A 57,671-nucleotide genomic window follows, 5' to 3' on the forward strand; every position below is an offset into this window, starting at 1 on the left:
GGTTAAACGAGCAGCTTCAGGTCGCGCAATTGCAGGATGACCGCTCTTAGTTCCACCAGGACCGCCTGGATCTAATCAGCCCCCTTTTCATGCCAAAAAAAGCCGTGCTGAATAAAATGCAGTGACTGTTCGATAATATAATCGCGCTGCATGATAAAAGTATGGGAAAACGGTACGACGAGAAAATCCTGCATCCCTTCAACCCGGCACCGCTCTACGGATACCTTGCCGTCGTTAGCCCCGGAAATCAGCCGGGATAAAAAGGGATTGACGGGTTTATCGCCGGCGATGACGCCGACCGGAAAATGAACCGAGCCCAGGCTATTCGGCAGGCTGTCCGCTTTCGTGCCCAATTGCAGTCCGGCCGGCCCGCCGAAGTATTTAAACAGCTTCCAGGCACCCAGTTTGTCGACGATTTCGCTCCCTTGATTGGGCGGCGCAAGCATCACCGCTCTGCCCAGTTTATCGATCCGCTGACGCGACAGATAGTAGCGTAGCAGAATACCGCCTAAAGAATGAGTGAAGAAATGAATTCGATTGATCGGGAGCGGTTCGCATTTCCGTACGCCTTCCTCGATATAATCCAGAGCCAGTCTCTCGATGCCGTAATGCCGCGAAGGATAATCGATCGTTATAATCTGATAACCGTATTCGGAAAATAGCCTGCCGGCATTTTTCATGCTGCGCCCGGTTCTGGCCAAGCCGTGCAACAAAATGATGGCTTCCGAATTCTGTTCAATTCTGGCTAATTTCGCTTTTATATTTTCCATAAACTCAAAAATAACCAATAACAGAGCTTATTAGCTCGATTTTATCCGATTTGACCGGCTGCGTTCCAGTTGCTGGGACGGTATTTTTGACTCCCGGGGATTCCTGTGCCTCTCCTTCCGCTCTGCCGGAAACAAAAAAGGCAGCTATAAGCCGCCTTTTTTATCCGGACACAATCTCGACCTGAAAAATTACAATTTTTCCTTGATTCGAGCAGCCTTACCGGTCAGATCACGCAAATAATACAACTTGGCTCTGCGAACGTCGCCACGGCGTTTGACTTGAATTTCGCTGATCAACGGACTGTGTGTTTGAAAAACACGCTCAACGCCGGTTCCGTGCGAAATTTTTCTTACGGTGAATGCCGAGTTCAATCCGCGATTGCGTTTTGCAATAACAATCCCTTCAAAAGCCTGGATTCTTTCCCTATCGCCTTCTTTAACTTTAACTTGAACCACTACGGTATCGCCCGGATTGAATTCCGGCACCTGTTTCAGTTGTTCTTTTTCCAATGCATCAATTATATTGCTCATTACCACACCCTAATTAACTTCAATTTTAAATTCGTTCAGCAGAGTTTCCTGCTCCATGCTTAATTTTTTCTTGGCCAGCAAATCCGGACGCCTCTGCCAGGTTCTGCCGAGTGCCTGTTTGGCCCGCCAGCGCTCGATCTCGCCATGATTGCCGCTCAGCAGAACCGCCGGCACGGCAAGCCCCGACAGGCATTCGGGCCTTGTATAATGCGGGCAATCCAACAAGCCGCCGGCATGGGAATCCTGCCGGGCGGATTCTTCATCGCCGAGCACTCCGGGCAATAAACGGGTTATCGCATCGATAACGATCAAGGCGGCCAGTTCGCCGCCGCTGATGACGTAATCTCCGATCGACCATTCATCATCGCAGTCCAGCTCGACAAAGCGCTCGTCAATGCCTTCGTAGCGCCCTGCAATCAGAATCAATTGCCCTTCGCCGCAGGTTTCAGCCAATAAATCCTGAGTAATCGGCCGGCCTTGAGGACTTAAGTAAATGACTTTCGCCGAACCCGGCCCGGCCTGTTTCGCACACATCACCGCCTCGTGGAGTGGCTGATATTTCATCACCATGCCCGGGCCGCCTCCGTAAGGCCGGTCATCGACCGTCCGGTGCCTGTCGTGCGTATAGTCTCTGGGATTCCAGACCGACAGACTGACGATCTCTCGCTCGATCGCTCTGCCGGTCACGCCGAAACTAGCGGCCGACATGATCATTTCCGGAAAAATGGTGACGACGTCAAACCGCATCGGTACAGTTAAAACTCCGGATCCCAATCCACCTTGATGACCCCGGCATCGAGGCTGACGTGAAGTATTGTCTGTCCCTGTAAAAAAGGTATGGCGCGCTCCCGTTCGCCTTTGACAATCAAAACATCGTTCGCGCCGGTTTCCAGCAGACTGTCCACGAATCCCAAACGGACACCTTCGGCCGTTTCAACCGCCATTCCGATCAGATCGGACCAGTAATATTCCCCCTCTTCCACGGCGGACAACTGAGATTTCAGGATATGAACATCCGAGCCGATCAGACTCTCCGCCTGACTCCTATCGGTGACCTCTTCAAGCCGTGCGACTACCGTTTTGCCGTGCAGCTTGCCGTCGGCTACTTGGTAAGTTCGAACTTCTTCTCCCTTCTTTATTAAGGTCCAAGGAGAATAATTAAAAATATTCTCCTTCGGATCGGTATAGGAATAAACCTTAACCCAACCTTTGACCCCTAAAACGCCGGAAATCCTGCCGACGACGATGGTTTTGTTTCGGCTTTCGGTCAAATCGGTTTAGGCAGCCGCCTTCAATGCGTCTTTAATTAATTTTGCCACGCGGTCGGAAGGCTGTGCGCCGTTGGCGGTCCAGTAGCTGACGCGCTCGTTGTCCAGACGCAGCCTTTCTTCCTTGCCCCGCGCCAACGGGTTGAAAAAACCGACACGTTCAATATAGCGGCCGTCGCGGCTGTTTCTGCTGTCCGTCACAATAACATGGTAAAAAGGACGATTTTTTGCGCCGCTTCTGGCAAGACGAATAGTTACCATCTAATTTCCTCGAAAACATTAATTCAAAATTTAATCCGCCTATTTTACGCGATTTTTGCAATAAGTGAAGTACTAATTGATATTGATGCCGAGATTTCCGGCTGCGTCACGAGAGGAGCGACACAGCCGGGTCTTGGTTATCTCCGGAAAGCCCTCACGTTATTCTTGATGCCGCGCATCATATTGGCCATGTTGCCGGTTTTGAATTTTTTCATCATTTTCTGCATCATCAGAAATTGCTTCAAGAGTCGATTGACGTCGTGCAACTCCTGCCCGCAGCCGGCGGCAATGCGTTTTTTCCTGTTGCCCTTGATCAAATCGGGAAAACGTCTTTCCTGCATCGTCATCGAATTGATCACGGCAATCTGACGCGCCAGCATTTTGTCGTTGATCTGGTTCTTCATTTCGGTGGGAACGGCATGAATGCCGGGCAATTTGTCGAGCAAGGTATTGACGCCGCCCATATTCTGCATTTGCAGCAATTGTTCGCGAAAATCTTCCAGATCGAAACTTTTGCCTTTCTGGATCTTGCGAGCCAGTTTTTCGGCCTTTTCCTTGTCGACTTTTTGCTCGATCTCTTCGATCAGGCTTAACATGTCCCCCATGCCGAGGATACGGGAAGCGAGGCGATCCGGATAAAAAGGCTCCAGCGCGCTGGTTTTTTCACCGACGCCGATGAACTTGATGGGTTTGCCGGTAATGTGGCGGATCGATAACGCCGCCCCGCCGCGGGCATCGCCGTCGGCCTTGGTCAGAATGACCCCGGTTAACGGCAATGCGTCGTTGAATGCCTTGGCCGTGACCGCCGCATCCTGACCGGTCATGCTGTCGACCACGAACAGCGTCTCGATCGGCTGGATCGCGGCATGCAGTTCCTTGATTTCACCCATCATTTCGTCGTCGATATGCAGACGTCCCGCGGTATCGATAATAACGACGTCCAGGAATTTTTTCCGGGCGGCTTCGATGGCGCTATTGGCGATGTCGACCGGCTTTTGGGAAATATCGCTGGGGAAAAATTCCAGATCCAGTTCACCCGCCAGCATCTCCAGTTGCTTGATCGCGGCCGGACGATAGACGTCCGCGCTGACCACGCCGACTTTTTTCTTTTGATTTTCCTTGAGCCATCGGCCGAGCTTGGCCACCGTCGTGGTTTTTCCGGCGCCCTGAAGCCCCGCCATCAAAATGATCGCCGGCGGGTTCATCCTCAAATTGAGGCCTTCGTTGGCCTCGCCCATCACCTTGATCAACTCGGCCTGAACCAGCTTGATCAGCGATTGCCCCGGCGTCAGACTGGACTGTACTTCCTGGCCCAGTGCCCCTGCTTTGACCCGATCGATAAAATCGGTAACGACAGGCAAGGCCACGTCGGCTTCCAGCAAGGCGACGCGCACTTCGCGCAGGGTTTCCTTAATGTTGTCTTCAGTCAGGCGCCCCTGCCCTTTAATTTTTTTAAGCGTATTACTTAATCGGTCGGTTAAATTATCAAACATAGCTATGACTTTATTGGATCCAAGAAAATTTGCCCGCGAAAAGGCTTAGACCGGCCTGGCAACAGATTCTCCGACGTATGTCACCGTCAATAAAAAACAGGCGCCGCAACAGGACTTTTCAAATCGGATATACTACCATATCCTGGAAGGCCTTTGCACTGGGCGTCCTATCGAACCATGTTTTCGCAAGCTTTAATCCTTGCTTGGTATGGTTATTGACGACTTGAATGCAAAGCCTTGAAGACATCCTTAGCCTGTATAGCCGACCACCAATCCGATGAATGCCACCGCTTTCGCCCTAGTTGCCATCAGCGCCTACCTCGGCAGCGCCCTGCTGATTACCCGACAGATTTATCTGAATTCGAATGAGAAAAAGCCGGCTCCGCTAGTGCTCGCCTGGATCGCGCTGGCAGCTCATATATTCTATGGCGCCCTGATTTTCCGCAATAACAACGGTTTGAGTTTCAGCTTTTTTACCATGGCTTCGCTGGTGGCCATGATTGTCGTGCTGTTGCTGTTAATTGCCACTTTCAACAAGCCGGTGGAAAAACTCGGAATTGTTCTGTTTCCGATTGCCGCCCTGATGCTCGGCCTGGAACTCGGCCTCTCCGAAACGCCGCATCCTCTACAGACTTATAATTGGCAGATGGGGACTCATATTCTGACCTCCATTATCGCTTTCAGCCTGTTGAATATTGCCGCGCTACAGGCTTTGCTGCTTGCTTTTCAGGACCAGCAGCTCAAAAGCCATCCGCCCAAGCGCTACATTCTTTCCCTGCCGCCCTTGCAGACCATGGAATCCCTGCTGTTTCAAATGCTGGGGGCCGGCGTATTTTTTCTGACCATTTCCCTATTGAGCGGCTTTCTGTTTATTGAAGATTTATTCGCTCAGCATTTGGTTCACAAAACCGTATTATCGATCCTGGCCTGGGTCATCTTCTCCGGTTTGCTGCTGGGCAGGGCGCGCTTCGGCTGGCGCGGACGGACGGCGATCAAATGGACGCTGTTAGGCTTTGTTTCGCTGCTTTTGGCTTATTTCGGCAGCAAACTGGTGCTGGAAATCATTTTGCACCGGTCCTAGATACAGAGCCAGAGAGGCTCTCGTTTTCCGGAATGGGCGCCTCTTGCAAGCCAGACGGCGTTTCCGATTTCTCGGGACGCAAACTTGAAAACCCCGGCGCAATTTTCCTGAGCCGGGGCGAAAAGAGTACAGTTTCCCCAACCTTATAATTTTTTGGCCAGGTCTTTCAAATAAGCTATGAAATCGTCCTTGAGTTCCTTGTGCAGCAATCCGTGCTCGACCGTAGCGATCAGGAAGCCGAGCTTGGATCCGCAATCGTAACGGTTGCCTTCAAACTCATAGGCGAGGACCTGTTCGTCCGCCATCAGGGCGGCAATGGCATCGGTCAACTGAATTTCGCCGCCTGCCCCTTTGGCGGTGTATTTGATTTTATTGAAAATGGCCGGCGTCAGAATATACCGGCCGACCACCGCCAAATTGGAAGGCGCCACGGCAGGCTTGGGTTTTTCCACGATCAGCTCGATCGGACTGGCCCTGCCGTTGCTTTCGCCCACTTTCACGATGCCGTAGCTGCCGGTTTCGAAAGGATCCACCCTTTCCACGCCGAGGATGGAACACTGGTGTTGCTGATACAGCTCGACCATCTGGGTCATGCAGCCGCAATCGGCATTTTCTATCAAATCGTCGGGCAGGATGACTGCAAAAGGTTCGTCGCCGATTACCGGACTGGCGCAATTGACCGCGTGACCCAACCCCAAAGCTTCGGCCTGGCGAATGAAAATACAAGACACATGGGGCGGAACGATGCTTCTTAACAAGTCCAGCGTATCGTGCTTGTTTCTTGCTTCCAGTTCCTTTTCCAATTCATAAGCTTTGTCGAAGTGATCCATGATGACGTTTTTGGTGCGTCCGGTAATGAAAATCATGGTATCGATGCCGGCGGCGACCGCTTCTTCGACGGCGTATTGCATCAACGGTTTATCGACGATGGGCAGCATCTCTTTGGGAGTGGCCTTGGTGGCCGGTAAAAAACGAGTGCCCAAACCGGCTACGGGAAAGACTGCTTTGGTAATTTTTTTGCTCATTTATTTATCTGTTTCCTGTTTTTAAACTGAATCTTACATTATTAATTGAATTTTTCTTTTAAAATTGCCGAAAAAGACCCGCGTAAAAAACGCCAATTCATTCGAAAATAACCGGAATTCGGTTATTTTCGGCCATAGGGGTCGTTAAAACGGACGATATCGTCTTCTCCGAGATAGCTTCCCGACTGCACCTCGATCATTTCCAGCGGAATCACTCCCGGATTTTCAAGGCAGTGCATCACTCCTAACGGTATATAAATCGATTCATTCTCGGTCAACAAGATTTTTTCATCTGCTTTCGTCACCAAAGCGGTACCCTTGACGATAATCCAGTGCTCCGCACGATGATGATGTTTCTGCAGCGAGAGTTTGGCGCCGGGTTTGACCACGATTCGCTTGGTTTGATGGCGGTCGCCGTTATCGACGGAATAATAGTGCCCCCAGGGGCGATAGGCCTTGCGATGGTATTCGGCTTCGCATCGCCGCTGCTCTTTCAGCCTAGCAACGACGGCTTTGACTTCCTGCACCTTATCCTTGGACGCCACCATGACGGCATCGGCGGTTTCCACGATCACCAAGTCGGCCACGCCGATCGCGGCGACCAGCTTGTTCTCGGCATGGATAAAGGAATTTTCCGTATCGACCGTCAGTACGTCGCCATGGATCGCATTGCCGAAGGAATCCTTATCGATCACGTCCCATAAGGCCGACCAGGAACCGACGTCGTTCCAGCCGGCATCCAGAGGAATCATTACGGCTTTGTCGGTTTTCTCCATCACCGCATAGTCGATCGAATCGGATGGGCATCGGCTGAAAACTTCCTTGTCAATGCGGACAAAATCCAGATCCGTCGTCGCGGTGGCAATCGCCTGCCGGCAGATCGACAACATGTCCGGATTGAACTTGTCCAGTTCCTTCAGAAAATTGCCCGCGGTAAAGGCAAACATGCCGCTGTTCCACAAGTAATTCCCGCTCTCGAAGTAATTTTCGGCAGTCTTAAAATCGGGTTTCTCGACAAAGGCCGCGACATGAAAAGCCCGGCTCTGAAAAGCATCGCCGCGTTTGATGTAGCCGTAGCCGGTTTCGGGATGAGTCGGAACGATGCCGAAAGTGACCAGATGGCCCTGCCCGGCTAAAACGGCGGCTTGGGCAATGGCCTGATGGAACGCTTTGATGTCGGTCAAGACATGATCCGCCGGCAATACGAGCAAAACTTCGTCCTCGGATGGCGCGGACAACGCGGCCATGGCGACGGCGGGCGCGGTATTCCTGCCGAAGGGTTCCAGAATGATTGCGGACGGTTTTATGCCGATCTCCCAAAGCTGCTCGGCCAGCATGAACCGGTGATCTTCATTGCAGACGGCAATCGGAAGTTTTAATCCTTCGATGCTGTTTAACCGGAGCACCGTCTCCTGCAGCATGGTCCGGTCCGAAACCAAAGCCAGAAACTGCTTCGGATACTGTCCTCGGGACAAGGGCCATAGCCGGGTGCCGGAGCCGCCCGACAAGATAACCGGAATCATAGTTAGTTTTCTCCTTGATTTAATAACTCAATCTCTGAAACTCGACGGCAACAAGAGTCCAGGGTTCGGCAATGGGCCGGATCGGGCTTAATTTTATCGTTATCGCCGGAACAGTAAAAGATAAACCTCTTTGCCTGCCGATTCTTTGGGGCGTATGGCCTGAAAACGGACTCCGGCGCAACTGTTTACCTTCATTTTTCGTTTCCTTTATCGTTCGAGGCGATGAGAATTATCATAGCAGCAACTGAGCTTTTTTGGAGATGTCCTTTGTAAGTTCTTTATTTTCCAAGATTATGAACAGTCGATCCGCATCGGTTTCTAACCCGGGATTGCCTCTACCGGCACCATGGCAGGTTAGACCAGACGGATTCCGTTGTCGTCGATCAATATCCGTTTGCTTTTGTACAGCGCTCCGATGGCTTGTTTGTAGACTTTCTTACTCACTCCGAAAGCTTCGTGAATGGCCTCGGGCGGGCTCTTGTCCGATAACGGCAATACGCCGTGATGCGCTTTCAGTTCGGCAAGAATCCGGTCCGTCAACGATTCGACTTTGCCGTATCCCGGCTGATGAAGAGTGAGGTCGATTTTCTTGTCGTCCCGGATCTGTTTTATGTAGCCCTCCATTTTTTGCCCTTTTTTAACCGCCCGAAACAGCTCGTTGTGATACAGCATGCCCCAATGGGTATGGTTGATGACGGCCTTGTAACCGAGATCGGTTTTATCGGCGATGATCAGGGAGACTTTCTGGCCGGCTTTGAAACCGTCCGCTTCTTCTTTAACGCAGTTGTCCAGTTTGGCGGTAGCAGCAATCCGGTTTTTATCGTCAAGAAATATCCTGACCAGATACGACTGGCCGGCTTTCATTTCATACGGCTGCTCGCCGAAAGGAACCAGCAAATCTTTCGGCAACCCCCAGTCCAGAAATGCGCCGTAATAATTGACCGAAATCACTTTCAGCCAAGCGATCTCGCCGACCTGAGCCTTCGGCATTTGAGTGGTAGCGGCCAAATGCCCTTCGGCATCGACATAGACGAACACCTCCAGAGCATCGCCCGGGCGGCAGGCGGCAGGGAGCTTTTTATCGGCCAAAAGCACTCTGGCCGATCGTCCGTCCCCCAGATAGACCTGGGAGCCCAACTGCTTGACCACTTTTAATGTATTGACTTTACCAATTTGTATCATACGGAAAATGCCTTTTGCCAAAAGAAACCGGAATCAGCAGGTAATGACAAAGCGCACCGCATCCAGCCTGAGCTCCGCCGCCTGAATGTTGTCGTGCGCCAGCACGGTCATGTCTTTCAGATGCTCGATCTCCTCGGTTCTAATCGTCGGATTCACTTTCTTGAGCCGAACCAGCCGTTTGATTTCGGCACTGAGCGAGGCCAGCATGCTGCCGGTAGCCTCTTCAATCAAGTTCTGCATCTCGTCTTTGGCTCTTTTCTCGGCCGTGGCCAGCATGTGCGCGATGAGGTTCCTCTGGTGATTGATGAAAGTCACGATTTTGCCCTTGTCGAAAGCAATGCCTGCCTCGATCAGGCTGACATGATCCACGGCATCGCTCAGATCCTTGTTGTTTTGATCGATCAAGACGCGTAGCGGCGTAGGCGGCAAAAAACGGCCGATTTGCAAACCGTCGGGTGCACTGCATTCGACGACAAACAGGCATTCCAGTAAAAATTGCCCGGCTTTCAGACTCTCCTGTCGGACGACGCTGACCGCGGCATTGCCGGTTTCGCTGGAAAGCACCAGATCCATCGACGAGACGACCATCGGATGCTCCCAGGTCAGAAACTGGAAATCCTCGCGCGCCAATGCGCAATTCCGGTTCATCGTAACGGTCAGGCCATCTTCCGAAAGACCGGGAAAATGAGAAATGCGCAAATGATCCCCGGGCCGGACGATGTGACAGTCCGGAGAATGATATTCGGTATCGACGCCGTAACACTCGAACACATCCTCCATGTAAGGCCAGAGCACGCCTTCGTTTTCGTAATCCTTCAACCGGCGGATCAGCTCGTCGGCCTGTTCCTTACGGCACGAATTCAATTCGAGCAATTGATCACGGCCATTGTGCAGATGAGCATCAATTTCCGCGTTCAAAGCATGGGTTTTGGCAATGAAGGCATCGATTGCGCTCCCGTCGTTCCTCGCCAGAATCGATTCCAGCTCGGCGCCCAAAACATCGGCCACTGGCTGCGCGGCCGAACTGTTGCTGCGAAACGCGTTCAAGCCTTCATCGTACCAGCGGAACAGCAATTCGTGCGGCGTACCGGCCAGATAAGGCACGTGAATCTGGATCACGTGTTTTTGTCCGATACGGTCCAGGCGGCCGATCCGCTGCTGGAGCAAATCGGGATTGGTCGGCAAATCCCAAAGAATGAGATGGTGAACGAATTGAAAGTTCCGGCCTTCGCTGCCGATTTCGGAACAGATCAACAGGCGCGCGGCGCTCTCCTGATCGGCAAAATAAGCGGCGGCCCGGTCGCGTTCGATGATGGTCATGCCTTCGTGAAACAAGGCCGAGGCAATGCCGACGCGATTTTTCAGCAAAAATTCCAGTTCGATGGCCGTTTGCGCCTCTTTACAGATCAACAGGGCTTTCTGTCCGGACAATCGCCGAACTTGTTGCACCAGCCAGGCATAGCGCGGATCCTGTTGCAAATCGCCCGAGCTGTTTTCGTCCGTCAACGCATAGCCGTACCGCTCCCGTTCCGGGAAGCCTCGCACGGTATGCCTTGAATTTCTGAACAAAATACGGCCGGTGCCGTGATAATCCAGCAGGACGTGGATCAGTTGATCGCGCGCCTGACGCAATTTTATCGGTTCGTTCAGGTTTTCGAGGAGCGCATCGACGCTGTCGTCTTTCAGCATCGCCGACAGCAGGGAAACGGCTTCGTCATCCAGCGGCTCATCGGTCAGCAACACTCGAGCGGCTTCGGCAACCGGCTCGAACTGCCGTTCTTCTTCCAGAAAATCGGCAAAACTGTAGAAACGGTCGGGATCCAGCAACCTCAAGCGCGCGAAATGGCCGGCCTTGCCCAATTGTTCCGGAGTCGCCGTCAGCAGGATCAAACCTTGCGACAATTGGCCGAGTTGCTCTATGAACAGATATTCGGGGCTGGGCTTTTCTTCGCTCCATTCCAGATGGTGCGCCTCATCGACGATTACCAGATCCCAGCCGGCCTCCAGAGCCTGCCTCTGCCGTTGCGGGTAGCGGCTGAAAAAAGTCTGGCTGCACAGTACCAGTTGTTCCGTGGCAAAAGGATTTTCGGAAGGCCCGGAGGCGGCCCCGGCTTCATCGGAGAACTCATCTTCGACCGCATTGCCCAGACACCGCTCTTCGTCAATGATGCTGAAACGCAGATTAAAGCGTCTGAGCATTTCCACCAGCCATTGATGCAGCAGGGTTTCCGGAACGATGATCAGCGCCCTCCGGGTCAGTCCGTTGATCAGCCGATGGTGCAGGATCAAGCCGGCTTCGATGGTTTTCCCGAGACCGACCTCGTCGGCCAGCATGATTCTGGGCGCATAGCGGTTGGCCGATTCATGGGCAATATAAATCTGGTGCGGAATCAGGCTGGTGCGCCCGCCCAAGAGCCCTTTCACCGGAGACAACTGATGCTGACGAAGCCTCCGCCATGTTTCATAGCGCAAGGAAAACCATGAACTGGGGTCGAATTGACCGGTAAACAATCGATCCTGCGGCTTGTTGAACTGAATGTGATGATTCAGTTCCATTTCTTCGAGACGCACTTCCAGCCCCGATGCATCCCTGCCTAGGTAAGTAATCAGGCCGTGTTGCTCGATCAATCGGGAAACGGTTATTTTATCACCGTCCACCGACTCGATCCTGTCCCCTACCGAGAACTTGACGCGCGTTAACGGCGAGTTATCCCGTGCATAAACCCGCTTCTGGTCGCTTGCCAGAAACAGCACGGTCACGCGGTTGTTTTTCACTTCCAGAATGAGTCCCAAACCCAGCTCGGATTCGGTATTGCTGATCCACCGTTGTCCCGGAATAAAATTTTCCATTATTTTTTAGACACACCCGTCAAAAATTAAAACGGTCCTTATTATAGGCGCTTCGGAAAAAATCCACCGCTTAAATAATGCCTATAATTTGGCAGTAGGCGGTCGGCCTCAGGCAGTCCGGACGATGGCGCAAATAACGCGGCGATATACCCTGGCATGTCTACCCAAAATGCCTGCTCCATGAGCTTCGTTCGAATAACCCGTTATTTTTGCATCGATTCCATTAAGCCCCGGTTCAGTTGCAAAAACCTATCATTCTTCCAATCCGATTCATTCAATACAACCAACAAGGACTTTTATGAAAAAAATGCTGTTCGTTATTCATTTGATCGCGGTGATGCTGCTGTATTCTTCCGTCCTCGAGGCTTCGGGAGGCCACGGCAAAAAACATCACAAGCATCACCATAAACATCACCATTATCATCCGGAAGAAATCGGATATTATCCGCCGCCACCTCAGCCGCAGCCTCAGTACCAGGGACAGGTTGACCGCAAATCGACCACAGGCCTCGCCGGGGGCGTTGTCGGCAGCGTCATCGGCTATGAAGTCGGCAACGGACATCCTTTGGCAACCGGAATCGGCGCGGCGGCCGGTTCTTACCTCGGGAACGAAATAGCGGGCCGCAAATAACCTGACCGCGTCTTATCCGGGCGGAAGACTGCTGCATTGCCATGACGGCTGAAATGAGCCGGCCGCCTTCGTGAAAAAATCGTCTCGATACGCCCGGTTTTTTCCGTTAAGCGGCCATTCAGTTTGGCTGGCTAGAATAATGGTAAAACGTCCAACAGGATGTGAGACATTATCAGGTTCTTATTCGATCGAGCGGCAAGCTTCCGCCCCGTTTCAAACGCTTGCAATGATGATGGAAGCCGGTTTATACAAGTCGCGGCGGACCCGTCCGTTTGAGTTAAATGATTTCGGCATAAATAAAAAGACTTAAGGGAGATATTCCAATGAAAAAGCTGTTTTACTTGATACCGGTTACCCTGGTTGCCACCTTTTCGGCGTCCGTATCCCATGCGCACGGTTGGGAACACCACCATCATCACGGTCATGGTCATCATCACCATCATTTCATTCCGAGACCTCATATCGATTATTACCCGGCTCCGATAGTCCATTATTATCCGGCTCCACCCGTGGCCTATGTCCCGGTGCCGCCGCCTCCGCCCGTCACCTATTATGCTCCGGCTCCGGTTAATCCGGGTTATGATCAACGCTCGCCCCAAGGACTGGCCGGCGGTGTTCTGGGCAGCGTTTTCGGCTATGAACTGGGCAGGGGCGATCCGATCGCCACGGGTCTGGGAGCGGCTGCGGGTTCTTATCTGGGCAACGGAATCGGCCGAGGCTATTAAATCGTCCTGGACCACTTTTTCTTCTCCCGCCTGTCATCGGGGTAGACGTGACAGGCGCGGCCTCGCTTTAACGGCCCGTTTACCTATTCAGAATCTCCACGGCCGGCCGGGCCGTGCGACCTGTTCCGTTTCTTTCGTTTTGAGCCGCTCCCGGGTTCCGGCTCAAAACGAAACCTTTCGATCTTGCCTGCGGTTTTCTTTCTCCTTCCGAAGAACCCTCCGGGCTATTGGGTTAGAATAAAGATCCGGGGCTGTAATCGTTTCTTCCGGGTTTTGACGTTGCCGCCATCATTGAATAATTCGAACGCATCCTCTATTATTTTCATCGAAATTCGTTTGAAGGGATCGAATTCAAACAAAAAACCGATTCTCGCATTCGTCCATCGCTGCCGTGCCGGCGGAGCACCCGATCCGGGGCCGCTCAACAGCGTATCACGAAGATCGATGGATGGTCATGATGCCGCCTTTCCGAAACCTTCGGCCCCTTGCGTAATAGCGGAATCTTAGCGGCATTCGCCGGATGCAACCCACCCCAAGATAACTTCCCGAAAAACTTAGATTTATTGAAATCCAACAGGTAATGACAGCTATGAATTCAAATGACTCTCTCGACCGCCGGTATGCCATCGTGCTGGCCGGTGGCATGGGCACGCGTTTAAGAAACGTCGTCGCGGACGTTCCCAAGCCGATGGCTGCCATTCAATCGACGCCCTTCCTGGTCTACGTTTTGCGTTATCTGATGAAGCAGGGAATCAGCGACGTCGTTTTATCCGTAGGTTATAAGCATGAAGTCATCATGGCGTATTTCGGAGACCGCTTTGAAAACCTGCGGATTCACTATTGCATCGAGAATGAACCTTTAGGCACGGGAGGCGGCATTCGTAAAGCTTTGAGCCAGGTCGAAGCCGACCATGCCTTCGTATTGAACGGAGATACCCTGGCTTTTCTCGATTACCGGCTCATGCATCGGTCCCACAGGCAGGCCGGCACCCGGTTGAGCATGGCGTTAAAGCGGGTCGACGACATATCACGCTACGGCGAAGTCGTCATGACGGACCACAAGATAGCGGGGTTTCGCGAGAAGGAACACTCGGGTCCGGGCCTGATCAATGTCGGCGTCTATCTGATCGACACGGGTCTATTCGATGACTTCGACCTCCCGCGAGTTTTTTCGTTTGAAAATGACTTTCTGAAGTCCAATCTGGTCTCCCTTACTCCGGAGGCGTTCATCACCGAAGGCTACTTTATCGACATCGGCGTCCCGGAGGATTATTTCCGGGCCCAGACGGAGCTTGCCGAGCAATTGAACGCCTGATTTCGTTCTTACGATTTCTTGCTGAAAATTTCCCGTCCGTGCTCCGAGCGCGGCGGCGATTGCCCGGAACCCGGCCATCACTTTTACAACATTGCCATTTTAATTTTTTCAATATGACAGCCACTCAGTATGTTTTGATGGACCGGGACGGCGTGATCAATCACGACTCGGACGACTACATAAAATCGCCCGAAGAATGGCAGCCCATCGAAGGCAGCCTGGAAGCCATCGCCCTGCTCAACCGGTTCAACTATAAAATTGTCGTGATTACCAATCAGGCGAGCCTGGCCCGGGGCCTGTTCGATAAAAATACGCTGGAAAAAATCCATCAGAAAATGCACTTGATGGCGGCGGAGAAAGGCGGCAAAATCGAAGCCGTCTATTATTGCCCTCATGCGCCGGAAAACCATTGCGATTGCCGCAAACCCAAGCCGGGTTTGCTGCGCTCCTTCGCTGCCGACAACCAGGTCGAACTGAAGGACCTGTATTTTATCGGCGACTCGCTGCGCGACATTCAGGCTGCGCAAGCCGCCGGCGCCAATCCGATACTGGTCAAGACCGGCAACGGCAAAAAGACTCTGAACGAAAATCCGGACCTTCGCGTGCCGGTTTTCGAGAATCTCTATGAGGCGGCAAAATACATCACTTCGCAGCCGTAGCCGGCGGCCGATTCCGAACGGTTTTTATCTTCGGCCTGTCGCCTGTCGGAAAAACGAGGAACGAGCGCCCGGCACAAGAAGACCGCTATCCTTAATAACTGATACGGATACCGAATTCGGCGCTGCGCCCGGGCTCCGGCGCAAAACTGCGAAGATACGAAGTCGAATTACGAATGTTTTCATCGAGCAGATTTTTACCTTTGGCAAACAGCAGAACATCCGCATCCTGAAACCCTGCGATTCGATATTGCGCGTTCAAATCCAGCAACATATAGCCGCGAGTGGACGACTCGTTATCGCCGGGATGGGTCTGGGCCTCGGCCCGAGTCAGGCGAATCTGCGACGAAAATTCCTCCCGGTCGAAGCTGAGCTGAAAGCCGTAGCGCAACGGAGGCATCCTGGGCACGTCTCCGTCGCTGTCGAACGAGCCTCGGGTATAATCGCCGAACAAGGTCAGGTCTACTACGCCGTAACGGCTTTCCAGCAACGGCAACACCGTCTTGGCCTCGAATCCGCGAAAGACCGCTTCGGCTTGCCGGTTGGCGAGCACCGGCAGGCACGCTCCCGGACTCGTGCAAGCCGGTTCAAACCGTTCCGCGTCTTCGTTGAAGACGTAATTTTCGCGTTGCTGAAAAATGTAGTCGTTGACCCAGTTATGGAAAAGACTGATCTCCGCGCGCATCCCTTCGGCCTCGAACCGGTAGCCCAACTCCAGATTGTTCGACAGCTCCTTGCCCAGATTCTCATTGCCCAGCTCATAACTGCGGGTGGCTTCGTGCACGCCGTCGGCGTACAGTTCCTGAATCTGCGGCGCCCTTTCCGAATGAGTGAACGTCAGACTGACTTGATGCCGCCGGTTAACGTCCCAGGTCACGCCGGCCGAACCGCTTACCGGGACATAAGACCGGGCAACGCCGCTTGCCGGCGATAGCGTTTGCCATTCGCCGCGAGCCGACAACTCGTAGGTTAAAGAATCCAGCGCAAAGGATTCGGCGGCGAAGACAGCGTAAGCATCGCTTTCGGTTTCGGGAACGAACGCTTCCAGGCCGAGGGCCGCAAAATCGCCGTTGACCGCCTGAAATCCGAGCTTGCCCTTTACCGGCCCGATGGGCTTGTGCTCAAGCTCCAGGCGGCTTTCATACGTTTGATTGAGAAAGGTGGTGGCCGGAAGGCCGCCGTCCAGTTCGACGTGTTTGTAATCGGTATAACCGAACTTGATGCGCAACTTATCGGCAAAAGGCAGCGGCTTGTTCATTATGCCTTTAAAGTCGTATTTGGTCTGCCTCATGTCGACGGTTACCGGGTCACCGCCGCTGCCGTCGGCGGGAATGCCGTATATTTTTTCCAACTGGTTGATCGAAACGCCGGCCATGCCCTCGTCTTTGATCATGGCCAGCCCCGCCGATCCTCCCTTCGATCGTGCCTGGGAATTTTCGATCAGCCCCTCCGGGTTGTCGACCGCGTTGCCGAAACCGGAATCGATGGATTGCAAAGCCGCTTCGTCGATCGGACGGCCACCGATATGGGTATTGTTCTGGTCCCGGTAAAAACCGTCCAGATGGTAGGCCATTCCGTTCTTGCCGCCCTCCAGCTTGAGCAAGCTCGCGCTCTCGTTGGACGCGGAGTCGTAACGCTGCTCGCCGGCGCCTTCCAAAAGCCTGCCGGGCATTTCTTCGGGAATGCGGTTGTCGATCACGTTCACCGCACCGCCGATCATGCCGCTGCCGTATAAAAGCGTCGACGGCCCGCGCAACACCTCCACCTTTTCCGCCAGAATCGGTTCGACGCCATTGGCGTGATCGGGACTCATCGAAGAAACGTCGTTATTGCCGATTCCGTTCTGCAGGACTCGAACCCTGGAACCCGATTGCCCTCGGATAACCGGACTGCCGACCCCTGGCCCGAAAGACTGGCTGGTGATGCCAGGCTCGTTCTTCAAGGTATCGCCGATGGTCTGCCCGGTTTTCAGGTGCAATTCGTCGCCGCTCAAGGTTACGGCTGGCGCGGGTGCATCGCCGGCAGTCTGTTCCCGAGACTCGGTAACGACGACTTCTTCCAGTTCCTGCGGTTGGGCTTCATCCGCGCAGGCTTCGAAGGCAATCGCTCCGGTTGCCAGGAAAAATATTAGGAGTTTGCTGTTCATTGGCTTTTGCAATGTCATAAATGGTAGCCAACTCTTGATGTTGGCTTCTCGATGAAAGCGATGCCTTTCCTGATATTAGGATGTTATAACATCGCATCTATAATTCGCCGATAGTCGTAATAATCAATCCGACTTGCCGGGTTCAGGAGGTCTCCCGGCATTGTCTGCACAGCCCCTGAATTTCGATGGCTTTGCTGTGTGCAACAAAACCGGCCTGGGCAATTTCGTCGGCCAGCGCCGACATGACTCCGGTTGCCGGTCTTTCCTCGACGTCATGGCAACGGTTGCAAATCAGCAGCAATTGTTCATGCTGATGACCGGAGCGGCTGCAACCGATGAAAGCGTTCAGGCTTTCTATACGATGCACCAAACCCTGTTCGATCAAAAAATCCAGAGCGCGGTAAATAGTCGCCGGCTTGGCCGCGTTTTTGAGCGGCTTGAAGCGATCCAGCAATTCGTAGGCTTTCACCGCTTTATGGCTTTCCCAGATTAATGACAACACCTGATGCCGGATCGGGGTCAGTTGTACGCCCCGCACCACACACAAGTGCTCCGCCGTATCCAGAGCCTCGCTAACGCATTTGCTGTGGTCGTGTTCGACCGGATAAGAAAAATTTGGATCAACCTCTGCATTCATTGCTTTAAATCATTTTACGGTGCTGTATGTTATATTATAACATTACTCTTTGAGAGTGCAACTTACTGTTTTTGCCGCTGTGCTGGTCTTCCCTTTAAAATAAGATAATTCCTCTCGGCCGAAGGAATGTCCGATCGGCTCGAACGCAGCCCGAATTCCGTTTATTTGTCGCCTGGAGACAATCGACGCTATCGAATAAAGAGCTGTAATGAATCCATAACCTAAGAGAGCATGAATGAATATTAACGATGTCCACAGAGTAAAAAACTATCTTCTCGATTTACAGGACCGCATCTGCAAAGCCCTGGAAGAGGAAGACGCCGAGGGCCGGTTTATTGAAGACCGCTGGCAGCGGCAGGAAGGGGGCGGCGGACGCACCCGGGTTTTATCGAACGGACGGATTTTCGAACAAGGTGGAGTCAACTTTTCCCATGTCTCGGGATTCAGCCTTCCGCCGTCGGCAACCGCAAAACGGCCGGAACTCGCAGACCGCCAATTTCAGGCCATGGGCGTATCCTTGGTCATTCACCCCAATAATCCTTACGTGCCGACCTCGCACGCGAACGTCCGGTTTCTGATCGCGGAAAAACCCGGTGAAGCCCCCATCTGGTGGTTCGGAGGAGGCTTCGATTTAACGCCTTTTTATCCGTTCAGGGAAGACGTGATCCATTGGCATCAAACGGCTCGTGCCGCCTGCCGGCCGTTCGGCGACGACGTCTATGCCGCCTATAAAAAATGGTGCGACGAATATTTTTTTATCCGGCACCGAAACGAAACCCGCGGCGTCGGCGGCCTGTTTTTTGACGACCTCAACGAATGGGGATTCGAAAAGTCCTTCGCCTTCATGCAGAGCGTCGGCGACCACTATCTGAGCGCCTATTTGCCTATCGTCCAACGGCGCAAGCATTTTTCTTTCGGCGAGAGGGAGCGCAATTTCCAGTTGTACCGCCGGGGCCGCTACGTGGAATTCAACCTGGTCTACGACCGGGGTACGCTGTTCGGATTGCAATCGGGCGGACGCACCGAATCCATTTTGATGTCCCTGCCGCCGGTAGTGCATTGGCAATACAATTGGCAGCCGGAAGCCGGAAGCGAAGAAGCGGTTTTGTATGAACAGTATCTGCGGCCTCAAAACTGGCTGGATGTTTGATTTCCATTCGGCCCGTTCGCCCGGCCACCGAACCCGGAACGCTACCGGCAAGCCGATGCGCGGATTGATCCTGACAGCATTGTTCCCTTATGCTATTATTTATTGATCTTAGCTACCGAATTAAGGGGCGCGGTGCAATGGATTAACGTCTTGATCTTCATCATCTAAAGCATCAAGCGGATGGAGAGTTCTCGCATATCGGATGTTGAACCGCAAAGTAGAGAGATTATTAAGTGGAAACCATAAAAAAAACCGACTGGGTCCATCTTAAAGATTATCGGGTATACCTTGTTATCAACACCATCGGTTATGTCGGGGTTGCTGTTCATCTTGTCCTTATCCCCTTGTTTTACTGGTTGAATCTCGATCTTCTGGCCCTGTTCAACGTGTTTAGCTCGGTCATGTGGATTTCGGCCTGGCTGCTCAATCGGCGAGGAAGGCATCAGGCAGCGATTATTCTGATGATCGTGGAAGTCATCCTGCATACGCTGCTGGTCGTTCCGGTCGTCGGCTGGCACAGCGGTTTCCAGTATTATCTGTTCGCCGCCGTTCCGACCATTCCCTTTACGCTCTTCCACCACAAACTCGAAGGTTACGCGATCGTCCTAATTTCCATCGTGATGTGCGTCCTTTTCATACTCCTCAACGCTTATACGCACGATGAGAATTATACCGGCACACTGTCCGCCAGCTTCGGCGCCGTTATCAATATCATCAACATCATCATTTCCTTCACGGCGCTTTGCGTGGTCAGTTATTATTTCCGGAACGCTTCCCTTTCCCTGGAGAAGGAACTGGAAAAACAGGCCCACACCGACCCTTTGACCGGGCTATTCAACCGGCGGCGGATGCGGTCTTATCTGGAACAACGCGGATCGGTATCTTCCCGCAATCGGTCGACATTCAGCGTGGTCTTTGTCGATATCGATTACTTCAAACAATTCAACGATACGTATGGCCATCATTGCGGCGATTTTATTCTCGGCGCCGCGGCGGAGTTCATGAAAAAACATTTGCGCAAAGAGGATGCGATAGCACGCTGGGGCGGAGAAGAATTCCTCATTGTGTTGCCGGATACCGATATCCGACATGCCCGCCTGATCGCCGAAAAACTGCGGTCGGCCATTGCCGAGGAACGCTTCCATCTGGGAGGACAGGAATTCCGGATCACCATGACGTTCGGTTTGTCCGAATACAATTTCGACCACAGCATCGAGGATTGCCTGAAGCTGGCCGACATGGCGCTTTATAAGGGCAAGGAAGCCGGCCGCAATACGGTCATGGGATGATTATTCAATTATTCCGTTGCTCGGCAAAGCTGTGCACCCAGACCAGCGCCTCGTCATTCCAGGTCATGCCGGCATGCATTTTTAAAATGATGTCTTTATACATTTCAAGACTGGGATAGCCTTCCGCGCGCGCCTCCTCCTCGGTCATGTCGCCCAGGCGCTGGCGTTCCAGGCCCGTGACAACAAAAACCTTGCCGTCCAGCTCAAACGTTTCTCCCGGCCAGCCGTAAACTCCGTCGCGCCGCTGTTGAGTTTTTCTACCCGATAGGACCGCTTCCTTTAATTTCGAATGAGTAACGAGGCGGTCTATGGAACAGGTTTTTTCGGGTTTTATATCCACGTGCAAAATTCCTATCAACTAATAAATTTAATATATGATTTTAGTCCGATTTATATTATATCTTTGTTCGTTGCCGATATAAATCTTCCGGCTCAGAATGAAGGCCGGTTCAAAGGGTTTTTACCGGCATAGGAGACGAAGTTGAAAATAGCGCTGATCAGCGATGCCTGGCATCCCCAGATTAATGGCGTCGTAACCACTTTGAGCCACACCGTTAAGGCTTTGACGAAACAGGGACATGTCGTCGAAACGATGACTCCGGACCGGTTCCGCACCTATCGCTGTCCCGGCTATCCGGACGTCGGCCTCGCCTTTTTATGCGGTCCCGAACTACGGAAGATACTGGAAGCTTTCCAGCCGGACGCGATCCATCTGGCCACCGAAAGCTCGATCGGTTTCGCCGCCCGCCGCTACTGTCTGGAAAAAGGCTATCCTTTCACTACGTCATTTCACAGCCGTTTTCCGGAGTATTTCAAGCTGCGTGTCGGCCTGCCGCTGTCGATAAGCTATAACTATCTGCGCTGGTTCCATAGCGACAGCGCGCGCATCCTGGTCGCTACCAATTCCTTACAGCAGGAATTGTCCGGCAAGGGATTCGGCCGCCTGGTGCGCTGGTCGCGCGGCGTCGATACCGATCTGTTCCGGCCCGGAGACAAAGGCTTCATTCAGGACCCGCGCCCCATTTTTATGTATACCGGACGAGTCGCCGTCGAAAAAAACGTCGAGGCTTTTCTGAAACTGGAGCTTCCGGGAACTCGTTACGTCATCGGCGACGGGCCGCAAAGACTCGAATTACAAAAAAAATATCCCAATGTCCGTTTTTTGGGCTATCAGACCGGGGAAAACCTGGCTCGCTATATGGCGGCAGCCGACGTCAACGTGTTTCCGAGCCGCAACGACACCTTCGGCCTGGTCATTCTGGAAGCTCTGGCCTCGGGCGTGCCGGTGGCCGCCTACCCCGTGCCGGGCCCCAAAGACATTCTGAGCGGTTCCAAAGCCGGCATTCTTGACTCCGACTTGAAACAGGCGGCGCTCGCCGCACTGTCCCTGAATCCGGAAGACTGCCGGCGCTTTGCGATGAATTATTCCTGGGACGAAAGCGCAAGGCAGTTCGCCGGCCATCTGGAGCCGATCAGCCTGCGCTCCGGAAAAAAATCGTTCTGGCCCTGGTACGTCAGGCTCTAAAGTACAGTTTTTTGTTTAACATAAGATTTATAATACAAAGACTGACCATTTTTCCCTTTAAACCAGCCAATCGCCGGCCCTGGCGCAAGGCCGCCCAGGAGATTTTAATGAGATTAATAACCAGCACCGCGTTCCTCTTTCTGATTTTGAGCGTTCCTTTGGTCAGTGCGGAACCGCCGCCCCAAAATTCTCCGGTCAGGCCTGAAGTGCCCGCAGGAACCCGGGTTTATCCGGATGTTTCCTACGTGGCCGGCGGCCATGCACTGCAAAAACTGGACCTGTACCTGCCGGAACAGGGAGAAAATCTGCCTTTGATCATATGGATCCATGGCGGCGCCTGGAGGAGCGGCGGCAAGGAACAACTTCAGGCTTCTCAACTTCTCGATTTTCTGGCCGACGGCTATGCCATTGCCAGCGTCGATTACCGCTTGAGCCAGCACGCCACGTTTCCGGCTCAGATTCAGGATTGCAAGGCGGCGGTTCGCTGGTTGCGGGCCCATGCGGAGCGTTACGGTCTCGATCCGGACCGTTTCGGGGCGTGGGGGCCTTCCGCCGGCGGTCATCTCGTGGCGTTGCTGGGCACCGCCGGCGACGTCGGAGAGTTCGAAACCGGGGAAAATTTAAACTATTCAAGCCGGGTCCAGGCGGTTGCCGATTTTTTCGGTCCCACCGATTTTCTGCAGATGGACGCGCACCGGTTGCCTGAAGGGCTGGTGCACGGGCTGCCCGATTCGCCCGAAGCCCGTCTGGTCGGAGGGCCGATCGAGCTCAACCGGGATAAAGTGGCAAAAGCCAATCCCATTACTTATGTCAGCGAAGACGACCCGCCCTTTCTGATCGTCCATGGCGACTCCGATCCCCTCGTGCCGCACCATCAGAGCGAACTGCTCGCCGATGCCTTGCGAAAAGCCGACGTTCCGGTCGTTTTTTATACGGTCAAGGGAGGCAGGCACGGCGGGTTCAGTGATCCGAAGGTCGGGCAACTGGTCAAGGACTTCTTTGCCGAACATCTTAAGCCGGACGGATTTCTGGATGAAATTTTAAAGCTCTTTCACTGGGGATGACGGTAACCCGGCATCCGATCACCGGGGAATCACGTTCTGCAAGATAAGAAAAGCACCGGACGACCCCGGCAGGCAGAGTTGTCTCCCGCTGAGGTCTCAAAGCGAAGATCTTAACCGGCGTTGTTATTTTTGCTCAACTGCGACAAGGCTTCCTGGCGGTTGAGTGGGGTGATGGCGACCGCTGCTATTCCGCGAATGCCCAGTTTTCTGGCGGCGGCGTAGGATAAATCCATTTCCCGATGCCCGTGGAACGGGCCGCGGTCGGTAATCCTGACGATGACGCTGCGGTGGTTTTTCGGGTTGGTTACCTTGGCGTAGGACAACAGAGGCAGCGTCTTGTGCGCCGCACTCATCGCATACATGTTGAAAGGCTGGCCGCTCGCGGTCTTTTTGCCGTGAAACCTGGAACCGTACCACGACGCCTTGCTGTAACGATGTCTGTTGGAAATCCCGTGTTTTTTATTCTGCTCGGCTTTTGCAGACATGCCGGCACCTGGCGAGCGTCCGGAGGCCGCGGCTATTTGAAACGACGTACTCAAATAACTGCAAATCACAAAAACCGCAAGTATTAGCTTGTTCAAACGATCTAACCTTTTTTATTGAAAGATCGATTGTAACTTAAGCTATCTTAAGAGTTTCTTAAACGAGGCTTTCGGAAGGCGATTCCGGCCAGGGCATCCACCCCAGAGGGTTCCTGCCGCTCAGGAACAGAGCCGGAGGAAGCCATACCGATAAGAACGGCCTCCTTCCCGCGTTTGGAGCGTTATTTTCTTCGATTCGTGCGGATCGGCGTTTCAATAAAAAATAGCGAGATTGTAAAACTTGAATGCCCTGAGTTTATTTCGCTTCCGATTCGGTTTCGATTTCCATCGCCGAATAACAATTCATCATGCTGTCGGCAAAGTTGTTGTGAGCATCGCTCAAGGCTTTGGGCGAGCCAAAGTCTTTTTGCAATTCTTCCATGGTTTTTTTGGGATCCTTGGATTGAGTCAGCGTCAGCATTTTGGTGTAATTCCGATAGGCCGTCAGACGGTCGGGGTCGAAGGGAAAAGCCCCCGGCATGTTTTTAGACGTCGAATCGACCACGCACCGCGTCATCCGTTCCTGATCGATCTTGTACGACTTGGCGCCCTCCCCTTCCTGTTCTTTCTTGACCTGTTCCAGAACGGCTTTTTCGTATTGTTCCTTATCGGCACAGGCGGTCAGCAGTAATAGAGATAGAATCATCAGAATTCGTTTTTTCATTTAAATTTCACCTTGTTGAGTAATTGGACAGAAAAAGATTCCTGCCCCTTTAAAGACGTTACATGTCCTTCATGGCCCGGGCAATCCACGCTTCGGCCTCGGCATTGACGTCGTGGGCTTTCCGTCCTTTGCTTTCGATTTTCGGGCCGATTTTGACTTTGATCGTTCCCGGATATTTTAAAAAACTGTAACGAGGCCAATACACGCCGGCATTGTGCGCGACAGGCACGACCGGGCAGCCCGTCTGTTGCGCCAGCATGGCGCCGCCGGCGTTGAATTTTTTGACTTCTCCGGGGGCAGTACGGGTGCCTTCCGGAAAAACCAGTACCCACAAGCCTTGGTCCAGATAAATTTTTCCCCGCGCCAACAGCGTGCGCAATGCCGCGCGCTGATTGTTCCGGTCGATCGCAATCGGTTTCAGCGCAGCCATCGCCCAGCCCCAAACCGGCAGCCAGAGCAAGGAGCGCTTCAATAACACCGAATGCATCGGCAAGAAATGACGGAAGGCGATCGTTTCCCAGGCGGACTGGTGCTTGCTCAGGATGATGGAAGGCTCGGCGGGGTCGACGTTTTCCATGCCTTCGACCTCGTAATGAAGGTCGCAAAAAACTTCGGCCAGCCACAGCACAAACCGTACCCAAACGCCGGCGATTTGGTAACGTACCGAAAAAGGGAACGCGAGACCGATCAATATCGACGGCGCGATAATGACCAGCGACAGGGTCATGCCGGCAAACAGGACGGCCGATCCCAGATAGAGTTTCAATTTATTGCCGCGGTAGTGAGTCGTTTGCTGAGTGATGTCCATTGTTCAAAACTATAAAGTACGAAGCGTTCGATGAGGTTGATGCGCTGCCCGCTTCCGACGATTTGCCGGAAGGCCCCGTGAAAACATCGCAAGCCGGCCGCCGGGCTCAGGATTGCAGTTTTGAAATGTCGGCGCAACTTAAGAACTGATCGGACAGCAAGGTCAGCAAGGCCAGGCGGCTGGCGCGCAATTCCGGATCGTCGGTCATCACCATGACGTGATCGAAAAAGGCATTGACGGCCGGTTCGGTGGCCGCCAGCCGAGTTAGCGCCGCTTGGTAATTCCGCTTAGCCAAGAGCGGCTGAATGTCGTCGAAAGACTCTTTCGCGACTTCCAACAGACGCTTTTCTTCCGCTTCCACGAGCTTTTGAATCTGTCCGGCCGGTTTCGTGTCGGCTTTTTTCAGGATGTTGCGGATCCGTTTGTTCGCCGCGGCAAGGCTTTCCGATTGCGGCAATTGCCGGAACGATTTGACCGCGGCCAGGCGCTGGACAAAGTCGAACGGTTCGGGCGGGTGCACGGCCATCACCGCATCGAATTCGTCGGCCGAGTAACCCTTATCCAGGCAGTAGCTTTTCAGCCGGTCGAAAACGAAGTCGATCACTGCGCCGCGCGTGGCTTCGCGGTCGAACGAATGGGTAAACAGTCCCAGGGAATGATCGATGAGGCTCAGAATGTTCAGATCGAGTTTATGTTCGATGAGAATGCGCAAGGTGCCGAGCGCCGCCCTTCTCAAGGCGTAGGGATCCTTGTCGCCGGTGGGAATCAGCCCGGCGCTGAAGATGCCGGTCAGCGTGTCGATTTTTTCGGCGATCGCCACGATCTGGCCGGTCTGGCTGTGCGGCGTCGGGCCGCCCGACTGCTTCGGAAAATAATGCTCTTCAATCGCCAGGGCGACGACCGCCGGCTCGTGATCGGCCAAGGCGTAATATTTGCCCATGGTGCCCTGCAGATTGCCGAACTCGCCGACCATGTCGGTCATCAGATCGGCCTTGGCCAGCCAGGCGGCGCGCCTGGCCCAGTCGACGTTGGCATTCAGCGAAACGGCGATCGTCTCGGCCAGCTTGACCACGCGCCGGGTCTTATCGGCGACGGTGCCCAGTTTTTCCTGAAAAACGATATTGGCCAGGCTGTCGACCCGGTCAGCCAGGGGCTTTTTTCTGTCCTGCTTCCAGAAAAATTCGGCGTCGGTCAACCGGGGCGTAATGACGCGTTCGTTACCGTGCTGTATCGATTCGGGCCGGCTGCTGTCGATGTTGCTGAAGGTGATGAAATGGGGCAGCAAGGCGCCTTCGGCATTTTTGACCGGAAAATATTTCTGATTGGTCTGCATCGTGGTAATCAGCACTTCGGCGGGCAATTCGAGAAACCGGGCATCGAAATTGCCGGTAATCGCGACCGGCCATTCATTGAGCGCGGCAACCTCTTCCAGCAGATCGTCTTCGACGTGCGCTTGGCCGTTGACGTTTAATGCCGCTTTTTCTGCGCCCAGGCGGATGATTTCCTGGCGTTTGGCAAAATCGGCAATCACCTTGCCTTGTTCGAACAGGATTTTTTCGTAATTTTCGGGACTGTCGATCGCCAGTTTTTCCGGCGCATGAAAACGATGGCCCCGCGTCGCCGAACCGGTTTTCAGGCCGAGAATCTCGGCATCGATCACTTCACGTCCGAACATCAGAACCACCCAGTGCACCGGACGGACGAATTCGGTCGCAGAATTTCCCCAGCGCATGCGCTTGGCGATCGGCAGCGCCGCCAGGCTCTGACGGATAATGTCGGGCACCAGCTTTTCGGTGGGCTGCCCCTGGATCTGCTGGTTGAAACTCAGCCATTCGCCCTTGTCGGTCTTCAAACGCTGTAATTGCTCGAAACCGACCCCGCAGCCGGCGGCGAAACCCAGCGCAGCCTTGCTGGGGCTGCCGTCGGCATTGAACGCCGCGGTCAATGCGGGTCCCCGTTTCTCGATGGTCTGGTCGGGCTGGGCGGTCGCCAGATCGGATATGAGTACAGCCAGCCGTCTGGGCGTGGCGTATACCTTGCCGTCCGAAAACCGGAGTCCCGTCGCCGTCAGCCCTTGAACCATCTGATTCAACAGGGCATTGGCCATGGTCAACAGGTTTTTGGGCGGCAATTCTTCCGAGCCCAGCTCAAAAAGTAAGTGTTTGCTATCGATCATGCTTTTTCTCCCTGTCCGGCCAGCAGCGGAAAGCCCAGGGACTCGCGGCGCTGATAATAAGCCTCGGCAACGGCCTTGGCCAGGTTTCGGACTCTTAAAATATAGCGCTGGCGCTCGGTCACCGAGATGGCGTGGCGCGCATCCAGCAAATTGAAGGTATGCGATGCCTTCAACACCATTTCATAGGCGGGCAGCGGCAAATTCAGCGCGATCAGTTTCTGACATTCCTGCTCGAAGGTATCGAAGCAGTTGAACAGGAAATCGACGTTGGCATGGTCGAAATTGTAAGCCGACATTTCCACCTCGTTTTGATGGAATACGTCGCCGTAGGTAACTACGCCGTGCGGGGTTCGGGTCCAGACCAGATCGAACACGCTTTTGACGCCCTGCAGATACATCGCGATGCGCTCCAGTCCGTAGGTGATTTCGCCGGTCACCGGCCGGCATTCCAGGCCGCCGATCTGCTGGAAATAAGTGAACTGCGTCACCTCCATGCCGTTCAGCCAGACTTCCCAGCCCAATCCCCAGGCGCCCAGCGTCGGCGATTCCCAGTTGTCCTCGACGAAGCGGACGTCGTGTTCGAGCAGATCGAAGCCCAGATAGCGCAGCGAGCCCAGATAAAGCTCCTGGAAATCGTCCGGCGACGGTTTCAGGATCACCTGGTACTGATAATAATGCTGCAATCGGTTGGGATTCTCTCCGAAGCGCCCGTCGGTAGGACGGCGCGACGGCTGGACATAGGCGGTATTCCAGGGCTCGGGGCCGATGGCGCGCAAAAAGGTGGCCGGATGGAATGTCCCTGCTCCGACTTCCTGATCCAGAGGTTGCAGCAGAACGCAACCCTGACTCGACCAGTATTCCTGCAGGGCCAGAATAAGTCCTTGAAATGTTGTTAAATCGTATTTTGGGCTCGACACGATGGCGGTTGGTTATGCAATGAAAATTTCCGAATTATAACTGAAAATCGGGCTCGGCATAGGGTTTGTAATCGGTTTTTGGCAGGATCGGGCCGGCCCGGAAAATTCACCGGCCCTGACTTGCCGCGGTATCCTGCAATCTTTGCTGGATCGGCTCGGGCAATGCGTCCAGTCCGGGGCAGGATTTCGAAGAGTCCAGCGCTTCGATCAAGGCGGCCGCCAGACCGGAATCGGGACCGTCCTCGGCGGGATTCTCGTAGCCGCGCCGGGCGATTCCTGCGGCAATCGACGTATCCGAGCACGCCAGGGCGATCAGTTTCGGGTGCAATGCCTTCGACCGGTAGGCGGCCAATTGCGACGGTCGGCGGTAATCGCATGCCAGTAAGGCCGAATTCTCGCTGTAACAGCTTTTATGGCTCGCCGTTTTGCCGACCGGCAGACCTTCCTCGGCCTGCGTCATGCGTTTCTGAAATTCATTGAATTTTTCGTTGTCCAGAATCAGTTTCAGCGTCGTTTCCAGCTTGCGCCGCTGCGGCTCACGCCATTCGGACAATGATCGGGCGCCCAGGAAAGCGGCGTCCAGTTTGGCTTGAGACCAGTCGCACCCTTCGAACTGCACCTCGCGCAAATCGGCGGTTTCGAGCTCGGCCAGGACCAGATCGGCGCCCTGAAGCTTCGCATAGCTCATGGCGGCCCCCTGCAGATTGGCCTTGCGCAGGATCGCGCCCTGTAAAACCGCGCCTCGTAAATCGGCGCCTTGCAATTTCGCCCCGCTCAGATCCGCGCCCTGCAGGTTGGCTCCGCGCAGATCGGCGCTTTGCAGACTCGCCCAACTCAGATCCGCTCCTTGAAGCTCGGCTCCGCGCAGGTCCGCCTTATGCATGTTCGCATCGATCAGGCTGGCGCTCTGGAGCTGCGTACCGCCCAGATTGGCTCCCTGAAATTGGGTTTTGTCCCAGCCGATCACGCCCTGAAGTTTCGCTTTCAGCAGAACGGCTCCCTGCAAGCGGGCATGCCGCAAATCGGCTTTGGGCAGGACGGCTCCGTATAAATTGGCATAGCGCAGATCGCGTTTTTGCAAATTGAGCCCGTCGAATTCCTTGAACGCGGCGTCGCGTATCGATTTATCGGGATCGGTGGCGCGAGTCAACAAGGACAAGGAGACTTCCTTGGGCACCAGCCGGGCCTCCCTGAGGTCCAGGTTGCGGGAAAACAATCCCAAATCGAACCAGGAACAAGGGCCCAGCACGACCTGCAGGATGGCGGCTTCGGATTTTTCAGCCCGGGCCAGTGAGGTACAGGTAGCCACTCCGTATTTATGAGCGGCCACGCTCAACCAGGACTCGGGTACTTTCCGGATCAGCCAGTCTTCGAAATAAAAAGGAGAGTTTTCGGCCTGTTCGCCGGGCTCGTTTCTTTCCAAGGCGTAATACGTCTCCACCGTCATGCTTCCGGGCACCACGGCCACAAGGCTGAGCAACACGACCAGCGGCACCGATATCATCAGGACCACCATGCCTTTCGCTTCCGTTCCGGGCTCCCGAAGCGGCCCCAGTTCGATTTCCCGCCGGGACAGATTGGGCCAGAGATGCCGGCCGGACCGCATCAGCCGGTTCCAGACGTGAATCCCCGTACGCCCAAGCCAGGCGGGCCAGTAACCCAGCAGCTTGTAGGCAAAGTTTTGCCACCATTCCTCGGCCCTGTCCTGAGGCGAGGCGATCAACGGCCACAGCGCCAGCAGCATGAGAGCGTCGACCCAGACCGCAAAACGCTGCGACCAGGTGATGGCTTCGCCGTGAAACGGCAGAAAGCGGATCTGTGCCGCCAGCAGGATGAATAACGGCAGGGCAATGACGGTAATGCCCACGACCAGCGACAACAGCCAGCGGATCAACCAGCCGCCGGAGCGGCCCACGATAAGATGGGTAAACGGAAAGATGAAAAGGCGGTCGCGCACCTGCTGCCCCGCCGTGGTATCAGGCAGGCTGCCGTCCAGATTCCACAGTTTGGACGAGAGCAGCTCCAACTGCATGAGCAGGTTGAAATGCAGCAGGACCACCATCCAGGGCGCAAAGGAATAAAAGGCCGTCAGCGGCAGTTCCACGTCCAGAATCGGCAGTTTGACCGGGCTGATGCGCAGCAGGTCTTCGTGCGTAGTGCCCCAGACGATAATGCCGAGATAAGCCGTGAACGCGATGAAAGTCACATGCAGAGCCGCCACGGTCTGCGACGCGGAATTGGCCGAGTCCAGCAGTTTTTCGATCTGCGGCGAGGAAGCATCTTGAGAAGGCAAAGTCGGATTGGGCATGAGATCGATGCGAATGACTGTCGATTAGGCAAGCGATTGACGGGAAATGAGCCGGGCTCAATCTCCATTTTAAATGGGCAGGCTTTGCCGCATCAATGAAATACTGCGCAAACGCAGGTCGATTGCGCTATTTCATAAGCCCAGGCAGACCGGATTCGCTCCGCCATGTGGCGACAGCTTGTAGAATGTCCCGTTTCGGAGAGGGATTGAGAGAAAGCATTTTTAGTATTTATAACCGGTTTGCTTTAGAGTATAAATGCTCGCTATTGGAAAAGATCGCCAGTCAGGAACCTGCAATTCCACTGTTTTTAAGAATGTATTTGAACTCGTTGTCCCCAGGTTAAACGTCATGATCTTCGATGCCGATTTATGAGCAAGGCCGATCCGATAAAGCCGGCCGATTTTTCCCACGGTGAGTCGTACGAGCGCCGAACCCGGGTCGACGTTACCTACACCGCCGGGAACGGCGAACGGCGGACGGTGCGATTCGGCAGAGGATTCCGCATCGGCCGCAGCCAGAACTGCGAGTTGCAACTGGCGGATGAACTCGTCAGCAGGGAACATCTACAGATTTACTGGAAAGAAGGTCAATGGTGGATTCTGGATCTGGGCAGCCTGAACGGCACTTATCTGAACAATGCCTTGATCCATGAATTGCCGCTGACCAACAAGATGACGCTGGAGCTGGGCAGCGGCGGAGCCTCGATTCAGTTGCAGGTCGTCGGTTCGGGCCCGTACGTTGCTCAGGACGCCCCATCGCCGGCCCAAGAAGAATTCGATATAAAATTCCGAAAACAAGCCCGGCGCTACCGGCTCACGATCGGCTTGGCCCTGTTGTTGTTGATAGGCGTCAGTCTGACCGCAGCCTCTTATTATCTGAAGATAAAAAAAGCCGACGAACAAGCCGTCCGGATGTTTTATGCGATGAAAGGACTGGAACTGGAGATGGCTGATCTGGAAGATAAAATAAATAACAATGTTTCGAAAGAGCTGGTCTCGGATTTACAAATCAAACGACAGGCTCTCGACCGTTTACGAGCGCAATATCAGGCTTATGTCGAATCGATCGGCACCGTGGAAAGACGGGCGACGGATGACGTCGACCGGCTGATTTTTTATACCGCCCGGCGATTCGGCGAATGCGAAGTCAACATGCCGTCCGATTTCGTCACGGAAGTCAAACGCTACATTGCCCGATGGCAAGCCACCTCAAGATACCCGAACGCCGTCCATGCATTAAAAGAAAAAGGTTATGCTCCTATCATATATCACGAGTTGGAAGCCCGGCAGTTGCCTCCCGAGTTTATTTACCTGGCGCTTCAGGAGAGCAATTACGACGAGCGCACCATTGGCCCGCCCACGCGTTACGGCCGCGCCAAAGGCATGTGGCAATTCATAGCGGCCACGGGGAGTCAATACGGCTTGAAAATCGGCCCCTTGAAAGATACGGAACAGTACGATCCGGTCGATGAACGGCATCATCCGCTGAAATCGACCATTGCCGCGGCGAAATATCTCAAGTACATCTACAAGACCGATGCCCAGGCTTCGGGCTTGTTGGTCATGGCCTCCTATAACTGGGGCGAAGGCAACGTGATCAATCGCATCCGCAGCATGCCGCTCAATCCCGAAGACCGCAATTTCTGGAAACTGATCGCTTCCTACGAAATTCCTCAAGAAACGTACGATTACGTGCTGTATATCTTTTCGGCCGCCGTCATCGGCCAGAATCCGAAATTATTCGGCTTTAACTTCGATAATCCCTTGCAGGGATTGGACGAAACAAAATAACGGCTCTGTCGGGCAGGCAGGCGAAGCCGCCAAACCGGATGAAAAATGAAATTTTCCAAACGGTCAAAGGGCGGCGCATTTTTTGCGTCACCCCTCTTCCAGCGCCGGGTCAGGCGCCTCCCTGGCCCGCTTGATCTTCGCGCATAATCCAGCGATCACGAGGACGCGCAAGAAGAGGAGTGAGTCGGCGAATCGTCTCGGAGTCCTTGTATTTTTCCCGGACGGCATCCGCATCCGAGCGGCTCCGCCACCTGGCGAGAGCCATGATGTGCCCCGGTGCATCCTCGTCAATGAGAATCCGATGAGAGATAAAGCCGTCAAAGCTCTGCATGTCGGACCAAACTTGACGCGTAAGACGAAGCCCTTCTTCTTCCGTGCCGGGTTTCAACCAAGTGTCCCAAACTACCGTGATCATTTTGTTCCTCCTGTAAATTGCCGATGTGGCGCAATTCGGCGGCCTGATGTTAAACATAACTCGCGTAGCCCGGATGGAGCTTGCCGAATCCGGGGCGACCGAAGTCCGATTATCCCGAATTCCATTGCGTTTCATCCGGGCTACTGGCTATTTGCTAACGTCACGACAAGGGGACGCCGCCGAAAAACGATCAGCGAAGCCGCCGAACCCGATAAAAAGCAGACTTTCAGACGCCAACGGGCATCGCGTCCATTTGGCCGCTGAGTTAGGCCAAGAAATTATACCCAAAGCCGAGTGTGTGCAAGAAAAAACAACTTAATTTGAAAAAAGGCAGCGCCACTTTTCAATACGCTTTAAAAGACTTGATCCCGTCTTTTCTGCTTGACTTGGATAACAGAATCTACCTGACTTACGAGTTAATTCTCTCTCCTTGACGCAATAGCTCTACTAACCATCTTTTCAACGTTGGGTTCCATTTTATCCGGCAGCAATGCTATCTCAGAATGGGCCTGCGCATAGACTCGGAATATTTCGTCGGCAAAGGCTTGGCCGATTGCTGACACGCCTTCAAAGTCGAAAATAACGAACTGAAAGCGTTCGATGCGAGCAAGCAATCGTTTCGCTTGTGACCTGGATACCAGTTTTTCATTACCGTATTGCGCCAAGCGTACCGGAATGACGGTTTTGTTGAATTGAAATTCTTCAGGACCCGCATAGTCGTCGAACACCGATTGAATCTGCCGCGTCGAATTCCGCTTGATCAGCATGTAGACTGCCGTACCGGCTTCATCTCTAGAGATATGCGACTCAAGAATAAAATCGAAATCGAATGTATCGTCGTGGCTAAACCGAATCCCGCCCGATTCGATTTCAAACTCGTCGAACACTCTCGATGTAAAAAAGATGCCTTCGCCGGTGTGGTTGTCAGGATCGGTGGTCAATTTTCCTTTAGACAATTCGAACAGGGCTTGCCGCTCATCGCTTAAGTCGCACAATCGCTTGATTTTCCTGAAAATACCTTCGCCGTCGTCGATCACGGCGATGACTATTTTTTCTTTATCCCGTACCGCGGATAGATAAATATGTTCTCCGCCCGAGTGGTCGATGACGTTATTGACCATTTCGGTAAAACCGTAATGGCATATGTCGACGATGTTTTCGGGCAAACCATCGAATACGAAAGCATAGTAATTCCTCCAAACGCCGTCTTCGGTAAATTCTTCAGTCAAGGGAAACAGCGATTTATATTCTCTGAGGTCGCCAAGAAAGTATCTTTTACCTTTCCCCATGCCGCTCGATTTTAACCAACCCTCCGCTTCCAGGCGTTGTATGTGACTGTTGACCGCTTGGGGAGTGATCGAAAAAATAGCAGCGATATGTTTTACAATATCGATGGGATGGTGCCTGACGTCCCTGAGGATTTGGCGGCGAATCTGCTCGCCCCGTTCTTTATTGCTCATGCTTTATCCTTTAAGAAAACGATTTTCTTAAAGGATAAAGCAATTTTTCTTAAAGGACAAGAATCCGAATAAGTTGGTTTACGGCTATCGCCTAACCCGATCCTGCACTCACTCAGAAAAAAGGCAGCGCCACTTTTCAATGCGATTTTGAAAGATCTGACCCCCGACTGTTGCGTATTGATGCGCCTAACGTTACACATGCAATTTTTACGATTCTGACTCATCTAATAAAGTATTGGGTTACGGCAAACCGAGGATTTTAAGTCGCGCCGGATGAAAAAATATAGGCGCGACCTCAGTAGCTAATGCCGGAAATCGGATGTTGCGGGAAATCCCCCATTCTTTGGCAATCCGGCAGTCCGATAAGCCGTTGCCATAACCTTTGATACACGATAGATTTCAGGCATCTTTTACTCTTGGACTCATAAAGTACTATTAGCCGATTGGACGCATAACTATCGTGCCGTTGGGCGGCGCCGGAGCGCGGAGGGGGCCGCTCCAACGGCTGATTAGACAGAATTGGCTCCGCGCCGTCCATTAGGCTTGCGGGATGCCCAATTGCCGGGCTTGAGAGGCCGAGTCTCTGGCTCCCCACCGCCGAGCAATTTTCCCCTCTCGAATCTCGAATAGTTCCATTGCGACCAAAGTGTAGGATTTGCCTGTAGTAGTCAGTCACGAAGAAACACAAGGATACAGGCGAGCCAGTTTACGTCGTGCCTGTTGCGTCGTAAATCGCCAATTGACGGGCGTCGCCTTGGTGTTGCGCGGTAGGATATTGGCTTCGACCTCACGCCGGAGGCTCTCTGTGTCCGGTATCCGCTGTGATAAACACATGTTCGACAAGACGGCCAGTTCGATCTCAGCGATGTTTAGCCAACTGCCATGCTTGGGCGTGTAGTGGAACTCCAGCCGTCGCGCCAATTCACGGGCTTGCTCTGCTGGAAAGGCTTCATACAAAGACGCCATTTTATGGGTATTCAGATTGTCCAGCACCACCCGGATCACCGCCGCGTCCGGATAAAGTTCAGCGATATGCTTCATGCTGTGCGCGAATTCGATTTTGGTCCGCCGCGCGGTGATGTCCACCTGCCGAAAACCGCGTTTAGGTTCGCAGATCATCATCAAATCGCAGACGCCTTTCCGTTCATAGCCGGTGTCATAGCGGGCCGGTTGACCGGGCTCAGGCGGGAGAGGTTGGCGGACTTCCGCAATGAGTTGCTTCGGACTTTCGTCGAAACACACAACCGGGCGCAACGGATCGTAGGGTTCTTCATAAAGGTCCAGCACGTCTTCCATCGCCGCGACAAATTCAGCACTCACCTCGGGAATGCACCACTCTTGCTTCTGCCAGGGTTTGAGAGTGTTTTTTTAAAAGCTGACGGATGGTTTCATAGCTGCAACGGTCGGCATACGCTAATTCCACCACTTTGTCCGCCAACAACCGCAAGGTCCAGTGATCATGCCCTGTCGGCGCCTCACTACAAGCCAAGGCGATAATATGGGCGGCCTGCTTCTCCGTCAGTTTTGGGGCACGTCCTGGACGGGGGCGTTCTTTCAGGGCGGCTTCCGGGCCTTCTTCCACACACCGTTGGCGCGTCGTCAACACCATTGATTCCGAGACACCCAAAGCTTGGATAATGTCTTTATCCTGAATACCCGCTGCCGCTTTTAATAAAATTCGCGCGCGTGTCAGATGGCGTGCCGCGGCTTTTCCTTTGTTGATCATGGCTTCCAAGCCACGCTTTTCGTCTTCAGTCAGATTGACTTTGTATTTAAGAGCTGGCATTGCTTGACCTCAATCAGTAACCATCAATGCCACTATAGAGTGACTTACAAGCCCAATATATCCTTTTGATTTAAATTGACTGACTAGTAGGTTCGTTTCCAAATGCCGGCGCTTTGAACGTTCCTGTTTCGGTGTATCTCGCAGAGACCAAATTGCCTTCTGCAACCAAGTCTTCAATACGGAGTTGCATTCCATAACCTTCAATTAGCTGGCGCCAGATGGGCTCTACTCGCTCGAAGATGCCGTGTCCCATTACGCCCTGTATCTCCGCATCCTCTGTGAGCAGAGATTTGAGCGCCTCCAAGTCACCTCGGTTGAATGCTTCGACGTAGCGCTTTACGACGGCTTTATTTTCTTCCTCAAGACTCATAGACTTCCCCAAAAAAGCCCGCATCGGGCTGAGCGATTCTGCATCAAGATAGAACAGCCCATTACCCGACTGCCCCTTCACAAATCCCGGCGAGCGGAATTACCGCACCGGGCTTTTCAACTAACCCGCTCCGATTCAGCGGCGACGCAGCGTCGTCCGCCGGCATCGCTTGTTGGACGTCTTCTCGGTTACAGACCGCCGACTGCGGCACCTTGTCGATTCGATCCTGTGTCCATCGCACTAGGTCACGCGTGAGCGGAGAGTTCGGCGCCACGACGGAAAGATGATCGTGCCCGGCATAGGTGCGGTATTCCAATTTCTCGCCGGCAGCGCAGCGATCGCGCACGAATCGGGACTGAACATCCGGCCGCACCAGGTCGTCCGCCAGTCCCTGTGCAATCAGCAGAGGTTGCCGCAAAGGCGACTTCGGCGTGTTCGCGGCGAGGCGCTCGCCGAAGAGTCCGCTCGTCGGCGCAATGCCGAAAATGCTGTTCCCTGCCACCAGGGCCTCGGCTACGGAGAAGAGTGCCTTGCGTCCTGCAAGGCAGCGGCCGGCAATATCGTTTGCCAACCACCGTTTCCAGCCGGAAACGTATGCGGCGAACTTCACGTCGGAATACGCCGCTGCATAGCTGAGCAATGCGAATGAGGACATGATGCGTCCGACCGGCATGACGTGGATTGCCCTGATCAGCGATTGCAGCTCAGTTGCCGGCGCGATGGCCGCGACACCGAGAATGTTTACGTCGGGTGCATAGGTTGGCGCTGCGATGCCGGTCCACAAGGCGACGTGACCTCCCTGTGAATGTCCCCACACGACCACGTCGTCACCCGCCCGGATCCCTTCCATTTGACGCAAGGCGCGGATCGAGTCCAGCACCGATCGCGCTTCGCCTTCGCCGATGAGATACGGGTGAGAGCCCGACGTGCCCAGACCGACGTAGTCGGTGGCTACGTAGACCCAGCCCTTGTCGATCAGTTGCCGCAACGCAGGGACATTGGCAAATGGGTCGTCCAGCAGCGATGGCGCGCAACCGGGTACGACGCCTGTGGTTCCGTGTGCCCAGGCGACGACCGGACGCGGTTCGGTGCGGGCTGCACTGGAGACTACGACGACGGCGCTGGCCACCGCCAGTGTTCCGTCGGGGCGCGTCGTTGTGTAGAGCATGCGCCATGCCTGCGCACCCGCCGGGACGCTGCGGACGAATGCCTCCTGCTCAAGCAGCACGCCCGGTTTGTCAAGCCGGTTCACGGACGGCAGGTAGAAAGCATCCGGCATAGCCGGTCGTGCCAGCCACCATGCGGCCGCGACCACCGCCGCCACGCCGGCCAGAAGCCAAGCCAAATAACGGAACATGCGGGGCATCGATCGCATTGTTGCCGTTATCGCTCATTCCGCTTTCTGCCATAGATGGATAAATGCGCGCCTTTCGCATCCAGCGACATCGCTTTATATTCGAGGGCAAGGTGGGTAACCCGGATTGGACCGCCTTTTACCTTGCTGGGGTTTGAGCACTTGCCCGATCCCAGCGCCAGGGGCAACCACAGTTTTTGACGCTTGTCGCCGGACATCCACAACTCCGCATTGCGCAGCCGAATGGCGTTGCGTTCGGCACACACGCGAATTTCGACGACGTCGTCCCCATCGTTCAGGAAGGCCAGATCCTTTTCCGCGTTGTCGCGGACATGCACGCGGCCCAGTTTACGCCATCCGTGACCAGGTTGCGGGTTGGTGGCGGCTGGCTTCTTCGCTGTGGTCTCCGCAGATACGGGCGCAGCCAATACACAAACGCTCAAACACATTCCAAAGAATACACGCTTCATGTTCATAGCCCTCGTTGTTTGTGAAAAAGGTACCGCTGTCCCAATGAACCGTCGATTAATTCAGTACGACCGCCTCGAATCGCGCTACCACTTCGCCGTTCGCGTTCAGCAGTTCGAGATGGCTGCCGTGGATGCGGTAACGATCCACACGCTGCAGCGAATCGAGGAAACGTTTCTCCTGCTCCATGCCGTCGCGGCAGGCCATCATGGTCGTCCCGACGTGGCTGAAACGAAGCCGGTCGCCGTCGAGTTCGAAGCTTCCGATCAAACGGTTGCAGCCGCCGCTCCCGCTGATGCGCCAATCTTGGTTTGCGAGCATCAGATATGCTTCGCGCTGCTTCGGAGCGGCGGCCACCGGACTGTCGCCCAGGCGTACGAGCTTCCAGTAGGTGCCGCGCAGCGGTCTGTTGGTCGACAGGTTTCCGTAGGTCTCACTCGGACTGACATTAATGAAGCGATCCACCACCAGAGCGGCACGCGGCGGCTGGCTTTCTTCCATCGAAGGGCGCTATGCGATCCGGCCCTCGATGCTCGCCAGCAACGGCTCTCCTGGTTTTGCCACGGACTGCCGATACGCGGTTTCCAGCGCCTTGTAGTCGCCTTCCATCGCCACGGGCAGCCGCTGACCGCCGGCACAGAGTGTGATCGTGGCGGCATCGGCCATGTACGTGAAAGTACCTGTTAGAGTCAGGCTCGGCTCGATCGGCGCGAACTTCGGTAGGCGCGCCAGACGATCGTTGTGGGCAGACTCGATGGGCTTGCCGGCAAGGTCGAGCTTGCGCAGCTCGGCACCGCCCGCCAACGGCATCAGGAAGATCGGCTCCTCGCGCCCGCCACTCAGTACGATGCGGCCGGTGTCGCTCTCGTGCGTCCAACGGCCGACGTCGTCGAACCGGTTAGGCTCGGGACGTCCGACGTGCTCCATGCGTAACTGATAGCGGCCTTCCGATAGCAGGTCAACATGCCACACGACGGGGTTGCCGGCGCCGGGCAATTCTCCTTCGTACGAGGCGGGCAGAGCGCCGATTGTGGCGGCCGCCGGTTTCGCGCTGCCGCGGGCCGACACCTGCAGCAGATTGAGCGGCGCGTTGCGGCCGTCCAGGACGAAATAATGCGCGTCCGTCGTGAACAGCATCTGTTTGTGCAGTTTGACAGCCGCGTAGACCCTATAGCGATGGCCGGCATTCACGGCGGCCTCGTCGTAGGCGATCTCGAACCGAAACGGCGGCTGTCCGGCAGGATCCAGCTTGCTGCGCCCGAGCACTACGGCCGGCGCGTCGGCCTTCGATACGTCCTGCAACTCGGCCTCGAACACCGCATCGGGCGGCAGCGCGATGCGCTCCCGATACGTCGCGGTGCCTTGCAACGTGCTTCCCCAAGCCGTGCCGTAAACCAGTCAGGCTACGCTTAACGAGAACAACGCTCGACCCGCTGGATACCACCGGCCCATGTTGACATTCCTACGCATTATTCCACCTTTTCGGACGCCCAACTGAATTTGGACAAACTCTACAATAAATTATCAGGCGCCTTGAAGTCAACAGTAGGCCAGCTCTTCAAATGGCAATAATTTAAACTTTACAATCAGAATGGACGAGCCTAAATTTCGCGGATGAAGCAGCCGTCCAAACTGCTCGGCGAGGTGCGCGAACGCATTCGCTCCAGGCATTATTCGATTCGTACCGAAGAGGCCTACGTCGATTGGGCGAAGCGCTTCATTCTGTTTCACAATAAGCGCCGTCCGAAAGACGTGGGCGTGACGAGTCCGCCGGATTTATTGCAGGAGATTCCTAAATTTATAAAAAATGGTTTACAATCGCCGAAACTCATCCGAAACAGGTTTTAATGGCCATGTCGACGTCTCATCCCGGTATTTTCCCATGGGTTCCACCTTAAAGCTGACTTCCACTCATTGCCGAACCGGCGCGGTAGAGATCAGGGAAGCGACGTCCGAGACCTTGCAGATAGGCCGGTCCCTGGAAGGCAACAACTGGACGCTGCCGGATCCCGACGCCCGGATTTCCAGAAAGCAGTGCGTCATCGAGCATCAGGACGACTGTTATTTCATTACCGACATCAGCAACAACGGCACTTTTCAGAATTCGAAACGGCTGACGAAATACGCCCGGACACAACTTAAGGACGGCGATGTTCTGACCTTATGCGAAAACCCTCCCGTCTACGAAATCCGGGTCGACATTCAGCTTCCGCGGCCGAAACCCGAGCCGAAGAGCGAGCAAAGCCGGCAGACGTCTTCTTCCTCCAAACCCTGGTGGGATAATGAAGTCCCGGACGGACCGCCTTCCCCTTCTCCCGGACCTCAGCCCCCGTTCAAGAAAAACACTTCCGATATTCTCTCCGCCCGGGAATTGGCGCAATCGTTTTACGACGGCGCAAACCTGCAAAACGTAGCGATGGCCGACGACGAGTTGCCGGCGTTGTTCTTTAACCTGGGGCAATTTTTCAGACTGACCATCGAAGGTCTGAACGATTTATTGCAAGCCCGCAACAGCGTCAAGCAAGGCTTCCACATCCCAAGCCATACCATGATCGGAGGCGGCCGGCTCAATCCCATCAAGAACATGGCGACGGAGCAGGCGATGGAGCAACTGCTAGTGCACAAATTACCCAACTGTCTGGGGATGCCTCAGGCGCTGGGAGAGGTGTTCACGGACCTGCAGGCGCACGAACTGGCGATCATGGCGGGAATTCAGGAAGCTCTCAATTTCCTGGTGGAAGAATTCGATCCGCATCGTCTGGAATCCCGTCTCAGCGAGCGGATGATGATCGAAAACCTGTTTCCGGACATCAGCAAGGTGCGCTATTGGAACGAATATGTAAAGTTTTATGCTTCGATTGCGGATGAAACGAAAACCAATTTCCAGAAACTGTTCGGAGATTCCTTTGCGTCCGCTTACGATCAATTTGTCGATAAATTGGGGGAAAAACCGGGAGATGGCTCATGAATCCATGGTTGCGGCAGGGATTTCTTCTGTTTCTTTTAGCCGTCCTCGGCGGCTGCGGCGAAGATCCGCCTAAAGAAGCACCGCCGCCTCCGCCACCGCCTCCCACGAAGGTGGTGATCAGGCTCCATGCCGGCGACGACGTCAATCCGACCCCATTCGGCCGGCCGTCTCCCCTGGTGCTGAGGCTCTATGAACTCAAAAATGCCGACGCTTTTGCCGGCGCCGATTTTTACAAGTTATACGACCAGGAGGACGCCGTTTTGAAAGCCGACTTGCTGGCCCGGCAAGAACTGCTGATCAGGCCTGAACAAACCCTGGAAATCGAGCGGACGACCGAGCCCGATGCTCGCTTTATCGGTTTCCTGGCGGCCTTTCAGGACCTGGATCATGCCATTTGGCGAGAAATTCTGGCAATTCCTCTCCATCGGCGTACAATTTTCAACGTGCAGCTCGACAAGCTGTCGATCAAGGCTAAAGCGGCACCGGACAAACACCGATAATAAGCCTAACAGGGTGAGCCAATGTCTACATACAGCAAGGTGATCTGGTATGAAGGAATGTTTCTGCGCCCTCACCACTACCAGCAGCAGGACCGGTATTTCGAGACGTTAATCAATGCCCGCTGCGACTATTTGCAGGTCTACGATTGGGGAATCGTTCAGTTGATTCTGGACCCACAGGCGCTGCACGAGGGCAAGATCGCCGTTCACCGCTGCCTGGGCCTGTTGCCGGACGGAACGCCCGTCAATATTCCGGACGAGGACGATCCGCCGACACCCCTGGTGATCGAATCCTCCATGCACGGCCATATGATCCTGCTGGCTCTTCCGGACCGTAAGCCGACAGGCGAAATCGAAGGGGACAACAGCCAAACCGGTACGGCCCGTTTTCGGATCGCTCCGCAAAAATTGCAGGATTACAACGCAGGTTTCAAGGACCGGGAAGAAGAAATTAAAATCGGCAGGAAGCAATTCCAATTAATTACCGACAAGGACAATGCCGGCGGCTATTCGGTTCTCCGCATAGCCCGCGTTCGCGAAAAAATCGGTCAAGGAGTCGTTCTCGACGAGAATTTCATTCCGCCGACCTTGGATTGCAGAAGCCCGCCGCTTCTCTATGGCTATTTGACCGACATCCTGGAATTGTTGAAACAGGCCGGCCAGGAATTGAACAGCCGCATTCCCGAAAATCTGGACCAGGGCCGGGGGCAAATCGAGGATTTGCTGATGCTTCAGATCATCAATCGGAATATCCCGCTATTTGCCCACTTAGCCGGGATGCAGAGATTGCATCCCGAGGTTTTTTATCAAAAAGCCTTGCAACTGGCGGGCGAACTCGCGACGTTAACTCGCAAGCCCAGGCTCGCACCGGATTTTCCTCTTTACGATCATGACGATCTGCACCCTGTTTTCCTGCCTCTGATGGAAGCGCTGCGGCGTTTTATCCCTTCGACGTCGACGCCGTCCATCAATGAACTCCTGATCAAAATATTCGGCGGCGGACGCTATCTCGCTCCTCTCTCCGAAGCACAAAGAGCGCTGCTCGACGAATCGGCGTATGTCCTGATGGTGAAAATCCCGCCCCCCCTGATCGAGAGTTTTCCGAAACAATGCACCATCAGCGCCGCGGAGGAACTGGATGATCTGGTCAACCGGATCATCCCCGGCATCGGCTTGAGCAAGCTCAATACCGTCCCACAGTTTCTGCCCTATGCACCGGATCATACCTACTTCCGACTGGAGCAAAACAGCGAATACTGGCAGCGCCTGAAAACTTCGAAAGTCGGCCTGGCGTTTCACGTAGCGGTTGACGTTCCCGGCATCGTGATGCGGTTATGGGCCATTAAGGAAAAAAATCGATGAGCAATTTCGATCCGTTTGGCGAAGCCAAGCAAAAGCAATCAGCCCCGAACGACACCGGATCGAACCGGAGTCATTTCGCGGGCACGGCTGAAGAGGACGACCGTCTGACCGTCATTGCCCAGTCCGTTCCTTACGGCGCCACCAAATTAGGTCAAAGACCTCGGCCCGGAAGAGAGACGTTACCGGAAACGGACTCGTTTGCGCCTGCCGGCGCCAATCCGGTGGTCAATGCGGCAGCTACTTTGCTGAACCTGATGCTGAGTCTGAAAAATACCCATGCCTGCCCGGACGTCGAAGGGTTACGGAGCCAACTCGTGGCGGAAATCGGCCGCTTCCGAAGCGCGCTGGAAACCGACCCTTCGCGGATGGCCCATGCCACCATAGAAAGCGCCAGTTATGCCGTGTGCGCCGCTCTGGACGACGTGATTCTCAACAATACGGCCTGGGGAAGCTCCGGCGTTTGGGCTCAGAGAAGCCTGCTTGCGGCCGTGCACAACGATTTTCGGGGCGGCACCCGTTTCTATGAACTACTGGACAATGCGCTCAGGGCGCCCGCGGTAAACCGGGATCTGCTGGAATTGATGTACCTTTGTCTGTCGTTGGGATTTCAGGGACAGTACCGCAACCGGCACGTCGAACTGGAATCGCGGCGTAAATACGCGTTCGATACCCTTTACGCCTTGTACCGGAAAGACGACTCGGAACGGGATTTATCGCCGAATTGGCGAAGCGAAGCGAGAAAGCCCGATACGCTCGTTCACCAGGTGCCTTTCTGGATTACCGCCGCGGTTGCCGGCGCCTTGTTGGTCGGTATTTACACGGCCTTCTATTTTCGGCTCGGTACCGAAGCCGAACCGGTTCTGGCCGATTTCGACAAGGTGGCCGTGGCGGCGCCGGAATTTGTCAGAACGTCTTCCTGGCCGCAACCCGAACCGATTCCGGAGGATCAAAATGCTTACCGGAGATTAAGTTCGTTTTTGTCGACGGAAATCGGTCGCCACGAGGTGGAACTGGAGCAACTGAAGGAAGGCGTTCTGATCCGGCTACAGGGCGATGAATTATTCAAATCGGCCAGCGCGACCTTGAATCCGGATTACAACCATCTGCTGCAAAGAATAGGCAGCGCCTTAAAGGACGAACAAGGCAAAATCCTGGTGGTCGGCCATACCGACAACCTGCCCATCCGGACGCTGAAATTCCCTTCCAATTATGTATTGTCCAAAGCACGGGCTGAAACGGTAGCGCAGTCGTTGCGCACGGCCACCGGCGCATCCGACCGGTTCGTCGTCAAGGGTAAAGGCGCCTTCAAACCGCGCACGCCCAACCGGGACGAAGCGGGACGAGCCCGCAACCGGCGGGTGGAAATCATCCTGATGACAGGAAACGAATCATGAAAAAACTGTTGGGTATTTTCAAGAATCGATGGTTTCTCTCGTTCCTGGGATTGGCGGCAGCCGCCGTGCTGATCTGGTATCTGGGCCCCGCCGTTTCCGTCAACGACGTAACGCTGCTGGAATCGCCCGAATCCCGGCAATGGACCATTGCCGCAATGCTTGCGCTCTGGGGGCTAAACCAACTGCGTCGTCACTGGCAGGCCAGACGCAACGAGCGGCAATTGCAGGAAGCGTTAAAGCAGGCCTCTCCCGACATCGTGCAAAGCAAATCCAGAGAAGAAGTGGAGGATCTGGCGCAAAAATTCGAGGAGTCACTGCAGAAACTGAAAAACGAACTGGGCGGAAGCCGCTTCGGCAGCCGGTATCTCTACCAGTTGCCCTGGTACATCATCATCGGACGCTCGCGGGCCGGTAAAACGACTTCCCTGAAGACCGCCAATCTGAACTACATCCAGAAGGCGCAAGGTGTCGGAAGCACGCAAAACTGCGACTGGTTCTTTACCGACGAAGCGGTGCTGATCGATACGGCCGGCCGTTATGTGTCGCAGGACATCTATCACGACGTCGACAAAGCCGGCTGGCACGGTTTTCTGGATTTATTGAAGAAATACCGGCCGCGCCGTCCGATCAACGGCGTCCTCATTGCCGTCAGCCTCGGCGAAATGTTGCAGCAGAACGAAGTCGAGCGGGCCGAGCACGTGCTTGCCGTCAAAACACGGCTGCAGGAACTGCACGACCGGCTCGGCATCCGCTTTCCCGTGTACCTGGTTTTTACCAAATCCGATCTGTTGGCCGGTTTCGTCGAATTTTTCGATGATCTCGGACCGCATGAGCGATCGCAGGTCTGGGGCCTGACCCTGCCCCTTTATGCGGATCTGCATACCCCGGTCGCTCAAGTCATGGCTGATTTTTCCCGGGAGTTCCGGAAACTGGAGCAATGCCTGAATAAACGGTTGTTACGGCGCCTGCAGGACGAACGCAACAATCAGCTTCGGGATTTGATTTATACCTTTCCCCAGCAATTCGGGGCAATACGCCCGGTAATCGAGCAATTTTTGCACAGTCTGTGCCAGCCGAACATGCGCAAGGAAATACCCATGCTGCGCGGCGTCTATTTCACCAGCGGCACCCAGGTAGGCACGCCCATCGACCGGGTCATGTCGGCCATTGCCGAAACGTTTAGGGTCAATCGGCGCCTTCTTTCCGAATTCAAAAGCGAAGGTAAAAGTTATTTCGTCAAGCAACTGCTGCAGGAAGTCATTTTTCCGGAGGCAGGCCTCGCCAATACCAATTTGTACCTGGAAAGACAGCGCAACTGGCTGCAGCGGCTTGCCTTCATCGGAGCCTTCCTGTTGGTGGGCTCGCTAAGTTCGCTATGGACGATCAGCTATCTCAACAATCGAAACTATATCCGGGAAGTAAGAAAGGATCTCGGCGAATTGATCGCTCAAAGCGGCGAATTGCGCCCGAATCAGACCGGCGCCCTGAATGTCTTGCCGTTGCTGGAAACCGCCGCCAATATCCCCGGCGGCTACGCCCATCCGGACCCCGGCCTGTTCTATACCTTCGGGTTGTACCAGGGCAATGCGCTGGGCGAGAACGCGAGCGAAACCTATAAACAGCTCCTGACCGATGCCTTGTTGCCGCGTTTGCTGATTCGTCTGGAAGAAGAACTCCGGCACAACGCCGGCAACACGGAAACGCTGTACGAAACCCTTAAAATCTATTTGATGCTGAGCGAACCCAAATCCGGGCATTTTAACAAGCACCTGATCCAGTCCTGGATGCAGTCGGATTGGCAGGAACACTTGCCGCGTAACGTCTCGGACGATCAGCGGCAATTGCTCGGAAAACATCTGACCGCGTTATTGGCTTCTTACCCGGGGACCCTGCCTTTCCAACCGGATTCGGCGCTGATCGGACAGGCGCAAAAACAGTTGCGAGCCGTTCCGCTGGAACAGCGCGTGTACGCCCAGCTCAAGACGATCGGATTGCGGCAAGGCTTGCCCGCGTTCAACGCCAGCGAAGAAGCCGCACCCAATGCCGTCCGGGTGTTCGAACGCGGCAGCGGCAAGTATTTAAGCGAAGGCGTGCCCGGATTTTATTCTTATGAAGGCTATCATCGAGTCTTTCTGCCGTCCATAGAAGACCGGTTGGACGATACGATCGAGGAAAGCTGGGTCATGGGCAACCGGGACGAAGCGTCGAAACCGGAAAACAGAAAGCATCTGGTCAGCGAAGTGCGTCGCCTTTACCTGGAAGACTACGCCCGGCAATGGAAGGCGTTTCTGAACGACATCAATATCCGGCCCCTGCCTTCGGCGGATCCTCAGCAAGCGATCGAAATCGTCAAAATTCTGTCCGACCCGGGCAATTCGCCTTTGCGAAAATTACTGGTGGCGATCGACCGGGAAACGTCTCTCGACCGGCCGGCCAAGGAAGGAGCCGATTCGGCAAAGCCCAAAAAAGACAGCGGTCTGAAAAAACTCTGGAACAAAATCCCGGGCGCACAAACCCTTACGAAAGAAGTGGGCGAAGCGACCGGCCTGATCGAGGCGCAGGCCGGACCCAATCCGGTCGATGAGGCGTTCGTCGATCTTCACCACCTCGTGCAAAACGGACTGGACAACCTCATCCACGGACTCGACGACCTTTACCGCAATCTGGACGCGATCAATAACGCCGCCACCGACGAAGAACGCAGCGCCGCCAACAAGCAGATGAGCCAGGTGGTCGTTAAATTGCGGCAGGACGCCAATCTTCTGCCCGACTCCGTCAAAAACAAGATCAAGGGCATCGCAGAGGATGCGGACAATCTCAATAAAGGCCGCATCCGTGCCTATTTGAACGACCTCTGGATGGCGGAGGTTTTGCCGTTTTGCCGGCAGGCCCTGAACGACCGTTATCCCCTGGCAGAGGACAGTGAAATCGACATCACCCTGGCGGATTTCGGCCAATTTTTCGGACCGGGCGGCATCATGGACACTTTTTTCCAGAAGAACCTGCAAATGCTGGTCGATTTGTCGCGCACTCCCTGGCGCTGGAACGACAAAGCCGGCGATATGTCGGCTGCAAGCCTGGCCGTGTTTCAGCAGGCCGCTCAAATCAAAAGAGCGTTTTTTACCGCAGGTCCCGAACCGGTTTTGAATTTCGAATTGAAACCGATCAACATGGATGCCGAGGCCGACCAGTCGTTACTGGACGTGGGCGGGCAGGAAATTCTTTATCGGTTTGGCCCGGCCCAGCCGACCGCGATGAAGTGGCCAAGCCCTGACAACAACGTGCAGGTTCGGCTGGATTTTCAGCCGCCGCCGGCGGACGGCGCCTCCGGTTTTACCCTGCAAGGGCCGTGGGCCTGGCTCAGAGCCCTGGATTTGCCGGCTACCCGGATTATCCGGACTCGCCGCCCCGAAATTTATCACGTCACTTTCGGCGTGGGAAGTCATTACGTCACCTACGAACTTCGCGCCATGAGCGCTTTTAATCCGTTCAATCTCAAGGAACTGCATAAATTCAAATGTCCTGATCGATTAAGTTAGCCACTACCAGTCATTCCATACAAAAAAGGGGTAAACGATGGCGGAAAACAGCCAGAAAAAATCAACCAGCGTGAGTGGATTCCTTTTCCACCTCATCCATGAGAATAAAAACGGCTTGAGAGCGGTTCCCGAAACGCCGCCTTTTATCCCGGAGAATCCGCATTTTAACCCTGCAATGCTGTGGCTGCCGATGGCGGATTCGCCTTCTGAATTAGAGGTGGTGGTTCCTCTTGTTTAAGAGTACTATGAGCTAATCCACTAAAAGGAGCACATCGCTATGGCCTCTCCTGACGTCCTGGAATTTGAACGTTTGCTCAAACCTGTTTCCGCAGATCAGCCGTGCGGAATTGATCTGCGCCAGGATTCGTCGACCACTTCGCTCTATCACGGCAACAACGCCATCAAGGACAGGCGCAAGAAAGCCGGGGAAATAGAACGTAAAATTCCCGTCAAGGAAGAAAACCAGGACGATTATTATTATTTTCGCCTAAGTCTCGATGAATGGCGGCAGGTCGACCGGCAAGCGCGCGTCATTCTGGCCGAACACAGCAAGGACCTGGAAGTGGCAACCTGGCTGATCGAGGCGTTGGTCCGAATCCATGGTTTTGCCGGGCTCCGCGACGGTTTCCGGCTGGCCTGCGAGTTGATCGAGCGTTATTGGGATCAGCTCTACCCCCTGCCCGATCCGGACGATGCTGTGCCCAGGGCATGGCCTCTGGTCGGACTGAACGGATTCGGCCAGGAAAGCGACAGTCCTTTGGTTAGAGCAATCTGGCGAGTCCCTTTGACCGAAGCCTCGGAGCGAATCAAGATTTCTCCCCTGACCTGGCTTGACCACAAAACTCGAAGCGATGCCGAAAGCGCCGTTAAGGAATCGTCGCCGGATTTTTTCAAGACGGCGCGCAGCGATTTGACCCAGTGCCAGGACTATTTTGCCAAACTCTGCCGGATTCTCGACGACAAATGCGGCCCCGGCAAATTTCCTTCGAGCCATATAAAAAAAGCGCTCGCCGACTGCCGGCAGGCCGTCCGCGAGTTAAGCAACGAAACCGAAGGCACACAAAATGAAGAGGCGGCTGAGCCTCAGGACTTGGCTGAAGGCAATGCCGCCGCGCCGGTGCCGACGCATTTGACCAGCCGCGAGAAAGCGCTGCAAACCCTGATCGACGTCGCCAACTATTTCGAGCGGACCGAGCCGCATTCGCCCCTGCCCTCCTTGTTGAAACAGGCCGTGCGCTGGGCGCGCATGCCGTATGCGGAATGGCTGAGCGAGGTGATCACGAACGACAGCGTCCGCACCGAGGTGTTCAAGTTGACGGGGGTTCGCCCGGAATCGAAATAGATTCGCATCATTTTCACACACAAAGGAGATCGATCCTATGTCAGAAAGCATCCATGAAAAACTGAAACGCGTGCGTAAACCCCGCGTGCACATCACCTACGAAGTCGAAACCGAGGGCGCGATGGTGTTGAAAGAACTGCCTTTTATCGTGGGCGTGATGGGCGATTTTTCCGGCAACAATCCGACGCAAGAGCTCAAGCCCCTGGCGGAACGTAAATTCATCCAGATCGACCGGGACAATTTCAATGCCGTCATGGAAAAGATGACGCCGGGCTTGAAGTTCAGGGTCGAGAATACGCTGGCGGGCAACAACACCGAAATGGCCGTGGAACTGGCCTTCAAATCCATGGACGATTTCGAGCCGGCCAACATCGTCAAACAGATCGACTCGCTCAAGAAACTGAAGGAAACGCGGGACAAACTCAGCGAACTGATGACCAAGGCCGACGTTTCGGTGGCCTTGGAAGGCATTCTGGAAAAGGTACTGGAAAAAACCGAAGAGGGTTCGAAACTCAAGCAGCTCGCCGGCGAACTGGGCATCGATACGGACCCGGGTCAAGACCAACCTCAACAGGAGAATAAGCCATGAGCACCGAACCGGAACAAGTTCAAGCCGACGTTCAGGAAACTTTGCAGGCGAAGGAGGCGCCCTCCGAGAGTCTGCTGGACCTGGCGATTACCGCGACCAAGAAAACCCAGCCTGATCGGGCCAAGGATTTACTGGACAACCTGGTCAAGGAAGCGCTGAAAGGCACGGTCAGTTGGGACAAGAACGTTACCGTTTCCATTACCAACGCCATCAAGAAGATCGACGCCGACATTTCGGAACAATTGGCGGCCGTGATGCACCATCCGGAATTTCTGAAGCTCGAAGGCACCTGGCGCGGCCTGAATTATTTGGTGATGAACAGCGAAACCGGAGAGAATCTAAAGATCCAGGTCCTCAACATCAGCAAAAAGGCCTTGCTCAACGATCTGGAAAAAGCGACCGAGTTCGACCAGAGCGAAATTTATAAAAAGATCTACACCAGCGAATTCGACATGCCGGGCGGGATGCCGTACGGCACCTTGATCGGCGATTACGAATTCACCAACCATCCGGACGACATGGCTTTGCTTCGCGGCATTTCCCAGGTGTCGGCCGCCGCGTTCGCGCCGTTCATCTCCGCCGCGGATCCCGGCTTGTTCGGCTTCGACAGTTGGACCGAACTGACCAAGCCGCGCGATCTGGCGAAAATTTTCGATTCCGTCGATTACATCAAATGGAAAAGCTTCCGGGACACCGAAGACTCCCGCTTCGTCACGCTGACCCTGCCGAGGACTCTGGCGCGTCTTCCTTACGGCTCGCTGACCAAACCCATCGAAGAATTTTCTTATGAAGAAGCGCCTCTGGGAGAAGTCCGGGATCAGGACGGCAAGGTCGTCAATCAATACCGCACCGAACAACCGCACGATCATTATTGTTGGATGAACGCGTCCTATGTGTTGGGCGCCCGCTTGACCGACGCCTTCGCCAAATACGGCTGGTGCACCGCGATTCGCGGCGAGGAAGGCGGCGGCAAGGTCGAGAATCTGCCGGCCGACCTCTTTACCAGCATGGACGGCGATCGGGATCTCAAATGCCCGACGGAAGTCGGCATTCCCGACCGGCGTGAATTCGAATTCAGCAATCTGGGTTTTCTTCCGCTGTGCCATTATAAAAATACCGATTTCGCCGTATTCTTCGGCGGTCAGACCACGCAAAAGCCGGTCAAATACGACCGCGACGCCGCCAATGCCAATGCCGCCATTTCGGCCCGCCTGCCCTACATTCTGGCCACTTCGCGGTTCGCTCATTACCTTAAAGTGATGGGCAGAGGCAAGGTCGGGTCTTTCATGGAAGCGGAAAATGCAGCCGAATGGCTGAACCGCTGGATTCAGAATTACGTCAACACCAATCCCAACGCAAGTCCGGAAATGAAAGCGCGCTATCCGCTCAGGGAAGCCAAAATTGTCGTGGAAGCCATTCCCGGCAAACCCGGCTCGTACAACGCCGTAGCCTGGCTGCGGCCCTGGCTGCAAATGGAAGAATTGAACGCATCCCTGCGCATGGTCGCAGAGATTCCGAAAGGCGCCAAATAGCGCGGCCGTTGCCGATTCCCGAACGATGACGGCCTCTCTATGCGAAGACCCGAACGCTGACTTGCAAACCGGGCAACGCCTGAGCGCTTTCCTGGCGGCGCCCGACTGGGCGTCGGCTTTGGCCGTCTGGCTCGGAAAAGAGGACTGCGAACGGCTGGCGGCCGACAAATGCGCCCTGATACGGCGTCTGCAGCGGGACATTGCCGATCTGGACGCGAGGATCGGAGAACAAGTCAACGCCATCCTTCATCATCCAAGCTTTCAGGCGCTGGAAGCGTCGTGGCGGGGATTGTCTTATCTGCACCGGACAACGCTGGCTCTCTCGTCCCGGAGCGTTCAGATCCGCGTGCTGACGATCACCTGGCGGGAACTGGCGCGCGATCTGGAGCGCGCCATCGAATTCGATCAGAGTCATTTTTTCCAGAAGATTTACACTCAGGAATTCGACATGCCCGGAGGCGAGCCCTATGGGTTGCTGATCGGCGATTATTACGTCCGGCACCGGCCCGAACCGGATCATCCGATTGACGACGTGATGGTGCTGCGTTCGGTAGCGGAGGTGTCGGCCGCGGCTTTCGCCCCTTTCATTGCCGGCGCCGATCCGGCCCTGTTCGGCCTGGACAGCTTTCAGGATCTGTCTCAGCCCCTCGATTTGCAGGCCATTTTCCGGCAGCACGAGGGGCTCGACTATTTCAACTGGCAGAATTTGCGAAAATCGGAAGACAGCCGTTTCATCGGACTGACTCTGCCGCGCATCCTGATGCGGCTTCCCTACGAAGACGACGGCTCCCGGCCGGACGGGTTTCATTTTCGGGAGACGGTGGAAGGGCGCGACGACCGAAATTATTTGTGGGGCAACGCCGCCTATGCGTTTGCTGCGGTCGCTCTTCAGGCCTTCGACAACAACGGCTGGCTGGCCGACATCCGGGGCGTGCGCCAGGACTCCGAAACAGGCCGGTTGCTGGCCGCCGGCGGTTTGGTCAGTGGCCTTCCGGTTCCCTGCTTCGCAACCGATCGCGACGGTTTGATTCCGAAATACTCGACCGAGGTCATGATCGGCGAATACCGGGAAAAGGAACTGGACGATCTCGGTTTTATCAGTCTGTGCCATTGCCGGGATACGGCATGGTCCGCTTTTTACAGCAACCCCTCCATACAATGGCCGAAGCAATACGACAGCGACGCAGCGACCGTCAACGCGCGCCTGACGGCGATGTTGCAATACACGTTGTGCGTATCGCGCTTTGCCCATTATCTGAAGCGGCTCGGACGATCCAAGACCGGCGCCATCACCCATGCCGAAGAGCTGGAAAATTTTTTAAGCAATTGGCTGCAACAGTATACGACCTCGCGGGACACCGCTTCGCTTGCCGAAAAAGCCCGTTACCCGCTGCGCGAGGCAAAAATCCGGATTAAGGAATATCCGGGCAAGCCGGGCAGTTATCTCTGCATCGCTCATCTGCGTCCTCATTTCCAGTTGGAGCAGCTCACCGCCGCCATCCGCCTGGAAACGGAAATCACTCCCACCACCTGATCCTCCGGAGATTCCACGAATGCTAACCGCAAGCCAACTCTACGAAGAAGGTCAATTAGCCCAGGCCGTTGCCGCTTTGAATGAAGACTTGCGCCGACAGCCATTGGACAACGGCAAACGCTATTTCCTGGCCGAATTGCTGTGTTTTGCCGGCGACTGGGAGCGGGCCGACAAGCAACTGGATCTGTTGATGCATCAGGATGCCTCGTTGCTGCCTGGCGTCCTGCTGTTTCGGCAACTGCTCAGGGCCGCCAAGGCGCGCGAGCAATTTTTCAAAGAAGGACGGCTACCCGAGTTTCTCGAAGAACCTTCCGCTCATTTGCAGTCTTATCTAAAAGCCTCGATCAGCATTCGGGAAGGCCGGCTACAGGAAGCTTCGGCGTTATGCGTTGAAGCGGAACGGCAAAGACCCGTCCTGCCGGGAATTTGCAACGGCCAGGCCATCAGCGATTTCCGCGATCTCGACGATCTGACCGCGGGCGTCCTGGAAGTCCTGACCGGAGCCGGCCAATATGACTGGTTTCCCCTGGCGCGCATCGACAGCATCACTTTGCCGCCGCCTCGAAGGCCTCGCGACATGCTTTGGCGGCCGGCGCACGTCACCCTTTTAAACGGGCCGGAAAGCGACTTTTTTCTTCCGGTCATTTATCCGGAATCGGAGACGAGCGAAACTCTGCGGCTTGGGCGCTCCACGGAATGGCTCGGCGGCGAAAACGCGCCGGTTCGAGGTTTGGGTCAGCGAATGTTTCTGGCCGGCGACGACGTGGTGTCCCTGATGGAAATCCAGGAGCTTAAACTGGCGCAGCGGCGGGCAGGACATGACTAATCCCTTCGAATCTGCACAAAAACTGCTGCCGTCCTTGCTGGATCGCCTGCTCGACGACGAACCGCAAAATCTTCATGAGCGCCGGGATAGTTACAATCAGACCGAAGAAGCCTTGGAAAAGAGCGTCAAACGCGATCTGGAGAATCTGTTGAATACCCGGCGGCGCTGCGGTTCCTGTCCGCCGGAATTGAAGGAACTGGAGGAATCCTTGATCAATTACGGCCTGCCGGATTTTTTGGCGATGAATCTGGCTTTTGATGAGGGCCGCCAGTTGTTTCGGCGCATGATCGAGAAAACGATCCGAAGCTGCGAACCCCGTTTGGTCGAGGTCAAGGTCACCATGCTCGACGTCACCGAACCGATCCACCGCAACATGCGTTTTCGAATCGACGCCAAACTGCGCGCCGAGCCTGCGCCGGAGCCGATTTCGTTCGATTCCGTGCTGGAGCCGGTGACCTGCAATTTTACTCTGGAGCGCTCCGGCCATGAGTGATGAATTGCTTCCCTACTACAACAGCGAATTGGCGTTTGTGCGCGAATTGCTGCGCAAGGAATTCGCCGAAGCCCATCCGAAGATGGCCGCCCGCCTGGGCATCGGCGCGGTAGACCGGGAAGAATCCACCGATCCTCACGTACGGCGGCTGATCGAAGCCGTGGCCTATCTGAATGCCCGGATTCGCTACAAACTGGACGACGACTTTCCGGAAATCAGCGATGCCCTGTTAGGCGTTCTGTATCCTCATTATCTAACGCCGGTGCCGTCGCTGGCGATCGTACAATTTCAGGCGGACCCGGGTCTTACCGATATTTTCGACCATCTGCCGAAGAATACCGAACTGGAAACCGATCCGGTCGACGGCCAGCCTTATCGCTTCCGCACCTGTTATCCGGTGGCTCTGTGGCCGATACGCGTGGACAGCGCGGGTCTCCACGAACGCCCCTTGCCGGCTCCGGCGATTGCTCAAAGCAGGAACGCACAAGGCGTGCTGCGGCTGGAACTGCGCTGCCACAACGACGATTTAAGCTTTGCCAAGCTCGGATTGAGCGGCCCTTGCGAAAAACTCGAAAAACTGCCGCTGCGTTTTTTTCTCAAGGGTCAGGAACAGCACGTGTACCCTCTTTATGACCTGCTGTGCAATTCCCTGCTACAGGTCGTTCTGGCGAGCGGCGACAACGACCCCGAGCCCGTATCGCTAGGCCCCGACTGCCTGAGACCGATGGGTTTTGCCGGGGAAGAAGGTTTGCTGCCTTATCCGGCCCGATCGTTCCTCGGCTATCGCCTGTTGACGGAATTCTTTGTCTTTCCGGAGAAGTTTCTGTTTCTGGAACTATTGCTGGACAAGAGCTATTTGAACCGCTTCGGCAATCGCCTGAATATCTATTTTTATTGCGCCGTCTGCCCTGCCGAATTGCAGCGCGCAGTCAACGCCGACACCTTTGCGTTGGGCTGCACCCCCGTCGTCAATCTGTTCGAACAATGGGCCGATCAGGGGCTTTTCAATCATACTCAACCCGAGTATGAAGTAACCCCCAGCGAGCGTCACCGCAACACGATGGAGGTGTATTCGATCGATGCCGTGAGCGCGAGCGACGACGCAGGCCGGGTCTTCGAGTTTCAGCCCCTCTATGGCGCGCACCACAGCCACGACGCCCGGCATCGGCAATTCTGGTTCGCCAGCCGAAGACCGGCCCGTCACCATTCCGGCACGGACACGTTTCTCAAACTGGTCGATCTCGATTTCAGTCCTTCCCGGTCGAGCGAACAGACCTTGCACGTCAAGTTGACCTGCCTCAACCACAATCTGCCGAGTCTGCTGCCTTTCGGCGGCGATCAGCCGCATCTGCAATTACGGGAAAGCGCCGCGCCTTTAAAGCGCATTGCCTGCCTGACGAAGCCGACGCCGAGTTTCCGCCCTCCGCTCGGGCAAGGAGCCGTATGGCGGCTGATTTCGCATCTGACGCTGAATCTTTTGTCGATCACCGACGCCGCTCAGGGAGCGGAGGCCTTGCGGGAGATTCTCGGTCTTTACGATTATAAAAGCTCGCATCCGACTCGGGGTCAGATTCAGGGCGTCGACTGGGTCGAATCCGGATTGACCACCTGCCGCCTGCCCGGCAGCGGTTTCGATACCATTTGTCAAGGGGTTGCGGTTCATGTCGGAATCGATCAGGAACGCTTCGAAGGCAAAAGCGTCCGGCTGTTTGCCCGAGTCCTGGATCACTTTCTGGCGCTTTATTGTTCCATCAATTCCTTTACTCAGCTCAAGGTCTACGATAAAAGCGACAAACTCAAAAAGGAGCCTTTAGTCCAATGCCGTCCCCGTTCCGGCGAGCATCCGCTGTTGTAGCGGAACTCTTGTTCAAGGAGCCGCACCGCTTCGATTTTTTCCAGGCGGTCCGCTTATTGGAATGGCTGTTTCGGGAGCGGCGCCCGGCGGCAAACGCTGCGAACCCTCAGGCTCCGCTAGGCGGTGACGCGCTTCCGGATCAGGAATGCGTCAGGTTCCGCGTCGACAATTCGTTCAATTTTCCGGCCAGCGCCATCGCGCGTCTAAGCGAGCCTCCGGCCGCCGAAGGCAAGGGACTCCCCTCTCCTCCGCAAATGGAAGTCTCGTTCATGGGCTTGACCGGTCCCGGCGGCGTGTTGCCGGAACATTACACCGAGCTGCTGCTGCAAAGAATCCGTTATCACAAGGACACTGCGTTAAAGGATTTTTTTGACGTGTTCAACCACCGCAGCATCTCGCTTTTTTACCGGGCCTGGGAAAAATACCGCGCGCCGTTTCTTTGGGAGCGATCAAAGCGGCATCCTTCCAGCCGGCCCGATCCCTTTACCAACAGCCTGCGCTGCCTGGTCGGACTGGGCACGGCGGGGTTAAGCGAGCGTCTGGAAATTCCGGAGGACGTACCGCTTTATTACGCAGGGCATTTTGCCCACCGGCCCCGGTCGGTCATTGCGCTGGAAGCGCTGCTCTCGGACTATCTCGCTCTGCCGGTCGTGATCAGGCAGTTTCAGGGACGATGGCTGTACCTCGACCGCTCCGAGCAGACCCGCCTGCCCGGCGCCGAATGTCCTTCGGGACAGTATGCACAACTCGGCTTCGACGCCGTTCTGGGCGAGCGGGTGTGGGACGTACGCAGTTGTTTTTACATCCGGATAGAACGTTTGACCTATCCGCAATTCGTCCGCCTGATGCCGGAAGGCGGGGATTATCCGAAACTCTGCCGTCTGACCCGTCTGTATGCCGGGATTCAGCTCACGTTCGCCGTCCAGCCGGTGCTGACGGCCGGCAAGCTGCCTGACTGCCGGCTGAGCGAACAGACGGACTATCAACCTCGTTTGGGCTGGAATACGTGGCTTTCAAACTCGAATGCTCCGATAGAAAAAAATGAGACGGATGCCCCACTTTTTTTCTGGAAAGATCTTGACAAATAAGTTGATTGTCAAAAACAAAATGGTTGCATCTTGTTTAAATACTGTTATGATCGTGCTCAAGCGATACATTTGGATTTTGTCAAGAGAGGGTGATTCGTCCTCTTTTTTCCCGCACCTTACTACCTACAATAATTATGGTGTCAGTGAATCTTAAATCCTTAATGAACAAGTTGAATGCCACTTGCCGCAACTCTCTCGAAGCGGCTGTCGGTTTAACGTTGTCGCTCACCCACTACCATACCGAAATCGAGCATTGGTTGTTGAAAATACTGGAAACGCCCAATTCCGATCTCGAAAAAATATTTCACCATTACCGCATCGAATCCGCCCGCGTACAGCGGGATCTCACAAAAACCCTGGACAGCCTGAAACGAGGCAACGCCCGTTCTCCGGTACTGGCCCAGCCACTGGTGACCCTGGCAAGAGACG

Annotated in this window: 54 protein-coding genes (2 of these 54 running past the window's edge); 27 read left to right on the plus strand and 27 right to left on the minus strand. The window is 54.8% G+C overall.

Annotation, left to right across the window (positions count from 1 at the left end; translation table 11 throughout):
• Nucleotides 1–50 carry the 3' portion of a lytic transglycosylase domain-containing protein gene (locus A3OW_RS0104955; RefSeq protein ID WP_020562323.1) on the plus strand. 634 nt of this gene lie to the left of the window's left edge, so only the last 50 of its 684 coding nucleotides appear in the window; the start codon falls outside the window, past its left edge; the stop codon is at nt 48–50.
• A gap of 21 nt (nt 51–71) precedes the next feature.
• On the opposite strand, the gene A3OW_RS0104960 is transcribed toward A3OW_RS0104955, so the two are convergent.
• From A3OW_RS0104960 to ffh, 6 genes are all read right to left on the minus strand, one after another.
• Nucleotides 72–770, minus strand: coding sequence for a lipase family protein (locus tag A3OW_RS0104960; protein WP_033412104.1), 699 nt, complete (start codon nt 768–770; stop codon nt 72–74).
• A gap of 189 nt (nt 771–959) precedes the next feature.
• Entirely contained in the window at nt 960–1,301 is a 342-nt protein-coding gene (rplS, locus tag A3OW_RS0104965) for a 50S ribosomal protein L19 (protein WP_020562325.1), read from the minus strand.
• Nucleotides 1,302–1,310: 9 nt separating this feature from the next.
• Nucleotides 1,311–2,048, minus strand: a complete 738-nt coding sequence (trmD, locus tag A3OW_RS0104970; RefSeq protein WP_020562326.1) for a tRNA (guanosine(37)-N1)-methyltransferase TrmD — start codon at nt 2,046–2,048, stop codon at nt 1,311–1,313.
• An 8-nt stretch (nt 2,049–2,056) separates the two neighbouring features.
• Nucleotides 2,057–2,572: a ribosome maturation factor RimM gene (gene rimM / locus A3OW_RS0104975; RefSeq protein WP_020562327.1), complete on the minus strand. Its 516-nt coding sequence runs from the start codon at nt 2,570–2,572 to the stop codon at nt 2,057–2,059.
• 6 nt (nt 2,573–2,578) lie between these two features.
• Nucleotides 2,579–2,830 (minus strand): 30S ribosomal protein S16, encoded by a 252-nt coding sequence (gene rpsP / locus A3OW_RS0104980; protein ID WP_020562328.1) that lies wholly within the window; start codon nt 2,828–2,830, stop codon nt 2,579–2,581.
• Between the two features lie 137 nt (nt 2,831–2,967).
• The gene (gene ffh / locus A3OW_RS0104985; RefSeq protein ID WP_020562329.1) at nt 2,968–4,323 is read right to left on the minus strand and encodes a signal recognition particle protein; all 1,356 of its coding nucleotides are present in this window, start codon (nt 4,321–4,323) and stop codon (nt 2,968–2,970) included.
• A 277-nt stretch (nt 4,324–4,600) separates the two neighbouring features.
• Between ffh and A3OW_RS0104990 the strand changes: the two genes are divergently transcribed.
• Nucleotides 4,601–5,404: a cytochrome C assembly family protein gene (locus A3OW_RS0104990; protein WP_020562330.1), complete on the plus strand. Its 804-nt coding sequence runs from the start codon at nt 4,601–4,603 to the stop codon at nt 5,402–5,404.
• Between the two features lie 143 nt (nt 5,405–5,547).
• On the opposite strand, the gene galU is transcribed toward A3OW_RS0104990, so the two are convergent.
• The 4 genes from galU to rapA form a co-directional block, all read right to left on the minus strand.
• On the minus strand, nt 5,548–6,429 hold the full coding sequence (gene galU / locus A3OW_RS0104995) for a UTP--glucose-1-phosphate uridylyltransferase GalU (protein ID WP_020562331.1): 882 nt from the start codon (nt 6,427–6,429) through the stop codon (nt 5,548–5,550).
• A gap of 122 nt (nt 6,430–6,551) precedes the next feature.
• Nucleotides 6,552–7,952, minus strand: a complete 1,401-nt coding sequence (locus A3OW_RS0105000; protein WP_020562332.1) for a mannose-1-phosphate guanylyltransferase/mannose-6-phosphate isomerase — start codon at nt 7,950–7,952, stop codon at nt 6,552–6,554.
• Nucleotides 7,953–8,306: 354 nt separating this feature from the next.
• Nucleotides 8,307–9,134, minus strand: a complete 828-nt coding sequence (locus A3OW_RS0105005) for a CvfB family protein (protein ID WP_020562333.1) — start codon at nt 9,132–9,134, stop codon at nt 8,307–8,309.
• Nucleotides 9,135–9,167: 33 nt separating this feature from the next.
• Complete coding sequence (rapA, locus tag A3OW_RS0105010; RefSeq protein ID WP_020562334.1) at nt 9,168–11,984, minus strand: RNA polymerase-associated protein RapA; 2,817 nt, start codon at nt 11,982–11,984, stop codon at nt 9,168–9,170.
• A 298-nt stretch (nt 11,985–12,282) separates the two neighbouring features.
• Between rapA and A3OW_RS0105015 the strand changes: the two genes are divergently transcribed.
• The 4 genes from A3OW_RS0105015 (at nt 12,283) to gmhB (ending at nt 15,314) form a co-directional block, all read left to right on the plus strand.
• Nucleotides 12,283–12,615: a glycine zipper 2TM domain-containing protein gene (locus tag A3OW_RS0105015; RefSeq protein ID WP_020562335.1), complete on the plus strand. Its 333-nt coding sequence runs from the start codon at nt 12,283–12,285 to the stop codon at nt 12,613–12,615.
• A gap of 323 nt (nt 12,616–12,938) precedes the next feature.
• A complete protein-coding gene (locus A3OW_RS0105020) occupies nt 12,939–13,340 on the plus strand; it encodes a hypothetical protein (protein ID WP_020562336.1) in 402 nt (133 codons plus the stop codon).
• 589 nt (nt 13,341–13,929) lie between these two features.
• Nucleotides 13,930–14,655, plus strand: coding sequence for a nucleotidyltransferase family protein (locus A3OW_RS0105030; protein WP_020562338.1), 726 nt, complete (start codon nt 13,930–13,932; stop codon nt 14,653–14,655).
• Between the two features lie 113 nt (nt 14,656–14,768).
• Nucleotides 14,769–15,314 carry a D-glycero-beta-D-manno-heptose 1,7-bisphosphate 7-phosphatase gene (gene gmhB / locus A3OW_RS0105035; RefSeq protein ID WP_026223341.1) on the plus strand — a complete coding sequence of 182 codons (546 nt, stop codon included), beginning with the start codon at nt 14,769–14,771 and terminating at the stop codon, nt 15,312–15,314.
• Nucleotides 15,315–15,405: 91 nt separating this feature from the next.
• On the opposite strand, the gene A3OW_RS0105040 is transcribed toward gmhB, so the two are convergent.
• Together A3OW_RS0105040 and A3OW_RS0105045 are read right to left on the minus strand one after the other, a co-directional pair.
• Entirely contained in the window at nt 15,406–17,457 is a 2,052-nt protein-coding gene (locus tag A3OW_RS0105040; RefSeq protein ID WP_020562340.1) for a TonB-dependent receptor, read from the minus strand.
• Nucleotides 17,458–17,599: 142 nt separating this feature from the next.
• On the minus strand, nt 17,600–18,094 hold the full coding sequence (locus A3OW_RS0105045; RefSeq protein WP_020562341.1) for a transcriptional repressor: 495 nt from the start codon (nt 18,092–18,094) through the stop codon (nt 17,600–17,602).
• Between the two features lie 235 nt (nt 18,095–18,329).
• On the opposite strand from A3OW_RS0105045, the gene hemF reads away from it, so the two are divergent.
• The gene (hemF, locus tag A3OW_RS0105050; protein WP_020562342.1) at nt 18,330–19,244 is read left to right on the plus strand and encodes an oxygen-dependent coproporphyrinogen oxidase; all 915 of its coding nucleotides are present in this window, start codon (nt 18,330–18,332) and stop codon (nt 19,242–19,244) included.
• 233 nt (nt 19,245–19,477) lie between these two features.
• On the plus strand, nt 19,478–20,533 hold the full coding sequence (locus A3OW_RS0105055) for a GGDEF domain-containing protein (RefSeq protein WP_020562343.1): 1,056 nt from the start codon (nt 19,478–19,480) through the stop codon (nt 20,531–20,533).
• Nucleotides 20,534–20,537: 4 nt separating this feature from the next.
• On the opposite strand, the gene A3OW_RS0105060 is transcribed toward A3OW_RS0105055, so the two are convergent.
• Nucleotides 20,538–20,873, minus strand: coding sequence for an ASCH domain-containing protein (locus tag A3OW_RS0105060; protein ID WP_020562344.1), 336 nt, complete (start codon nt 20,871–20,873; stop codon nt 20,538–20,540).
• 141 nt (nt 20,874–21,014) lie between these two features.
• Between A3OW_RS0105060 and A3OW_RS0105065 the strand changes: the two genes are divergently transcribed.
• Together A3OW_RS0105065 and A3OW_RS0105070 are read left to right on the plus strand one after the other, a co-directional pair.
• Entirely contained in the window at nt 21,015–22,058 is a 1,044-nt protein-coding gene (locus A3OW_RS0105065) for a glycosyltransferase family 4 protein (RefSeq protein WP_020562345.1), read from the plus strand.
• A gap of 107 nt (nt 22,059–22,165) precedes the next feature.
• Nucleotides 22,166–23,122, plus strand: coding sequence for an alpha/beta hydrolase (locus tag A3OW_RS0105070; RefSeq protein ID WP_020562346.1), 957 nt, complete (start codon nt 22,166–22,168; stop codon nt 23,120–23,122).
• A 110-nt stretch (nt 23,123–23,232) separates the two neighbouring features.
• On the opposite strand, the gene A3OW_RS28810 is transcribed toward A3OW_RS0105070, so the two are convergent.
• The 6 genes from A3OW_RS28810 to A3OW_RS0105100 form a co-directional block, all read right to left on the minus strand.
• Nucleotides 23,233–23,607: a septal ring lytic transglycosylase RlpA family protein gene (locus A3OW_RS28810; RefSeq protein ID WP_020562347.1), complete on the minus strand. Its 375-nt coding sequence runs from the start codon at nt 23,605–23,607 to the stop codon at nt 23,233–23,235.
• A gap of 352 nt (nt 23,608–23,959) precedes the next feature.
• Nucleotides 23,960–24,367 carry a hypothetical protein gene (locus A3OW_RS0105080; RefSeq protein ID WP_020562348.1) on the minus strand — a complete coding sequence of 136 codons (408 nt, stop codon included), beginning with the start codon at nt 24,365–24,367 and terminating at the stop codon, nt 23,960–23,962.
• Between the two features lie 58 nt (nt 24,368–24,425).
• Entirely contained in the window at nt 24,426–25,175 is a 750-nt protein-coding gene (locus A3OW_RS0105085; RefSeq protein WP_020562349.1) for a lysophospholipid acyltransferase family protein, read from the minus strand.
• Between the two features lie 106 nt (nt 25,176–25,281).
• Entirely contained in the window at nt 25,282–27,351 is a 2,070-nt protein-coding gene (gene glyS / locus A3OW_RS0105090; protein WP_020562350.1) for a glycine--tRNA ligase subunit beta, read from the minus strand.
• Complete coding sequence (glyQ, locus tag A3OW_RS0105095; RefSeq protein WP_020562351.1) at nt 27,348–28,268, minus strand: glycine--tRNA ligase subunit alpha; 921 nt, start codon at nt 28,266–28,268, stop codon at nt 27,348–27,350. Before glyQ ends, glyS begins: the two co-directional genes overlap by 4 nt.
• A 106-nt stretch (nt 28,269–28,374) precedes the next feature.
• On the minus strand, nt 28,375–30,576 hold the full coding sequence (locus tag A3OW_RS0105100; RefSeq protein ID WP_020562352.1) for a pentapeptide repeat-containing protein: 2,202 nt from the start codon (nt 30,574–30,576) through the stop codon (nt 28,375–28,377).
• A gap of 369 nt (nt 30,577–30,945) precedes the next feature.
• Between A3OW_RS0105100 and A3OW_RS24085 the strand changes: the two genes are divergently transcribed.
• Nucleotides 30,946–32,367: an FHA domain-containing protein gene (locus tag A3OW_RS24085; protein ID WP_020562353.1), complete on the plus strand. Its 1,422-nt coding sequence runs from the start codon at nt 30,946–30,948 to the stop codon at nt 32,365–32,367.
• A 109-nt stretch (nt 32,368–32,476) separates the two neighbouring features.
• On the opposite strand, the gene A3OW_RS0105110 is transcribed toward A3OW_RS24085, so the two are convergent.
• From A3OW_RS0105110 to A3OW_RS26250, 8 genes are all read right to left on the minus strand, one after another.
• Nucleotides 32,477–32,782 (minus strand): putative quinol monooxygenase, encoded by a 306-nt coding sequence (locus A3OW_RS0105110; protein WP_020562354.1) that lies wholly within the window; start codon nt 32,780–32,782, stop codon nt 32,477–32,479.
• 416 nt (nt 32,783–33,198) lie between these two features.
• Nucleotides 33,199–34,242: an STAS-like domain-containing protein gene (locus A3OW_RS0105115; RefSeq protein WP_020562355.1), complete on the minus strand. Its 1,044-nt coding sequence runs from the start codon at nt 34,240–34,242 to the stop codon at nt 33,199–33,201.
• A gap of 672 nt (nt 34,243–34,914) precedes the next feature.
• Nucleotides 34,915–36,028 (minus strand): IS630 family transposase gene (locus A3OW_RS26905; protein WP_085984322.1). Its coding sequence is split into 2 segments (ribosomal slippage): nt 34,915–35,602 and nt 35,601–36,028, totalling 1,116 coding nucleotides; the frame shifts between segments, so codons are not numbered across the junction.
• A 70-nt stretch (nt 36,029–36,098) separates the two neighbouring features.
• Entirely contained in the window at nt 36,099–36,398 is a 300-nt protein-coding gene (locus tag A3OW_RS24090) for an ester cyclase (RefSeq protein ID WP_083918277.1), read from the minus strand.
• A 61-nt stretch (nt 36,399–36,459) separates the two neighbouring features.
• Nucleotides 36,460–37,755 (minus strand): alpha/beta fold hydrolase, encoded by a 1,296-nt coding sequence (locus tag A3OW_RS24095; RefSeq protein ID WP_157385792.1) that lies wholly within the window; start codon nt 37,753–37,755, stop codon nt 36,460–36,462.
• Nucleotides 37,756–37,781: 26 nt separating this feature from the next.
• Entirely contained in the window at nt 37,782–38,222 is a 441-nt protein-coding gene (locus A3OW_RS0105140) for a hypothetical protein (protein ID WP_157385793.1), read from the minus strand.
• 55 nt (nt 38,223–38,277) lie between these two features.
• Entirely contained in the window at nt 38,278–38,721 is a 444-nt protein-coding gene (locus tag A3OW_RS24100; RefSeq protein ID WP_020562359.1) for an META domain-containing protein, read from the minus strand.
• 9 nt (nt 38,722–38,730) lie between these two features.
• Nucleotides 38,731–39,588, minus strand: coding sequence for a YbaY family lipoprotein (locus tag A3OW_RS26250; RefSeq protein WP_020562360.1), 858 nt, complete (start codon nt 39,586–39,588; stop codon nt 38,731–38,733).
• Nucleotides 39,589–39,834: 246 nt separating this feature from the next.
• Here A3OW_RS26250 and A3OW_RS29015 point away from each other — a divergent pair, with 246 nt between their 5' ends.
• From A3OW_RS29015 to tssH, 16 genes are all read left to right on the plus strand, one after another.
• Complete coding sequence (locus A3OW_RS29015; protein ID WP_020562361.1) at nt 39,835–40,068, plus strand: phage integrase N-terminal SAM-like domain-containing protein; 234 nt, start codon at nt 39,835–39,837, stop codon at nt 40,066–40,068.
• A 34-nt stretch (nt 40,069–40,102) separates the two neighbouring features.
• Nucleotides 40,103–41,188 carry a type VI secretion system-associated FHA domain protein TagH gene (tagH, locus tag A3OW_RS0105160; protein ID WP_020562362.1) on the plus strand — a complete coding sequence of 362 codons (1,086 nt, stop codon included), beginning with the start codon at nt 40,103–40,105 and terminating at the stop codon, nt 41,186–41,188.
• On the plus strand, nt 41,185–41,688 hold the full coding sequence (gene tssJ / locus A3OW_RS24110) for a type VI secretion system lipoprotein TssJ (RefSeq protein ID WP_020562363.1): 504 nt from the start codon (nt 41,185–41,187) through the stop codon (nt 41,686–41,688). Before tagH ends, tssJ begins: the two co-directional genes overlap by 4 nt.
• 21 nt (nt 41,689–41,709) lie before the next feature.
• Complete coding sequence (tssK, locus tag A3OW_RS0105170) at nt 41,710–43,050, plus strand: type VI secretion system baseplate subunit TssK (protein WP_026223345.1); 1,341 nt, start codon at nt 41,710–41,712, stop codon at nt 43,048–43,050.
• A complete protein-coding gene (gene tssL, locus A3OW_RS0105175; RefSeq protein ID WP_020562365.1) occupies nt 43,047–44,444 on the plus strand; it encodes a type VI secretion system protein TssL, long form in 1,398 nt (465 codons plus the stop codon). The genes tssK and tssL overlap by 4 nt, the downstream gene beginning before the upstream one ends.
• Nucleotides 44,441–47,983 (plus strand): type VI secretion system membrane subunit TssM, encoded by a 3,543-nt coding sequence (gene tssM / locus A3OW_RS0105180; RefSeq protein WP_020562366.1) that lies wholly within the window; start codon nt 44,441–44,443, stop codon nt 47,981–47,983. Before tssL ends, tssM begins: the two co-directional genes overlap by 4 nt.
• A gap of 37 nt (nt 47,984–48,020) precedes the next feature.
• Nucleotides 48,021–48,221, plus strand: coding sequence for a hypothetical protein (locus A3OW_RS0105185; protein WP_020562367.1), 201 nt, complete (start codon nt 48,021–48,023; stop codon nt 48,219–48,221).
• Nucleotides 48,222–48,260: 39 nt separating this feature from the next.
• The gene (gene tssA / locus A3OW_RS0105190) at nt 48,261–49,325 is read left to right on the plus strand and encodes a type VI secretion system protein TssA (protein ID WP_020562368.1); all 1,065 of its coding nucleotides are present in this window, start codon (nt 48,261–48,263) and stop codon (nt 49,323–49,325) included.
• Nucleotides 49,326–49,362: 37 nt separating this feature from the next.
• Nucleotides 49,363–49,914, plus strand: coding sequence for a type VI secretion system contractile sheath small subunit (gene tssB / locus A3OW_RS0105195; protein WP_020562369.1), 552 nt, complete (start codon nt 49,363–49,365; stop codon nt 49,912–49,914).
• Nucleotides 49,911–51,446: a type VI secretion system contractile sheath large subunit gene (gene tssC / locus A3OW_RS0105200; RefSeq protein WP_020562370.1), complete on the plus strand. Its 1,536-nt coding sequence runs from the start codon at nt 49,911–49,913 to the stop codon at nt 51,444–51,446. The genes tssB and tssC (A3OW_RS0105200) overlap by 4 nt, the downstream gene beginning before the upstream one ends.
• Nucleotides 51,447–51,471: 25 nt before the next feature.
• A complete protein-coding gene (gene tssC, locus A3OW_RS24115) occupies nt 51,472–52,980 on the plus strand; it encodes a type VI secretion system contractile sheath large subunit (RefSeq protein WP_083918146.1) in 1,509 nt (502 codons plus the stop codon).
• A 19-nt stretch (nt 52,981–52,999) separates the two neighbouring features.
• The gene (locus A3OW_RS0105210; protein WP_020562372.1) at nt 53,000–53,806 is read left to right on the plus strand and encodes a type VI secretion system accessory protein TagJ; all 807 of its coding nucleotides are present in this window, start codon (nt 53,000–53,002) and stop codon (nt 53,804–53,806) included.
• Nucleotides 53,799–54,299 carry a type VI secretion system baseplate subunit TssE gene (gene tssE, locus A3OW_RS0105215; protein WP_020562373.1) on the plus strand — a complete coding sequence of 167 codons (501 nt, stop codon included), beginning with the start codon at nt 53,799–53,801 and terminating at the stop codon, nt 54,297–54,299. Before A3OW_RS0105210 ends, tssE begins: the two co-directional genes overlap by 8 nt.
• Nucleotides 54,292–56,154, plus strand: a complete 1,863-nt coding sequence (gene tssF, locus A3OW_RS0105220; RefSeq protein WP_020562374.1) for a type VI secretion system baseplate subunit TssF — start codon at nt 54,292–54,294, stop codon at nt 56,152–56,154. The genes tssE and tssF overlap by 8 nt, the downstream gene beginning before the upstream one ends.
• Nucleotides 56,118–57,242 carry a type VI secretion system baseplate subunit TssG gene (tssG, locus tag A3OW_RS0105225; RefSeq protein WP_026223347.1) on the plus strand — a complete coding sequence of 375 codons (1,125 nt, stop codon included), beginning with the start codon at nt 56,118–56,120 and terminating at the stop codon, nt 57,240–57,242. The genes tssF and tssG overlap by 37 nt, the downstream gene beginning before the upstream one ends.
• A gap of 161 nt (nt 57,243–57,403) precedes the next feature.
• Nucleotides 57,404–57,671, plus strand: partial view of a type VI secretion system ATPase TssH gene (gene tssH / locus A3OW_RS0105230; RefSeq protein WP_020562376.1) — the start only. Its footprint extends 2,363 nt past the window's final position; 268 of the gene's 2,631 nt are visible here — the first part of the coding sequence; its start codon is at nt 57,404–57,406; its stop codon lies beyond the right edge, outside the window.

Source organism: Methylosarcina fibrata AML-C10 (genome assembly GCF_000372865.1).
Lineage (GTDB): Bacteria > Pseudomonadota > Gammaproteobacteria > Methylococcales > Methylomonadaceae > Methylosarcina > Methylosarcina fibrata.

What these genes read in the sequence shown, in the direction of transcription:
- tssL (WP_020562365.1), top strand. Translation starts at nt 43,047, where the DNA reads ATGAGCAATTTCGATCCGTTTGGCGAAGCCAAGCAAAAGCAATCAGCC.
- A3OW_RS0105115 (WP_020562355.1), bottom strand. Translation starts at nt 34,242, where the DNA reads ATGAGCAATAAAGAACGGGGCGAGCAGATTCGCCGCCAAATCCTCAGG.
- A3OW_RS0105185 (WP_020562367.1), top strand. Translation starts at nt 48,021, where the DNA reads ATGGCGGAAAACAGCCAGAAAAAATCAACCAGCGTGAGTGGATTCCTT.
- A3OW_RS24085 (WP_020562353.1), top strand. Translation starts at nt 30,946, where the DNA reads ATGAGCAAGGCCGATCCGATAAAGCCGGCCGATTTTTCCCACGGTGAG.
- A3OW_RS0105030 (WP_020562338.1), top strand. Translation starts at nt 13,930, where the DNA reads ATGAATTCAAATGACTCTCTCGACCGCCGGTATGCCATCGTGCTGGCC.
- A3OW_RS0105110 (WP_020562354.1), bottom strand. Translation starts at nt 32,782, where the DNA reads ATGATCACGGTAGTTTGGGACACTTGGTTGAAACCCGGCACGGAAGAA.
- A3OW_RS0105085 (WP_020562349.1), bottom strand. Translation starts at nt 25,175, where the DNA reads ATGGACATCACTCAGCAAACGACTCACTACCGCGGCAATAAATTGAAA.
- A3OW_RS0105210 (WP_020562372.1), top strand. Translation starts at nt 53,000, where the DNA reads ATGCTAACCGCAAGCCAACTCTACGAAGAAGGTCAATTAGCCCAGGCC.
- A3OW_RS0105080 (WP_020562348.1), bottom strand. Translation starts at nt 24,367, where the DNA reads ATGAAAAAACGAATTCTGATGATTCTATCTCTATTACTGCTGACCGCC.
- tssM (WP_020562366.1), top strand. Translation starts at nt 44,441, where the DNA reads ATGAAAAAACTGTTGGGTATTTTCAAGAATCGATGGTTTCTCTCGTTC.
- A3OW_RS0105005 (WP_020562333.1), bottom strand. Translation starts at nt 9,134, where the DNA reads ATGATACAAATTGGTAAAGTCAATACATTAAAAGTGGTCAAGCAGTTG.
- tssE (WP_020562373.1), top strand. Translation starts at nt 53,799, where the DNA reads ATGACTAATCCCTTCGAATCTGCACAAAAACTGCTGCCGTCCTTGCTG.
- rplS (WP_020562325.1), bottom strand. Translation starts at nt 1,301, where the DNA reads ATGAGCAATATAATTGATGCATTGGAAAAAGAACAACTGAAACAGGTG.
- galU (WP_020562331.1), bottom strand. Translation starts at nt 6,429, where the DNA reads ATGAGCAAAAAAATTACCAAAGCAGTCTTTCCCGTAGCCGGTTTGGGC.
- A3OW_RS0105045 (WP_020562341.1), bottom strand. Translation starts at nt 18,094, where the DNA reads ATGAATGCAGAGGTTGATCCAAATTTTTCTTATCCGGTCGAACACGAC.
- A3OW_RS29015 (WP_020562361.1), top strand. Translation starts at nt 39,835, where the DNA reads ATGAAGCAGCCGTCCAAACTGCTCGGCGAGGTGCGCGAACGCATTCGC.
- tssJ (WP_020562363.1), top strand. Translation starts at nt 41,185, where the DNA reads ATGAATCCATGGTTGCGGCAGGGATTTCTTCTGTTTCTTTTAGCCGTC.
- tssA (WP_020562368.1), top strand. Translation starts at nt 48,261, where the DNA reads ATGGCCTCTCCTGACGTCCTGGAATTTGAACGTTTGCTCAAACCTGTT.
- tssC (WP_083918146.1), top strand. Translation starts at nt 51,472, where the DNA reads ATGACGGCCTCTCTATGCGAAGACCCGAACGCTGACTTGCAAACCGGG.
- rapA (WP_020562334.1), bottom strand. Translation starts at nt 11,984, where the DNA reads ATGGAAAATTTTATTCCGGGACAACGGTGGATCAGCAATACCGAATCC.
- A3OW_RS24095 (WP_157385792.1), bottom strand. Translation starts at nt 37,755, where the DNA reads ATGTTCCGTTATTTGGCTTGGCTTCTGGCCGGCGTGGCGGCGGTGGTC.
- A3OW_RS0105140 (WP_157385793.1), bottom strand. Translation starts at nt 38,222, where the DNA reads ATGAAGCGTGTATTCTTTGGAATGTGTTTGAGCGTTTGTGTATTGGCT.
- rpsP (WP_020562328.1), bottom strand. Translation starts at nt 2,830, where the DNA reads ATGGTAACTATTCGTCTTGCCAGAAGCGGCGCAAAAAATCGTCCTTTT.
- A3OW_RS0105100 (WP_020562352.1), bottom strand. Translation starts at nt 30,576, where the DNA reads ATGCCCAATCCGACTTTGCCTTCTCAAGATGCTTCCTCGCCGCAGATC.
- A3OW_RS24100 (WP_020562359.1), bottom strand. Translation starts at nt 38,721, where the DNA reads ATGGAAGAAAGCCAGCCGCCGCGTGCCGCTCTGGTGGTGGATCGCTTC.
- hemF (WP_020562342.1), top strand. Translation starts at nt 18,330, where the DNA reads ATGAATATTAACGATGTCCACAGAGTAAAAAACTATCTTCTCGATTTA.
- A3OW_RS0105000 (WP_020562332.1), bottom strand. Translation starts at nt 7,952, where the DNA reads ATGATTCCGGTTATCTTGTCGGGCGGCTCCGGCACCCGGCTATGGCCC.
- A3OW_RS0105020 (WP_020562336.1), top strand. Translation starts at nt 12,939, where the DNA reads ATGAAAAAGCTGTTTTACTTGATACCGGTTACCCTGGTTGCCACCTTT.
- ffh (WP_020562329.1), bottom strand. Translation starts at nt 4,323, where the DNA reads ATGTTTGATAATTTAACCGACCGATTAAGTAATACGCTTAAAAAAATT.
- trmD (WP_020562326.1), bottom strand. Translation starts at nt 2,048, where the DNA reads ATGCGGTTTGACGTCGTCACCATTTTTCCGGAAATGATCATGTCGGCC.
- A3OW_RS0104960 (WP_033412104.1), bottom strand. Translation starts at nt 770, where the DNA reads ATGGAAAATATAAAAGCGAAATTAGCCAGAATTGAACAGAATTCGGAA.
- glyS (WP_020562350.1), bottom strand. Translation starts at nt 27,351, where the DNA reads ATGATCGATAGCAAACACTTACTTTTTGAGCTGGGCTCGGAAGAATTG.
- tagH (WP_020562362.1), top strand. Translation starts at nt 40,103, where the DNA reads ATGGGTTCCACCTTAAAGCTGACTTCCACTCATTGCCGAACCGGCGCG.
- A3OW_RS24090 (WP_083918277.1), bottom strand. Translation starts at nt 36,398, where the DNA reads ATGAGTCTTGAGGAAGAAAATAAAGCCGTCGTAAAGCGCTACGTCGAA.
- A3OW_RS0105015 (WP_020562335.1), top strand. Translation starts at nt 12,283, where the DNA reads ATGAAAAAAATGCTGTTCGTTATTCATTTGATCGCGGTGATGCTGCTG.
- A3OW_RS0105040 (WP_020562340.1), bottom strand. Translation starts at nt 17,457, where the DNA reads ATGAACAGCAAACTCCTAATATTTTTCCTGGCAACCGGAGCGATTGCC.
- tssG (WP_026223347.1), top strand. Translation starts at nt 56,118, where the DNA reads ATGCCGTCCCCGTTCCGGCGAGCATCCGCTGTTGTAGCGGAACTCTTG.
- gmhB (WP_026223341.1), top strand. Translation starts at nt 14,769, where the DNA reads ATGACAGCCACTCAGTATGTTTTGATGGACCGGGACGGCGTGATCAAT.
- A3OW_RS28810 (WP_020562347.1), bottom strand. Translation starts at nt 23,607, where the DNA reads ATGTCTGCAAAAGCCGAGCAGAATAAAAAACACGGGATTTCCAACAGA.
- tssK (WP_026223345.1), top strand. Translation starts at nt 41,710, where the DNA reads ATGTCTACATACAGCAAGGTGATCTGGTATGAAGGAATGTTTCTGCGC.
- tssF (WP_020562374.1), top strand. Translation starts at nt 54,292, where the DNA reads ATGAGTGATGAATTGCTTCCCTACTACAACAGCGAATTGGCGTTTGTG.
- A3OW_RS0105070 (WP_020562346.1), top strand. Translation starts at nt 22,166, where the DNA reads ATGAGATTAATAACCAGCACCGCGTTCCTCTTTCTGATTTTGAGCGTT.
- tssB (WP_020562369.1), top strand. Translation starts at nt 49,363, where the DNA reads ATGTCAGAAAGCATCCATGAAAAACTGAAACGCGTGCGTAAACCCCGC.
- A3OW_RS0104990 (WP_020562330.1), top strand. Translation starts at nt 4,601, where the DNA reads ATGAATGCCACCGCTTTCGCCCTAGTTGCCATCAGCGCCTACCTCGGC.
- tssC (WP_020562370.1), top strand. Translation starts at nt 49,911, where the DNA reads ATGAGCACCGAACCGGAACAAGTTCAAGCCGACGTTCAGGAAACTTTG.